Genomic DNA, 57671 nt, shown 5'->3' on the forward strand with positions numbered 1-57671 from the left:
ACACTATTGAGGACGCGGACCGCGAGATGATTTGGTCAGTTTTTGAAATGGGGCGAACCCTGGTACGCGAAGTTATGGTGCCGCGCGTAGACATGGTCACGATTGAGTCCGAAAAAACCCTGGACAAGGCGTTGACTTTATTCGTCCGTTCCAGCTATTCCCGGGTGCCGGTCATCGGCGAAGATGCCGACGATATCCGCGGAATCCTATACCTTAAAGATGTATTACGGCGCGTCAACTCCGATCCTGCCGCGCGCCAGATGACCGCGGAACAGGCCATGCGAGAAGCCAAGTTCATCCCGGAGATGAACCTGGTCGACGACACCTTGCGGGATATGCAACAGAACAGCTACCACATGGCGGTGCTGGTGGACGAGTATGGCCTCATCGCCGGGCTGGTTACCCTGGAGGACCTGGTCGAGGAGGTTATCGGGGAAGTCTCGGATGAACACGACCACGCCGAGAAAGAGCCTGAGCTGCAGCCCGATGGCAGTTGGATCGTTCCGGCGCGGTTTCCTCTGGTCGACCTCAACGATTTGCTGGACACCGAGATTGACGATGAGGACGTGGATACCGTGGGTGGCCTGTTGACGAAAGCGGTCGGGGTGGTGCCGCTGGTGGGGGCTTTTGCATCGGTGGACGGACTGGAACTGCGAGCGGTAGAGGCAGAAGGGCGGCGCCGCCAGGTTTCGGCCATCTCGGTCCGGGTTGTCCCGCCGGTGTTGGATGAGGATTAGCGGTCACGGACAGAACATTCGAAACACAGTAGGATTTACACAATGGAGAGCGTGAATTTTCCGGATATGGATGCGTTGGATGCTGCGGGCGACGAGGGGTCGCCAGACTTGGCGGCGGGGTCGGCGGGGCTGTTCACCCGTGATTGGCCCGAGGACTTTCGTGCCGGGTTCGCCGCCGTCATTGGGCGGCCCAACGTGGGTAAGTCCACTTTGATAAATGCGATGGTGGGGCGCAAGATAGCCATTACTTCGGCTCGGCCCGAGACGACGCGCCGGGTGGTGCGCGGAATCGTGCATCGCCCTGATTTTCAGCTCATCTTGGTGGACACTCCCGGCATTCACCGGCCACGCACCCTGCTGGGGCAGCGGCTGAACGACATGGTGGAGGACGCGTTTTCCGAAGTCGACGCAGCAGTCTTTTGCGTTCCCGCCGACCAGCCCATCGGCCCAGGCGATCGGCGCATTGTGGACACCCAACTGAAAACCGCGCACTTCCCAGCTATTGCGGTCGTCACCAAAACTGACGTGGCCTCGCGCAAACAGGTCGCCGAGCAGCTTATGGCCGTTTCGCAACTCTATGACTTTGCGGAAATTGTGCCGATTTCAGCCCGGCAGGGCACGCAGGTGCAAACGCTGATTGACCTGCTGGGACAACGCCTGCCACTGTCGCCGCCGCTGTACCCGCGCGACCAGGTCACCGATGAGGACGACACCGCCATGATCTCCGAGCTGATTCGGGAAGCTGCCCTGGAGAGCCTCAGCCAGGAATTGCCGCACTCCCTCGCGGTCCAGGTCGAAGAGATTATCAAGCAACCGGGGCGTTCCGGCAACGGGGAAATCTGGAAGATTCACGTCAACCTGTTTGTGGAACGCGATAGCCAAAAAGCTATCATCATCGGGCGCAAAGGCTCTCGGCTCAAAGAAATCGGCACTCAGGCCCGCCCGGAGATTGAAGCCCTGGTGGGGCACCACGTGTACTTGGACCTGCACGTGCGCACTGCCAAAGAATGGCAGCGCAATCCAAAAATGCTGAACCGCCTGGGCTTCTGAGCGTAGCACCGCTCGCGCGAGGCCACGTTATTGCAACGTAGTAGCCAAGACTACAATCGTTACAAAAAAGATATACAAAATCACGGTATATTTATTATTCTCGCGCAACGCCGACCCGGCGAACCGGCCTGACGCCTTTTTCGTCGAACCAGTAGCGGATTATTACAATAACTTGTGAGTATTAAAAAAACTCTTTGAGGAGACAACCATGACACGCAAACTCAATAGCGCAACGTCCACTACCGGGCGGAATATGGCGGGCGCCCGTTCCTTGTGGCGCGCCACCGGCATGAAAGATGACGATTTTGGCAAGCCGATTGTTGCCATTGCGAACTCCTTTACTGAGTTTGTGCCCGGTCACATTCACTTGCGGGAGGTCGCGAAAGTCGTGGCCGAAGCGGTACGTGAAGCCGGGGGAGTCCCGCGCGAGTTCAACACGATTGCCATCGATGACGGGATTGCGATGGGTCACGGCGGCATGCTCTATTCCCTGCCCAGTCGCGAAATCATTACTGATTCGGTGGAATACATGGTGCGCGCCCATACCGCTGATGCCCTGGTGTGCATCTCTAACTGCGATAAAATCACTCCTGGAATGCTTAACGCTGCGTTGAAACTTAACATTCCCACCGTGTTTGTCTCGGGCGGTCCGATGGAAGCCGGCAAAGGCATTCCGGCCGCAGACATTGTCGGGCCGTCAACAGGGGGGCGGGGCAACCTCATCACGGTTATGAACGCGACCGCCAATGACGACATTGACGACGCGGAACTGCAGCGAGTCGAGGAGCTTTCCTGTCCGACCTGCGGATCTTGTTCGGGAATGTTCACGGCTAACTCGATGAACTGCCTGACCGAAGCGCTGGGCTTGGCGTTGCCGGGCAACGGCTCCACCCTGGCGACCCACGTGGCGCGGCGCGACCTCTTTGCGCGAGCTGGCCAGCTGGTGGTGGCTCTGGCAAAGCGTTACTACGATGACGAGGACGATTCCGTGCTGCCGCGCGCTATTGCGACCCGGGAGGCTTTCGCCAACGCGATGAGCCTGGATATGGCGATGGGTGGTTCCTCGAACACGGTGCTGCACCTGCTGGCTGCCGCCCAAGCTGCCGAACTCGACTTTACGTTGGCCGACATCGCCCAGATTGGACGCACCGTGCCGACCTTGGCAAAAGTCGCCCCTAACCACAACGACTACCACATGGAGGACGTCCACCGGGCCGGGGGAGTACCGGCGCTACTGGGCGAACTCGACCGCGCCGGACTGCTGAACCGAAACGTGCACTCCGTGTGCTACCCCGACCTGGCCACCTGGCTGGCAGACTGGGACGTGCGTGGGGGCACACCCAGTGCGGAAGCCCTCGAACTGTTCCACGCCGCGCCCGGCAACCAGCGCACCATCCACGCCTTTTCCGCCACCGCGCGCTTTGACACGCTGGACACGGACGCGGCGGCGGGCTGTATCCGTGACGTGGCCCACGCCTACGTGGCGAAAGGCGGGCTGACCGTGCTGCGCGGAAACCTGGCTCCTGACGGCGCCATCGTGAAAGCGGCGGGCATCGACCCCGAACTGTTCCACTTTGAAGGCCGCGCCATCGTGATGGAATCTCAGGAAGAAGCGGTGGAAAAAATCCTCGACAAGACCGTGCAGGCCGGGGACGTGGTCGTGATTCGCTACGAAGGTCCCGCGGGCGGACCGGGGATGCAAGAGATGCTCTATCCCACGTCTTTCCTGAAAGGCCGGGGCTTGGGCAAAACCTGCGCGCTCATTACTGATGGACGATTTTCTGGCGGCACCTCCGGGATTTCTATCGGTCACATTTCCCCCGAGGCGGCCGCGGGCGGGCTGATTGGCCTGATTGAGGACGGGGACAAAATCATCATCGATGTAAACCGCGAGGAAATCACCCTGGATGTGCCGGATGATGAAATCGCGCGGCGCCGCGCGGCGATGGAAGCGAGCCCGCACCCCTGGCAGCCGCACCGCAACCGCGAAGTCTCCGATGCCCTGAAACTCTACGGCGCCACCGCCCTGTCAGCCGACAAAGGGGCAGCTCGTGACGTGAAAGGCCTCTTGGTGAAACTCGGGCTTTGACACAGGTCTCGAAACCGAAAATCTAGCCGATAGTGGCGATGAGCTTGTTCAGCACACCGATACCGCCGTCAAAAGAGCCGGCTTGGGCGGCTATTGCTAGAGGCACCCGTTTGCCTTCACTGTTTTGATACCAGCCCATTTGACGTACCAGGTAGCCTCCGCTCACGCCCGGCCCCCAACCGCCCTTGAACGTGGCGCCGGGCAGACTGCCCATTCCCCAGCGTTGGCCGCCGCTGACTTGTCCCATATTGGACACCACCGGACCTGAACCCGCTAAACAGGGCAGTTTCATCATGAACCCCACTTGGGACGCGGTGGTCCAAGGAGTTTGCCCGAAAACTGTGAATCCGGAACGCAACCGCACAGACGGGACTGTCGTCGAGTTGTCCCCAGACTGACGTAAAACTTGGGTGACGGCCTGAGCCCGAGCGGCATCACTTGCGCCCAAGGACTGCCACAGCGCTTCGGCGGCACCGTTATCTGACTGACGCAAAGCCGCCGACATGGAGCCAGCCATAGCCCCCGCCTTCCCAGCCTGGGAAACCGCCACAGAAACCGGAACTTTTGAGGTCGACCACGCCACCCAGGCTTGTCCAGACCCGGCGGTTTCAATCTTGGAGCTGACCGGATCAAACCAAGCCACGGAAATAGTGGCCCCCGTGTCTCGGCCGACTTTTTCAAATGTCGCGCGTAATTCCTGGCTGCTGAGACGTCCGGCGGCGGGAGAGGTCAGCGTCGTACCGTCACAACCCTGCATTTGGGCAGCCGCAGGAGCCTGGGGGGTGGGAGAATCGCTCGGGTTCGTAGCCTGAGCGGAAGGTGAAACGGAACTGTCGGGAGAAGCCGTCGGAGACTTCGCGTTTGTACCGGCAGAATCCCCCGGCCGTTGCGAGGTGAGGGAAGGGCTGGGTGAGGCGCTCACCTGAGGCTGACGAGCCAGCTGGGTAACTCCCACGACTACCGCCCCCGTTACCAGGCCTCCCGCCAGCAGGGTTACCCCTAGAGCCACCAAGCCGCGCCGCACCCGGCGGCGCTTCTCGCCGGCGGCATCATAATAGGGATTGTTATGTCTCGGGGTGTAGGACATTCGGCTGGCAAACTCTCAAATCTTTGGAATGGTCAGATGAACACCGTCAAAGTCCGAGGAAGCCGAGGTCACCGGGACTTCACGTCCGTCCGGAAGGCATACGAATACCTGATCGTCGGCACCTAGCGGCCGTGACGTAGCTACTGTCACCAGGTATCCCGTGGTAATCGACTTGCGATGCTGCTGAGCTTCGAGCTTCGCAATCGAAGCCGGTTTCACCCGCGAACCACTCTCATCGAGAGCCCCGTACACGGAAGTGAAAGTATCCAAATTCGAGCGGTATCCAGCCAAGAAATGCGGGATGAAACGCCCGTCCGGATCGACCTCAGCTAAAGGCTCCTCGCCCTGCAGCATGGGCCGCGGGTTGGAATCCTCCGGGAAAATCGGAGCCGGCTGGCCCTTCGCAGCTTCACCGTCTGCGGACTGGGTATCAACCATCGGGGTGTCTGGCGTGGTATCGGGAACGGACGCGGTATTCTGAGCCGCCAGTTCCTCCAGCCGTGTCGCCGAGAGATGCTCCGAAGCAGTGTCTGGCTGGGCCGGCTCGCTCGGTGTGTCCGGGGTGGGAGTCTCGGGGGGCGGGAAATCCGCGTTACTACGGGTCGGAGTCATCAGCACACTGGGCAAATCGGCCAGCGTTGGCTCGGGTTCTGCCGGGGAGACTGCCTGTTCGTGTTCGAGTTTTTCGCGAATTTGGCCCAAATCCATCCCCACTCCGGGAGTCGGCAACGGGGGAGCCACAACGTCAGTCAGCGGAGCTTTTTGGGATTCATCACCAGGGATGCCGTAAACAGTTGTGGCACCGCCCAAATCGTTGACTTCTGCGGGGGTCGGCTCGGTCTGACCCAGTTCCACCGTCTCCAGCTTCGGCATCTGGAAAGTCGACAGGCTAGGCTCGGCAGATTCCGCCGGGGTAGCGGAAGCCTCGCTCATCGGCTGAGGCTGTTCCGTTGCGGGTTCTATCGGGGTTTCAGGGCTAGGAGCCGAAAAATCCGGTACCGGTTCGTACGCTGAAAAGTCCGGGGTGACGGGCTGATTTGGTGGCTGGACTGCCGGCGGTTCGGCAGGCAGCGATGCCGGTGTGCCGCCCCAATCGTTTGGTGCCAAGCCCTCTGGCTGGTAGGGGTTTGGTGTCTGCCAGGAGTCGGCTGCGGGTTGCTCTGGCATTCCATAAGTTAGCAGGGCGGCCGCGGGTGATTCCGGGAACGCATAAGGGGGTTGCGGGAAGTCCGCGTAGGGCTGAGGCATCGATTCGGGAACAGATTCCGGGGAATAGTATCCGGCAGGTTCTGCCAAATCGGGGGAGGCCGGTGCTTCTTCCGGGGCAACAGGAGCATAAAAATCCTCCTGCAAGGCCACGGAATCAGCCTGGGCATCGGTCGTCTCAACCGGTAGCTCAGGGGCGTCGTCCAGGTTAATTTCGTCTGGATAATCATCACCCAGAGAATCTTCCAGTTCATAGGACTTTTCCAGGTCAGCGTCAAAGGTCGAGTCATAATCCGGAGCTGCCTCAGCTGGAGAATCCTCGTAACCTTGCGGGTACCCTGCCTGTTCATAGCCCTGAACGTACTCGGAGGGGGTTTCGTCGGGACTCTGGGCGTCCATCGGTGCCGCATGGGTGACCGGCATGACCATCGTGGTGTCTTCGGGAATGAACGACTGGTTTTCGCCCTCAGCCTGAGGTGCATAGCCGTAGCCCTCCGGCGTCTCCATGCCGTAGGGCGGGGCGTATCCGGCCTCGGCGGGATAACCCGGATATTGCTCAGCATTTCCTTGAGTATCCGCCGGGTTTACGGTCATCGGCTGGCTGTAAGCGTCATAACCATAGGGCTGGTAAGCATCATATCCGGCCTCAGCATAGGGCTGAGCGGCGGTCGAATCCGTATCTTCCGGTAGCTGTGCGTCTACAGGATATTGCGGAACTTCGCCCCATTCATCGCTCAGTCCCACAGTAGCGTCGGCCGCGGCAGCTTCGATACCAGGCTCGGCGACCGGCTCTGCCGGAGTCTCAACCCCCGGTAACGCCTCGCTGGCATAGGTCTGATCAGTACCGCCCTCGACCGGGGACGAATCCGTCTCCGGAGTCTGGGACACGGGGGACACCGGAGAGTTGAGCGGAGGAAAACTGGGAGAAACGGGAGAACCATCCCCGCCAAAATCACCATTATGAGGCGAACTATCCTCATAATCGGTGAACACCGCTTGTTCAAAGGAAACGGGTTGAACAGCGGGAATCGACCCGGTGGGAGTGCCTAAAACGGAAGAGCGCACCTCAGATTCAGTGGCGGGTTCGGGCTCGCCAGCGGAAGGAACGGACGGCACGGAATCAGCGGTTTCCGGCGCGTTTTCCACAGCGGGAGCCTCAAACTGAGCCTCTGACGAAAGGTCAATCGGGGTTACGGTTTCCTCGCCAGCGGGCTCGGGATTGCTGGGCAGCTCGCCGGAGGCAGCGGCTTGTTCGGCGGCCTCGGCTTCCAGCGCTGCCCCGTCCACCTGTAACACCTGGTAGCGCTGGTCGGAAGGGGGGATGCCGTACAGCTTTTCGTAAGCCTCCAAAGTGGCGGCGACCTGGTCCAAGTAGTCGTCCACGGCGTCTTGGTCGTAGCCCACCCGCATTCGGGTGTAATCGAAGTCGACCTCGCGCACGTCCCGGCCGCGGACCGTAATATATGCCAAATCCACCTCGGCCTCGGGCGAAGCATTCAACGCTTCGTAATATGAGAGGACGCGAACCACTTCATCAAGGTAGTCGTCTATCTGATTCTGGTCGTACCCATCGCGGAACTTTGTCGCAGGGAACTGAGCCGAAAAGATGTCTTCACTGGTCAGCAATTGCGGGGCGTCCTCGCTCATGTGCCGGTCCTTTCCATTCTTCATCTTCAGCAGCGCGGCCGGCTACTTTTCAAGCAGAGTCGGGTTTTGCGCATATACACTTCAACAGACAATTTTACCTGTAGTTGTGGGAAAACATTGTCGATTAGGGGGTTTGGGGACGAATTGGACCTTTTTATGCCGCCCCCAGAGAATCTCGCTAGGATATAAATGTTCTTGGCTGTGCCCGGGCGGGCCAGATTCGACACGAAAGGAAGATTATGCGCGTTCACATCGGTACAGACCATGCCGGCTTCGAATTGAAACAGCACTTGGTGACCTGGTTGCGGGATCGCGGCTATGAAGTCGTTGACCACGGACCTGCCGCCTATGACCCAAATGACGACTACCCGGGCTTTTGCATTGCCTGCGCTGAGGGCGTGATGGCAGATTCGGGCTCTTTGGGTATCGTGCTGGGCGGCTCGGGCAACGGTGAGCAAATCGCCGCCAACAAGGTACGCGGAATTCGTGCGGCACTGGTGTGGAACGAAGAAATCGCGAGCCTTGCCCGTCTGCACAACAATGCCAACGTGATTTCCCTAGGCGCTCGCCAGCACTCCGTTGAGGAATGCGAACGTTTCGTGGAAGTGTTCCTGACCACGGACTTTTCCGGCGACGAACGCCATCAGCGCCGCATCGGCCAGCTCAGCGATTACGACAACCAGCGGTAGTTCGCGGCGTTAGTTCCGCGCTTTCCCCCGAGTCTGGCACTTCTTTAGGGCAGGTTTGGCGCTTACGGCGCTATCAACCGTTCAGAGCCGTTCCCACAGACCCAGCGGCGCCCAGATTGGGTGAAACGCCTCGTTGGAGGCCTCGGGGTCCAACAGCGCATAAAAACCAAAGTCCAGGTCGCCATCTCCGTCAACGATGGTCAGCTCTGCCAGCCACAAATTTTCCAGGATAGCCTCAGGCGAGATGCCGATACTAGCCGGCAGGTCGGCCTCGGTGGGCTGCGTGATAACGCGGAAATTGCGCCGGTGGCGGGCCTCTCCTACCGTTTCCATGAAGTCGTGGGCGTCCCAGTAGGCGCCGAGTTGTTTGTCCCAGCCGGATTCCGTGATCGGGGGGATTTCCGCCAGAGGCCGGGACACTCCGCCCTGGTCAGAGCGCAGTTTTGTTTCCATTGCACTGAGCCGCTCGAACTCGTCCCCGCCCAGCATATCGAGCCAGCTAAACAGCTCCCGGTGCAGTTCGGTGCCGAGTTTGGCAGGGTTGAGGCGGTAGTCAAAAGTTCCGTCCGGGCGCTCGCCGAAAGCCAGCTCCGTTTCGTCCGGCCCGCCAGCTGAGGTGGTGCCGTCCAGGTTCGCCGTTTTGCGCAGTTCCGGATTTTCCAGGAACTTCCATTCATCCAACAGGGACGAGTCGACCCGGTCAATGGTGTCGTTGAGCCAATCCAGCACCTCGATAAACCGTTCGGTTTTCAACGGTTCGGGCACAATCTGGGTCAGTGCGCGCCACGCATCGGACAGGTAGCGCAGCAAAACTCCCTCGGAAAACTCGATTTTCAGGCTGGCTTCGAAAGCCTGGAACGTCTGGCCGGTTTCCACCATCTCGCGGATGATGGATTTCGGGGAAATGAAGTATCCGCGCGCCCACGGGTTCGCTTTGACGTAGGTGTCAAAAGCGACCTCCAGCTCCAGGCTCAAGGGTTTGGGGTAAGTCGTCCGTTCCAAGGCGGTTTGCCGTTCGTCATAGTCCGCCCCGCTCGCTTTCAGTTCCGCAAAGACCCGGTCTTTCGCAGCGCGTTCCTGGGCGCGCAAGATAGCGTTGGGGTCGTCTAAAACGGACTCCACCACGGAAATCACATCGAGAGTATCCCCGAACGCACCCCCGGCTGCGGGCGCCTCCGCGCTGGCGGCGTCCGCGTGGTCCGTAAAGGCCTGCAAATAATCCAGGGCAAATGGCGCCAAGTCTTGATTTAGGGCGAAAGTCTCGGGCAGGTCCGCCGTCAAAGTCCAGTGCCCGCCCTGCGGACGACCCTTATCGCAAGCGGAGCCGGAACTGGATTCGCCGCTGTCGCCATGAGCGAGCTGCCCTCCGGAAATGACCCCGGAATCCTCGAGGGATTCCAAGATGTGCTGCAGGGTATCGGCAAAGGGATTGCGGTCCTTTGCCGGCCCGGTGGCACGTAGCACGTTGTGGTTGCGGTACACCAAAGTGTTGAGGTTTTCGGCCTGGTCGCCGGGCTTTTGCAAGGTGTTTAGCACCATCGCGTGCGTAATCTTCCACCGCGGCACCATCGCTTCGGGAGCGCTTTGCGCCAGACGGTTGAACGTCCCTTCTGTCCAGGACGTGCGGCCTTCGGGGGCTTTCTTTTTTTTGATTTTCTCAAGCTGTTTCGCATTCCCGTCCGCTCGGGCGATGGCGATAGCGTTGTCGATTTCCCACTCCGGGGCTTGGGCCACCACGTATCCCACGGTGTCAAACCCGGCACGGCCCGCCCGTCCGGCAACCTGGTGGAACTCACGAGAATTCAGGTGACGTTCCTTGTTCCCATCAAACTTCACCAGGGAGGTCATGACGACGGTGCGGATGGGGACGTTAATGCCGACCCCGAGGGTGTCGGTCCCGGAAATGACCCGGAGCAGGCCCGCTTGAGCGAGTTTTTCGACGAGCCTGCGATAGCGGGGCAGCATTCCCGCGTGGTGGATTCCGATGCCCTTCAGCAGCAGCGGCTTCAGGGTTTTCCCAAAAGAGGAATGAAACTGCACGGTGTTTACCTGGTCTTTTAGCCGGGCGGCAGTGTCGGGGTCCAGACCCAGACGCAAATCCAGGCTGGCGATTCGCTCGGCTTCTTCCACCGCGGCGCGTTGACTGGGATGCACCACGTAGGCCGGCAGTCGGTCCTGATTGGCCAGTCCCTGCAGGATTTTTTCCAGCGGTTCGGCCGCGTAGGACATCTCCAGCGGCACGGGACGTTTCGCGGAATCGAGGACCGCGACTTCACGCCCGGTGACTTCCCACAGATTCTTTGCAAACCACGAAGTATCCCCTAAAGTGGCGCTCATCAGCACAAACCTGGTTTTCGTCAGAGTCAGCAGGGGAGCCTGCCACGCCCAGCCGCGCTCCGGGTCAGCATAGTAGTGAAACTCGTCCATCACCACGGTATCGACGTTGAGGTCATCTCCCCAGCGCAGCGCCTGATTCGCGAGGATTTCCGCCGTGGCGCAGATAATCGGCGCATCGGCGTTGACCGAACCGTCGCCAGTGACCATACCCACGTTGGCGGCACCAAACAGGTCCACCAGGTCAAAAAACTTCTCGCTGACCAGCGCCTTCAACGGGGCGGTGTAATAGGAAACGCCGCCCCGGGCTAGTGACCACAAAATCGCGGCCACCCCAATCAGGGACTTGCCCGAACCTGTGGGGGTGGGAGCGATGAGATGTTTATCCTCCAGAATCAGGCGCTCGGCGGCCTCTTGCTGGTGCGGATAAAGCGGGCGGCCGGTAGATTCGGCCCATTCCTGAAACGCCAGCAGAACCTCGACAGGGTCTGTGAGTGCGCCACGATCTTCCAGGTCGTCCAGCAGTTGATTGAGAGCCTCCATCAGCGGCGCACCGGGTTGCTCAGTTGTCCCAAGCCCTCGATTTCACAGGTCACAGTGCATCCTGCGGTGAGTGGGCCAACACCGGCGGGGGTGCCGGTGAGGATGACGTCGCCGGGTAGCAGGGTCATGGCTTGGGAAATGTAGGTCACCAGTTCGCCCACCGGGTGCATCATATTGGCGGTCGTGTCGTCTTGGCGGGATTCGCCGTCCACTTCGCTGCGGATGCGCAGGTTTTGCACATCGAGGTCAGGGTTCACAGTAATCCAGGGCCCGAGCGGGCAAGCAGTGTCGAAGCCCTTCGCGCGCGTCCACTGTTTATCGACTTTCTGAGCGTCGCGAGCAGAGACATCATTGCCGATGGTGTAGCCGAACACGTAGTCTTTCCAGTTTTCGGGGTTAATATCCTTCGCGACATGCTTGATGACCACGCCGAGTTCGACTTCATGATCGACATGGTTGGACCACTTCGGCAGGACGATAGGCGCGCCAGGGCCAATGACCGAGGTGTTGGGTTTGATGAACAGAATCGGGGCATCAGGCACGGCCGAGCCGAATTCGCGGATATGTTCCAGGTAGTTTTTCCCCACGCACACGACTTTCGAGGCGGGAATCACCGGGGCGACCAGGCGCACGTCTTCCAACTGCAGAATCTGGCCGGTCGGAGTGATTTTGTCAGGGCTGTACAGGGGGTTTTCCGCCAAGACCGTAATCCGGTCCGTGTCGTCCTCCATCACGCCAAAACCGTAGGTATCGTCGCCTTTATCAAAACGTATAACTCGCATGGGGTCAGTTTATCAACCGCCGAACTGCGCGTCCCATCCGGTGAGCGCGCGAGTGCTGGTGGGGTTCGGGCTGGGTGTGATGCTATTTGGTGATTAAATCGGGGTTGCTGGTCTATATGGTCACGTACCCCTGTTTAATCACCGATTTCAATCAAAAACCGCTGGAGTCGCGAGGTCTGGCGGGTTTCGGGGGGATGCCTCTCAGTCGCAGAAATACTTGGAAAGCTGCGCTTTCCGTACCGCTTCCTGGACTTTGGCAATGCAAGCGAGCTTGCGCTGCCAAAGTCTGCGTCGCGGTGGAGGAGCGGATTCGGTCGGGGCGCTTCGTCGCGGGGGCGCTCGCGAGAGGCGGAAGGGGGAGGGCCCCCTCGCGTTTTGCGCGACTATTGTCGCAAAACGCTCACCCCCCAGCCTCTCGCTGAGTCGCCCCCCTGCTCCGGTCGCGCCGGATATTCCGAAACTCGGTAACAAACAGCCTCAAAATTCCCCTGCAGCCTGTCTTGCACGAATGACCGATTTCACTGTGCTCAGAGCCAATCGGCAAGAACTAGAATCTTGCTGAACTGCAGTTTTAGAGAATCGGAGTCGATGATAGCCTGAATTCAGGCTCAAAATCGGTCATTCGTGCAACTATTCCGGAAACCACAGGAAGTTTCACACCTGAATAGCGCTGAAATTCAGGTTATATACGCCGGTATTCGGCTCGGAACTGCGGCACGGGCGCAGTGCTGAAAAAAGCATTGAGGCGAGGATATATGATTGACTCCGTGATACATACCGAATTGCCTGAAGTCTCTGCAATCCCCGTGCCGCCTGCGGACGGTCCGAAAACCCGTGTGCGGTTCTGTCCTTCCCCGACCGGTACTCCCCATGTCGGCATGGTTCGCACCTGCCTGTTCAACTGGGCTTATGCACGTTCCCAGGGGGGAACTTTCGTGTTCCGCATTGAGGACACCGACTCGGCGCGCGACTCCGAAGAATCGTTTAACCAGATTCTGGAATCGCTGGACTGGCTGGGCTTGGATTGGGACGAAGGAATCAACGTGGGCGGCCCGCACGGCCCCTATCGCCAATCAGAGCGTATGGATATCTATCGCGAAGTGGCTGGTCAGCTCCTGGAAGCCGGCTATGCTTACGAATCTTTCTCAACTCCCGAGGAAGTTGAGGCGCGTCACCGGGAACGCGGCGAGGACCCGAAGCTGGGCTACGACGGCTTTGACCGTGACCTCACTGCCGCTCAGCGCGAGACCTATATTAAGGAAGGTCGTAAACCTGTGCTGCGTCTGCGAATGCCGGACGAGGACATCACTTTTACCGACCTGGTACGCGGCGACATTACTTTTAAGGCCGGCTCAGTACCCGACTACGTCATCGTACGTGCCAACGGCGAGCCGCTTTATACCCTGGTGAATCCGGTGGACGATGCGTTGATGGAGATTACTCACGTCCTGCGCGGCGAGGACCTGCTGTCCTCCACCCCGCGCCAAATCGTGCTCTACCGGGCGCTTTACGCTCTGGGGGTGGCGAAGTTCATGCCCTATTTCGGGCATCTGCCTTACGTGATGGGCGAGGGGAACAAGAAGCTCTCGAAGCGTGATCCGGAATCGAACCTGCTGCTGCATAAACAGCACGGCATTATTCCCGAAGGCTTGGTCAACTACCTGGCGCTGCTGGGTTGGGCCTACGCCGCAGATAACGATATTTTCAGCCGCGAACAAATGGCTCAGGCTTTCGACATTCGCGCGGTAAACCCGAATCCGGCTCGGTTTGACCTTAAGAAATGCAACGCAATCAATGCGGAGCATATCCGTCTGCTGGATGCGTCCGATTTTACCCGTCGGACGGTGCCTTTCCTAGCGGCAGCCGGTTTGGTCGAGGCGAAGGAATATGATTCCCTGAGTCCCACGCAACGCGCCGTACTGGATCAGGCGGCACCGTTGGCGCAAACCCGCGTCCAGCAACTGGATCAGCTCCCGGGACTCATTGGGTTCCTGTTCCGTGATGACGTGGAATATGACGAAAAGGCCGTCTCGAAGCTGAAAGGTGAGCCCCCCGCGATTCTTGAGGTGGCCGCCAAGGCGCTGGAAACCGCTGGTGAACAGGCATTTGCCGACACGGAGGCGATTCACGAGGTCTTGAATGCGGCACTTATTGACGGTTTGGGAGTCAAGCCGCGCGTAGCTTTTGCGCCGCTGTTCGTGGCCGTCACCGGGACAAACGTATCCATCCCGGTTTTCGATTCCATGCGTATCCTAGGGAAGGAAGAAACCCTGCGGAGAATCAAAAAACTTACCGAATTTTTAGGTTAACTTTCCCCGTAGAGGGAGTTTTTCTTGATAATTCTCCAAAAAGACCTAATTTTCCTTGATATTTTAATATAATTAACTCCGATAGTCCGACACTATCCGATTGACACAGATGTGAATAATCAGGAGTTACAAGTGAAAACGAAGAAGCTTTCTGTCGCTATGAAGACCCACCTCATAGCGCTGCTCGCGGCAGTACTGTTGGGTCTGATGCTAATCTACATGATCATATCACTGCAGGCGTACCGAGGGATATTCCAAAAAGAGGTTGCCAGTTTCGATGAAGTAGAAATCGTGGAAGATGCCAGGATTGACTGGTCTAACCTCCGTTCCCAGGACATTATGCTGCTCACCCAGCTGCAATCTGGAAAGATTGGAAACCTGAACAGCTCGGGCGATGCAGTCAACGAGGTTAATGAGCTGCTGGGGAAAGTTAGTGATGGTCTCAGTAACTTGGAAAAAGCCCCTCTGAGCAGTGAACAAAAAGCCTTGGTTGCGGATATGCGCGCCGCTTATGACAGCTATTCCGCCGCTTGGGGTGAGTTCACCCAGAACGCAGCGGGGAACAACGCCCGGGCTTTGGAGGCTTCAAACGTCTTTGGCCAGTTCGAGGAAGAAAACGGTTTCGTTTTTGCGGACAAGTCCCGCGCCCTGCTGGACACTTACGAAGTTGAACGCGAAGCTGCCGCACATGCCCGTGCGACAACCGAAGGCACGACCATCATTATTTCAATCGTTATTCTCGTTATCGGGGCAGTGTTGGTTTTCCTGATTGTTCGTCTGTTGGTAGCGCCCATGATCAAGTCGGTCCGCGCCCTTTCCGCAGGGATGGACAAACTCACGGAAGGCGACTTTACCGCTGAGGTGCAGCGTCACAGCAGAGATGAGGTCGGCGATATGGGCGACCACTTCAACGATGCTATGGGTGGCTTACGTCAAAGCATCGCCGTAACCATCGGCGCGGCAGAGAACGTCGGCAAGATTACCGCAGGAATTGGGGAAGGCTCTCGCGAAGCAGTAGGCGCCACCCAGAAAGCTACCGACTACATCAATAGCGGAGCGGCGGCAGCAGAGCAAGTTTCTCGCTCTATTCAAACCGTCGCTGCTGGTGCGGAGGAAATGAGCGTCTCGATTAAAGAGATTTCTTCCAACGCTAACGCGGCCGCTGGAGTGGCCAAGGAAGCCTCGGAAGTCGCCCAGCAAACGAACGAAACCGTGGCTAAACTTGGTGAGTCTTCCCGCGAGGTCGGTGAAGTCATTGAGACGATTACGGCGGTAGCGGAACAGACGAACCTACTGGCCCTGAACGCGACTATTGAAGCCGCACGAGCGGGAGATGCCGGACGAGGCTTTGCCGTGGTTGCTAGCGAGGTCAAGGACTTGGCGGCGGAGACGGGACGCGCTACTGAGGAAGTCGCCGTCAAGGTCGAACAGATCCAGACCGATACGGAGGCCGCAGTTGCTGCCATCGAAGAAATATCCAACATCATCGCCTCCATCAACGATTACCAGACCACTATTGCGGCCGCGGTTGAGGAACAGACCGCCACGACCAACGAAATGAGCCGGTCGGTTTCGGAGGCTGCTGATGGTTCTACCACCATCGCGGAAAATGTGGCTGATATTGCTCGTAACACCACAAACTTGGCTGAGAGATTTGCTGATGTGGATCAAAAGATGGGCGTACTGGCTACAGAGTCGAACGACCTGGTTACCCGCCTCAATGAGTTCAAGTACTAGGGAGGACGATTGTGACTACGGATTTACAAAGTACAGTGAGCGCGAATACTGGAGAAAAGACAATGAGTGATGCGGCGGCGAAGAATGCTGGTAAAGCGCGGGTTAACGCCAAAGGCAAGAAGATGCGGCGGCTGCCCCTGGTCGTTCAGATAGGCGCCATCGGGGCTGCCGGTATTGTCGGTCTGCTGGTGATGCTGCTGCTGTTCGTGGTGGGTGTACGCATCTATGGCAACTCCACGGAGAGCTATGTAGCTGAACAGAGTCAGGTCGAGGCGGCTCAGGCCATGCACTATGACATGACGCGTTTGATTGCCTCGGAACGCGAGCTCAAACGGATTGGCACGTCCCAGACCATCAGTTCTGAAGCTCGTGATGCCTCGATGAAGGTGGCCACCGAGAACGTTAAGCACTTCATGGAGCTGACGGATCAGCGCTTGGAAGAAATGTCAAAGATTGACGATCAGACCATCGCGCCACTGGTGGCTCAGGCTACAGAAGTGATGAAGAAGTTTGAAGCTGAAGTCAACCAGATTACCGAACTGGTCAACCAGGGCAAGGGTGAAGAAGCCGCGGCTATTGATGTGCTGGACTTGGCTAATCAGCTCAGCGACCTGGTCCCGCAGATTGTCAACGCGTTGGAATCCAAGATGGACGCGGCAACCGAGCAGTCTGAATCGGTGTCAACGATTGTCCTGATTGTCATGTGCGTCGTTTACCTGGTGGTGCTGATTCTTGCGCTGCTCATTGGTTTCTTTGTGCGTCGCGTGCTGCGCAAGACCGTGGCGAACACAGGGGATTCCATCGAGTCGCTGTCTAAGGGCGACATGACAGATGAAGCCGAGATGCTAATGAACGATGAACTGGGTGACGTGGCGATGAAACTCAACGAGAGTTTGGCAACCCTGCGTCAAGTTGTTGGTTCGGCTGCCACAACGGCTCAAAAGGTCAATTCTGTGGCGAAGGCGGTCGGGGACGGCATCGATGAGGGCTACAAGGAGACCGAGGAAGTCATTGCTCAAACGCAGGTCGTGGCTGGCGCGGCCGGCGATGTGACGCAGTCGATTCAGACCGTGGCTGCTGGTGCGGAAGAAATGGGCGCCTCGATTCGCGAGATTTCTTCCAACGCTAACGAAGCTGCCAGGGTGGCTGGGGAGGCTACCGAAGTGGCGCAGCGAACCAGTGAAACTGTTTCTAAGCTGGGGGTTTCCTCGCGCGAAATTGGTGATGTGGTCAACACCATCACCGCTATTGCCGAGCAAACCAACCTGCTGGCCCTGAACGCCACCATTGAGGCGGCTCGTGCCGGGGATGCCGGTAAAGGCTTCGCGGTGGTGGCTGGTGAGGTCAAGGACCTAGCCCAGGAAACCGGAAAAGCAACCGATGACATCACTGCCAAGATTACGGCTATCCAAGCTGATACGGATGGCGCGGTGGCAGCAATCGAAAAGATTTCTGACATCATCAACCAGATCAACAACTACCAGACCACTATTGCGGCGGCCGTGGAGGAACAGACCGCTACGACCAACGAGATGAGCCGTTCTGTGGCTGAAGCGGCGACCGGTTCGGCTTCGATTGCGGAAACCATTTCTCAATATCAAGAGATTGCCCAGGAAGCCGGCAAGGGTGTGGAAACCCTCCAGCATGCCTCGGACGAATTGGTCGAGGCCTCGAAAGAGATGTTTGACAATATCTCGATGCTGGTTTACGAAAAGAAAGGCGACTCTGAGAACTTGCCAAATGCCTAGTTATTAGGGTAACCTTGACACTCGGTGCGATAATCTCGTCAGGGATTTTTTCGCCGAGTGTCATGGGGTATGGTGTAACGGCAGCACTAGTGATTCTGGTTCACTCAGTCTAGGTTCGAATCCTGGTACCCCAGCGCCCCTATCGTCTAGCGGCCTAGGACATCGCCCTCTCACGGCGGTAACACCGGTTCAAATCCGGTTGGGGGTACCACCTCTTGAAAGAGGTTTTCAAACTGCATGTATGTTTGCCAAGCTGCGCGGGAATCGCGCAGCTTTTTGGTTACATCCCTCCGGTTGCCTTCGGAGTTGCCAGTTCGGGAAAGAAACGTTCCACGATGCCGTCTAGGCACGCTCGGATTTCGGCAAAGTCTTGATTCAGATCCAAAGTGGCGACGCTAATGGTGTTACCGCTCATGTTCCAGGTACTTTCTGCAGGAACTTGCTCGTCAGTCTTGGCGTACAGCAGCATTCCCGAAACCACAGATTCGGACGTCATCGTAGACGCCGTGGCCGTGTAGTTCTTAACGTAAGTGAAAATCTGGTATAAATTCGCGGAGCGGAAGTTATTTTTGTTGTAATACTTGGTTAAAATCCGGCTGTAATATTTGGCATCAATAATCAGGGTGTGTCCGTGAGCGTCCGTCAAGGTGACATCCGAGCGCATCTGGGGCAGTAATGTGTCGTCTGCGCCTGGCTCGAGCGCCCAAGGGACTTGGCTGGCGTTTACCTGTAGGGACGGGTGTTCGCGTCGGAAGTATTCCAACAGGAATTTTTCGTATAGACGGCTCATTTCCTGGTCATCAAGGAACTTTGCGAGCCGGTATTCGCCGTGCTGTTCACGCGGCAGCATACCTTCCACAACGAGCTGGCAGATAGACAGAAGCAGCCGGTAGGACCGGTTGCGGGAGGTCAGAATGAGGGTATTCCACCGTATAGTGCGTAAATCTACGGGAGTGACGTTTGAGAAAAACAGCAGGGCGCGTTTCAGTTCCTGGCGATGTTTTTTCTTCACATCTGCATGTCTCAACAGCAGTCGGGCCGTAGCAGCCAAGACTTGATTGGCGAGGTTATCCGTGGACAGCTTGGCGAAACTGCACGAGATTCGTTGTTTCTGATTCAAGCGGTTGCGAAGTGTGGCAGGGATGTCAACGCGACCGCGGACGGTGATGAGATTACCGTGGGTTTCCAGATATTCCCGCGGCAATCCCTGCTTGATTTGCCGTCCGATTCCCGCAGACAAAATAGCGGCAAACAAGGAATGAATGTTGTCGAACGCTTCTCTGTCAAGGTGGGCGTACTCTCCACGGTTCAGCTCACGATACGCGTAGGACAGCATGTAAAAAATATTTTTTACCAGGATGGGTTCCTTGGCGCTCATGGGATGAGACCTTCCAAGCGGAATTTCCATGATTCCAACTTTTCCGGCTCATCAAACCAGTACTCCTCGAGTAGGGGGATGATGTCATACCTTAATACAGCGCGCAGCCATTCGTCTTTTATCTTGTCTTTGCTGGTGCCACACAGGTAGCTGTGACCGATACAGAATCCTTTGCCCAAGGCCGGGTCGTCGGCAATGTCGTGGTTCAGTTCAGCAATGGTTCTGACCACAGTATTGAAGTTCTCGTTCTCTAAGGAGCTTTGATACTGCTGGAAGCCCTCTGAAGCGAAAGCGGGCTTCATCTCAAAGAAACTGAAGCGTCGCCGCAGCGCATAGTCAATCAGAGCGAGACTGCGGTCCGCGGTGTTCATCATCCCGATAACGTAAAGATTCCCCGGTACGCTAAATGGTTTGTCTGTGTAGGCCAAGGTCGCCGGCTTTCCCCGCTTGTCAGCCTCAAGCAACACCAACAGTTCACCGAATATCTGAGAGAGATTGCCGCGGTTAATTTCATCAATGATGAAGTAATACTCATTGTCGCTATCGAGCCGAGCTAGGTCGCAAAAACGCTTGAAAACCCCGTCTTTCAAGGCGAAACCAGAGCCATCAGGCTTGTATCCCATCACGAAGTCCTCATAGGAATAGCTTTGGTGGAACTGTACCAGCTCAACGCGGCTCGAGTCTCGGGTTCCCATCATCGAATAAGCCAGTCTCCTGGCGGCGTATGTTTTGCCCACTCCGGGAGGCCCTTGCAGAATGATGTTCTTTTTCCAGCCGAGAATGCCACGCAAGTCTTCGTACTCCTGAGTATCGAGGTAGACCTCCGCGAGGAAGTCATCGGTGGAATACGGTTGAAAATCGTTGGGGGTATCATCTGAGTCATCATCCCGCGTGACCACTGCCGTTTGAATCGGGGTTTCGTTGGCTTTTTCCTTATTTTGTTGCTTCGCAGCTTCAAAACTTAAATAAGCTGCGTACGAAAGTTCGTAGAACGTGCGCTGCCGGGATGAGCCGGTTTTCAAGGAATCTGCAATACTGTCGCATATTTCCAGGTATTGGCTGCCTGTAGGCAGGGCGCTACGCAGTTCCTTTATCCTTGCTCCAAGAGCACTCTCAAATGTGGATTGCTTAGTGAGATACCAACGATTTCTCGATTCTAAACTCATGTAGTCATGCGGGCGTATCCAGTACAGGGCCATTGTCAGATTCCACTTTACGGCGAACTGTTTGCGAACCCGGTCAAAATTTTCAATGAAAGAATCGCGATTCGGGACAGATTTATCCCTGGCATAGTCCAGGGCGGCACGGTACATGAGCCAGAGGTTATCGATGTCCGAGGGCTGGCGTCGCGAATCATTTTTAAATCCATAGTAGGTGGCCATCTGCGGCATTAAAACGGGAATTCCGTCGAAGTCCTCTACCGGCTGGGCGGATACAGAAAATTCCTGCGCGAGAGACGTGATGATGGCTTTTCGTTTCGAGTCGAGCATCCCCTTGTTGAACAACCCAAATACGGTAAACGGATCTATGTCCGAGGGAACTGGAACCGAGTCCAAGGTAGGTAGGTCCATCCCCAGATTGGCGAACACGGCCTGTAATTTACGGATTAGTGACCCTCTGTCGTCGCGGTAGGTCAGCAGCTGATCCGCGAACTTAGTGTAAAAGTCATTCCATGTGAAATGCTTGTCTCCCATTTTTCATCCTCTCGGTGGAACACTATCTAAAACATAGTTTAGAGATGACCCTGGAGGTGAAAATTTCAGAGTTATTTACGGACCCGAGACCGGCCGGGTTATTCCTCGTCGCGGCGCAGGAATTCGCTCAAGCGGTTGGCGGCGGCGACGACGGCGGTGCCGTGGGCGCGGCCGGGCTGGCGTCCCAAGCGTTCGATGGGTCCCGATACAGACACAGCAGCGACCACGCGGCCGGTCGCGCCGCGGACCGGGGCGGACACGGAGGCGACGCCGGGTTCGCGTTCCCCAACTGATTGTGCCCAACCGCGCCGACGCACTTCTGAAAGCATAGTGGCGTTGAAGGCCGCCCCACGCAGCCCCCGGTGCAGGCGTTCGGGTTCCTCCCACGCGAGCAGGATCTGGGCGGCGGATCCGGCTTGCATAGTTAGGGTCGCTCCCACCGGAATTGAGTCGCGCAAACCGATGGGTCGTTCGGCGGCTGCCACACAAATCCGCTGGTCGCCTTGACGGCGATACAGTTGGCAAGACTCGTGAGTATGGTCGCGCAGGGCAGTCAGCACCGGCGCGGCGACACTCAAAAGTCTGTCGTCCCCGGCTGCTCCGGCCAGTTCCGCTAGGCGGGGCCCCAACGTGAAGCGACCTTGGGAGTCCCGGGTCAGGAAACGATGATGTTCCAAAGCCACCGCTAGGCGGTAAATGGTGGGCCGGGCCAAATGCGTGGTGTCCACCAGTTGAGCCAGGGTCGCGGGACCGGCCTCCAAGGTCGAGAGAATCAGTACAGCTTTGTCGAGTACCCCTACACCGGAATTTGCGCTAGACTTGTCCATACCTTGATATTGCCATCTCACAATGTGAAATGCAAGTTGGCTGGTAATACCGGGTAAACATTGATAACAACAGGAAAACCCGCAGAACTCCGCACCGTCCCCAACGGGCGAACGTTCCGGAATGCGCAACGAAAAGAGGCAAAAATGGGTGAGACGCTTGCACAAAAAGTATGGCGCGACCACGTGGTGAAAAAAGGGGAAAACGGAGCGCCGGATTTGCTCTATATCGACCTGCAGCTATGCCACGAAGTGACCAGTCCACAAGCCTTTGACGGGCTGCGTCAAGCCGGGCGAAAGGTGCGCCGCCCCGAACTGACGCTGGCTACCGAGGACCACAACACCCCGACACAAGACATTGACCGTCCCATTACCGACCCGACCTCTGCGCTACAGATTGAAACTCTGCGAAAAAATGCCGCGGACTTCGGGCTCCGCCTCCACTCCCTGGGCGACGCCGACCAGGGTATTGTCCACGTGGTCGGGCCGCAGCTGGGGTTGACCCAACCGGGCATGACCGTCGTCTGCGGCGACTCGCACACGTCTACCCACGGGGCTTTTGGAGCGCTGGCCTTCGGAATTGGCACTTCGGAAGTCGAACACGTGTTGGCGACCCAAACCCTGCCGTTGGCTCCTTTCAAGACGATGGCGATCAATGTTTCCGGGCATTTGAAACCGGGTGTGACCTCGAAAGACCTGATTTTGGCAATTATCGCGAAAATCGGCACCAATGGCGGCCAGGGCTACGTCCTAGAATACCGCGGCTCCGCGATTGAGGGCTTGTCGATGGAAGCGCGGATGACGATTTGCAATATGTCCATCGAGGCCGGGGCGCGTGCCGGCATGATTGCCCCGGACGACACGACTTTTGCGTACTTACAAGGCCGTCCGCACGCCCCTGAGGGAGCGGATTGGGACGCTGCCGTAGCGTACTGGCGAACCCTGCCAACCGACGCGGACGCTGTCTACGATGCTGAGGTTGATATTGATGCCGACGCCCTCGAACCATTCGTGACCTGGGGCACCAACCCGGGCATGGGGGTGGCGTTGAGCGGGGAAGTGCCCAATCCCGCTGCGCTTAGTGATGAAACCGCGCGCCTGACTGCGCAGAAAGCCCTGGCGTACATGGATTTGCAGCCGGGCACAAAAATGCGCGACATCAAAGTGGACACGGTGTTTATCGGCTCGTGCACAAACGGTCGTCTGGAGGACTTACGTGCCGCCGCCAAGGTCGTGAAGGGCCGTCACAAGAGTCCGGACGTGCGAGTTCTGGTGGTGCCGGGGTCCGCGCGGGTGCGTTTGGCAGCGGAACGGGAAGGCCTCGATCAGATTTTCCGCGATTTCGGTGCCGAGTGGCGCAACGCCGGGTGTTCCATGTGCCTGGCGATGAACCCGGACAAACTCGCGCCCGGCGAGCGTTCCGCCTCGACGTCCAACCGCAACTTTGAGGGCCGCCAGGGCAAGGGCGGGCGTACCCACCTGGTCAGTCCGCTGGTCGCCGCCGCCACCGCGATTCGCGGCACTCTCAGCAGTCCCAATGACCTATAGACTCAGCTTGGAGAAAAGGAAAACAAATGGAAAAGTTTACAAAACACACCGGCGTGGGAGTTCCGCTGCAGGTCACGAACGTGGATACCGACCAGATTATCCCCGCGGTTTATTTGAAACGCGTGACAAAGACCGGGTTCGATGACGCGCTGTTTGCCGCCTGGCGCACGGACCCGAAGTTTGTGCTGAATCAGGAGGCTTACCGGTCGGGTACCGTCCTCGTGGCGGGCAAAGACTTTGGCACCGGATCGAGTCGTGAACACGCGGTGTGGGCGCTGCGCGACTACGGTTTCAAAGTCATTCTCTCGCCGAAATTCGCTGATATTTTCCGGGGTAATGCCGGGAAACAGGGCTTGGTGACGGGGGTCATCAGCCAGGCTGACTGCGACCGGCTCTGGGAGATTCTACAAGCTCACCCGGGGGCGGAAGTTTGCGTGGATTTGGAGGCGCGTACCGCCACTGTTGGGGATTCCACCTGCAGTTTTGCTATCGATGATTACACGCGCTGGCGTTTGATGGAAGGGTTGGACGATATTTCGTTGACCCTGCGCGACGAGGCGGCCATCGCTGCTTACGAAGCGCGGCGTCCGTCATTTAAACCCAAGACGCTGCCGGCCAAACACCTGCCGTCCGAGCCGGTTATTCCCGCACGTCCCGTGAACTAGAGCCGGGAGTGGCGACCCTACGCGGTGTGTGAGCGCCGCGGGGTAAAATGGGAGGAACCTATTGAGTTGACGGAAGGAAGCCGATGTCGGTTTTGCAGGTGAACGGCGGGCGACCGCTGCAAGGCGAGATAACCGTGCGGGGAGCCAAGAACCTGGTCCCCAAGGCCATGGTGGCGTCGTTGCTTTCCCCGGAACAGTCGCAGCTGGCGTCCGTGCCGGACATCCGCGACGTCGAAGTGGTCACGAAACTGTTGAACCTGCACGGGGTCGAGGTAGATTTCGACAAAACCGAGGGTGTGCTGACGATGAACCCCGTCAAGGTTGCGGCGGCTTCGGTGCAAGACGTCGACCGACACGCCGGCTCGTCGCGTATCCCCATCCTGCTGTGCGGGCCGCTGCTACACCGCCTGGGAGAGGCGATTATTCCGAATCTGGGCGGCTGCAATATCGGCGGCCGGCCCATCGATTTTCACCTCAATACTTTGCGGGCTTTCGGCGCGGAAGTCGACAAACTACCCAATGGCATCCATATTTCCGCACCAAATGGCCTGGAGGGTACGAAAGTTGAGCTGCCTTATCCCAGCGTGGGAGCTACGGAACAAACCCTGCTGACCGCGGTGCGGGCGCGGGGCATCACCGAGCTGCGCGGGGCGGCAGTCGAACCCGAAATCATGGATTTGGTTGCTATCCTGCAAAAGATGGGCGCGATTATCTCCGTGGACACCGACCGGGTCATCCGCATTGAAGGTGTCGATGAACTGCACGGATTTACCCATACCGCCCTGCCAGATCGGATTGAGGCGGCGTCGTGGGCTTCCGCGGCGTTGGTGACCGGTGGGGATATCACGGTCAAGGGCGCTCGTCAGGCTGACATGATGACGTTCCTCAACACGTTCCGCAAGGTCGGCGGGGATTTTGACATCACCGAAGACTCGATTCGTTTCCGGCGCGGCACTCAGGGCGATTTGAAATCAATCGTGCTGGAAACCAATGTTCACCCCGGTTTCATGACCGACTGGCAGCAGCCCCTGGTGGTGGCGTTGACGCAGGCTCAAGGTTTGTCGATTGTGCACGAGACCGTGTACGAAAATCGTTTCGGTTTCACTGAGGCGCTGCGTCGGATGGGGGCACATATTCAGGTCTATCGCGAGTGCCTGGGCGGACTGCGGTGTCGTTTCGGGGCGCGGAACTTTTATCATTCCGCAGTCATTTCCGGGCCGACCCCGCTGCACGGCACGGATATTGAGGTTCCGGATTTGCGCGGCGGTTTTTCGCACCTCATCGCCGCTTTGGCGGCACAGGGCGTATCGAATGTTTCCGGAGTGGACATCATCAACCGCGGCTATGAAAACTTTATGAACAAGCTAACGGCTTTGGACGCACAGGTGGAGCTGCACTCATGACGAAAACTTCCGGTTCTGACCGCACCAGGCTGGTCGCGCAGTTTTCCCGTCCCTTCCGGCTGAACCGGGCGGGTCGTCCCGCGATGGGATGGGTGTACTTTTGGGCTTCGCTGCCCGTGCGCGCGGTGCTGATAGCGCTGATGAAGCGGCACTATGCTGGGGTGGAAAACTTGCCTGGAAGCGGCGGATTTATCGCCGTGTCCAATCACGTCACGGAAATCGACTCGGTCACGTTTGCGCAGTTCCTGGTAGCTAACCACTATTCCCCGCGAATGCTGATGAAAGAAGAAATGATGCATTGGCCGGTGGTGGGTTTTTGCGCTCGACACTCGCGGATGATTCCGGTGTTTCGGGAAACCTCCCATGCGGCCGATTCCCTGATTGCCGCCAAAGCCGCCCTGAGAGTTGGGGAGTGCGTGGGAATGTTTCCGGAAGGCACCCTCACTCGTGACCCCGACCTGTGGCCGATGAAAGCCCACACCGGCGCAGCGCGATTGGCGTTGGAAACCCAGGTGCAGGTGGTGCCCGTCGCCCAGTGGGGGGCGCACAAGACCTTGGCACCCTACGGAAAACTGCACTGGCCGCCCCGCGGTCGGGTGGCGCTGGTGGCGGGCGCACCCGTCGACTTGAGCGACCTCTATGGGAAACAGGACAATCACGAGGCCGTGACGGAGGCGACCCGGCGGATTATGGCTGACTTGACCGAACTTTTGCGGGGTCTGAGACCCGGTGAAGAACCCCCCGCGAAAGTGTGGGACATGAAAGTCGACGGCGACCGCTATGGACGTAAGAAAAACCGTCCCAAAGGCGGGAAAAAGTCGCGTTAGACCTGTTGGAATACCTGGAACAGAAAGGGGGCGAGCGTTGCGAGACTTCGACGATGATGCCGAAGACACCGGTATCTGGGACAAGAGAACCAAAAAAACCGTGATTGGCGCTTTCATTTTCTTTGCCGCCGGATTGTTCCTGGCGTGGGAATTTGGCAATATCAACGGCAATAATCCAGAGCAGCGTCCCGCCGACGCGGCCGCTCGTGAGGAAACCTATTGGAAACAGATTACTTTCCTGAACCCCGGTTTCCCTGCTGAACTGCGCAAAGAAGTCACCAAAATGGGATGGCGGGCGTGCGGAAAGCTGGAATCTGGCTGGGACCCCACTCGGGTGCTGGCATTCATTGCCGAAAGTGAGAATGGCTCCGAGTCGGATAAGCTGCCGATGCCGGCCACCCAGGTGCAATTCTGGATTGGGGTGGAGCAATCTGCAGCGATGTCCCTGTGTCCCGAACAGGAATCGAAACTGGATGGTTGGCTGGAAAACTTTGCCCCCAAACCGGCTCCTACGCCTACGGTAACCGAGCCAGCCTAAAGGAATTCTAGAAAAACCCCCGAAAGGACTAAAGTTTTACCCATGAGTGAAGGCGAACAAAAGACCCGGGTAGCGGTTATTTTCGGCGGGCGCAGCGGGGAACACTCGATTTCTTGCGCCACGGCAGCGGGTGTGCTCGACCATATCGACCGCACGCGTTTCGAACCGATACCAATCGGAATTACCAAGGCCGGAGCGTGGGTGTTGATGCCTGACGAGTCCGATTCGCTGCGTCTCCAGGACGGCCAGGGGGCCGAGATTGAGGACAACGGGACATTTGTAGCGTTGGTGCCGCAAAACCAGCATTTATTCTTTTGGGATTCCCGCACGCCCAGCGCTCCTATCAAGGACCTGGGCCGTGTGGATGTGGTGATGCCACTGCTGCACGGACCTTACGGAGAGGACGGGACGATACAGGGTCTGTGTGAGATGGTTGGCGTGCCCTATACCGGTTGCGGGGTGGGCGCTTCCTCGAACGGTATGGACAAGGGGTGTGCGAAAGTTCTGTTGGAACATGGGGGGATTCCCGTGGGACGCTACCACGTCATCACCGACTTCGATTGGCGCCACCGTGCGGACGAAGTCCCGGCTCCGATTCTGGCGTGGGGTTTGCCGGTCTTCGTGAAGCCGGCGCGTGCCGGGTCATCCCTCGGGGTCACCAGGGTGGACTCGTGGCAGGACTTTGAGGCTGCGGTCGTCGCCGCTCGCCGCCACGACCCGAAAGTTATCGTGGAGGCCGCGGTGCAGGGCGCTCGTGAAATTGAGTGTGCTGTTTTGGAGGGGCGTGCCGGGGGAGCCCCCCGCACCACCCCGCCGGGGGAAGTCGTGATGGTTTCCACTCCTGGAATGTACGATTTCCAGTCCAAGTATTTTGCTAACGAGGCGGTGCAACTCCAGATTCCCGCCCAGATTCCCGCCGGTGTCGCGACGCAGATTCAGAGCTACGCCCGCCAGGCTTTCCAGCTGTTGGGCGGGGAGGGCCTGAGCCGGGTGGACTTTTTCTATGTGCCCGATACCGGGGAAATTATCCTCAACGAGGTCAACACCATGCCCGGAATGACGCCCTACTCCCTGTATCCGGGAATGTGGGAAAACGTGGGGCTGTCCTACACCGACCTGGTCACTGAGCTGATTGAGCTGGCTTTGGCTCACCCGCAGGGGTTGCGGTGAGGCGGACGCAGCTATCGTCACGCCCGGAGCGGCCCCGTTAGCCGAAACTACAGATAGAATGAATATGAATCGAAAGGACGACGATGTCAGATAATAAAGTCATTTTGGTGATGAGCTCCGAAACTCCGCAAGGATTGGCAGGTGACCAGGACTTATGTGATGCTTTGCGCGACCACGGAATCGAACCGGTCATGCGCAGCTGGGACGACCCTAGCGTGGATTGGTCGGAGGGCCGTTTTGCGGTGCTGCGTTCGACTCCGAACTATGCGCATCGCCGCGAGGAGTTCCTCAAGTGGGCGCGTTCCGTACCAAAGTTGCTGAACACCCCGGAAATCTTGGAATGGAACACGGATAAGCACTACCTGCGCGAGCTACAAAAGTTGGGGATGCCCATCATTCCGACGACTTGGCTGGAACCCGAACGGAACCTCACTAAACATCAGGTTCACTCCCGTTTCCCCGCCTTTGGCGACTTCGTGGTGAAGCCGACCATCTCCAGCGGGGGGCGCGGCGTGGGGCGTTACACTTCGACTTCTGCCAATTCGCGGCGCGAAGCTATCGAACACGCGATGGACCTGCTGTCTGCCGGTTCAGGCGTGATGATTCAGCGCTACCTAGAGGAAGTTGAGACACAAGGCGAAGTCTCGATTGTGTACTACAACGGGGTCATTTCCCATACGGTGCAAAAGGGTGCTATGTTGCACGCCGCCTGCGAGGGGCCGGAGCCGGAACAAATCGTCACCGCCCGTTATTCCAGCCAGGAAGAATGGGGCTGGGGCGAGCAGGTTCGACGCTACATTCACGACTACATTAAGTTAACCTCGGAACACGATACCCAGGTACTTTACGACCGGATTGACATGGTGGCTGACGGCAAAGGCTCGTACTACGTCATGGAAATATCATTGGTAGAAGGCAACCTGTACCTGGATTCCGCCCGGGAGGCGGTGGAGCACTTCGCGGACGCCATTATCCAGCGCTATTACTGGTAAGCCGGCTTTTCGTCAGCGGTTGAGGTTTACCGGACGTCGTCGTCTACCCAGTCAAAAGTCCGGGTCACGGCTTTCTTCCACAAGCGCAGGGTGCGGTCCCGTTCACCAGGTTCCATGGTGGGGTTCCACCGGTGGTTTTCCTGCCAATTGTTGGTGACGTCCGCGGTGCCGCTCCAAAAACCGACGGCGATGCCGGCGGCGTAGGCGGCGCCCAGAGCGGTCGTTTCGGCCACCATCGGCAGCACGACCGGTACACCCAAAATATCGGACTGGAACTGCATCAGCAGGTTATTTGCTGTCATGCCGCCGTCAACGCGCAACTCGCCGAGCTTCACGTGAGAATCGGACTCCATCGCGTCCAAGACTTCTCGGGTCTGGAAAGCGGTTGCTTCCAGGGCGGCGCGCGCCAAGTGTCCTTTTGTGTTGTAGCGGGTCATGCCGACAATTGTTCCCCGCGCGTCCCCCTTCCAGTAGGGCGCGAACAGCCCGGAAAACGCCGGCACGAAATAGACCCCGCCGTTGTCTTTCACCGAGGAAGCCAAGTCCTCCACGTCCTCGGAAGCCTCGATGACGTTCAGGTTGTCCCGCAGCCATTGGATTAGCGAGCCGGTTACCGCGATGGATCCCTCCAACGCATAAACGGTAGGCTCGTTGCCAATCTTGTAACATACCGTGGTAATCATGCCGTTTTCCGAAGGCATCGGGGTGGTGCCGGTATTCATCAGCATGAAACATCCCGTGCCGTAAGTGTTCTTTGCCATGCCTGGCTCAAAACAGGCCTGGCCAAAGGTCGCGGCCTGCTGGTCACCCAAATCCCCAGACAGCGGCACCCCAGCCAGCAAACCGTCTTGGCGGCACTGACCGTAAACTTCTGACGAGGAACGAATCTCGGGCAACATATTGAGGGGAATCCCCGCCTCCTGACAGATGTCCTCGCGCCACTGCAAAGTGTGAATATCCATCAGCATGGTGCGCGATGCATTCGTCACGTCAGTGACATGCAGACCGCCGTTGATGCCTCCGGTCATGTTCCAGATGACCCAAGTGTCCGGGTTACCGAACAGCAACTCGCCCCGTTCGGCACGTTCGCGCGCTCCGGGCACGTTTTCCAAAATCCACATAATCTTGGTGATGGAGGCATAGGTGGACAGGGTTTCGCCCACTATCGGACGCCACCGGTCCGGCCCGCCGTTTGCCGCCAACCGGTCCACCAGGTCTTGGGAACGAGTATCCTGCCACACGATTGCGTTATAGATGGGCTGACCAGTGGTTTTGTCCCACACGATGGTGGTTTCGCGCTGGTTGGTGATGCCCAGGGCGGCGATGTCGTGGTGGTTGAGCTCCATCCCGGTCTGTTTCGTTGCGTTCCCCAAGGCGCGGCCCACGACTTCCCGCACGTTGAACCAGATTTCGGTCGCATCATGTTCGACCCATCCGGGAGAAGGAAAAATCTGTTCATGCTCTATCTGACCGACCGAAACTATGCGCCCGTAGTGGTCAAAAATAATGGCCCGAGATGAAGTCGTGCCCTGGTCAATCGCCATCACATATTTTTTCTGAGACATCGTTGTCTGTCCTTTCGTATCGTTTTTCCTCAGGCTTCACAAGGCCGGTGGCCAGATTTTGGGGAGCCGCTCGCACCCTGTCCTGGCAGTCCCAGCGCGCGAGCGAGAATCTCGATGGGGTGAACGACTTCGGCGCCGGTTCCTTTCCGAATCTGCCAGCGACACGTTTCGGTGTCGCAGGCCGCCAAGTGGGGGTTCACGGATTTAATTTTTGCAAACAGCGGTTTACCGATGGCTTGCGCCACGGCGAATTTTTCTTTCTTTAGTCCGTAGGTTCCGGCGATACCGCAGCAGGGCTGACCCGATTCCACTACGTGCACGCCGGGGATAGTTTCCAGCATCCGAATCGCCGGCTTGCCGATACCCTGGGATTTCACCTGGCAGGGCTGGTGATAGGTCAGGGTCAAGTTCAGTGGGTGCAAGTCGCTTTCCGGGAATTCGCCCTCGTCCATCAGATGTGCGATGAATTCGGAAGTCTCGAACAGGCGTGCGCCCACATCTCGCAGAACAGCATCTTCCAACCCCATGATTTCGCGGGCTTCATGGCGCAGCATTCCCGCGCAAGACCCCGAAGAGGAAACGATTGGCAGGTTCTCCCCGGCGCGCTGCAGTTGGTGTGCCAGCTGCAAGACGTGGCGCGAAGCGTCGTTGAACAGCCCGTTTGATTGTGACGCCAGCCCGCAGCAGCCCTGTTTCGGGACGATGACGCGATACCCCAGATGCTCCAGCACTTCGACCGTCGCGATGGACGTGGATACCTCAAAGTACGCCCCCGCACAGCCGTGGAAGAACACAATCGGGCCGCGGTGCCACTTCATTTCAGAAGGCAGGTACATGGTCGACTGGGGACGGCGCGGGACGTAGGGGCCGCCATAGACCTCCTTTTCGTGCCTCTTCCACCAGGTCAAGAAGCTGGTGGATTGAGCCACAGGGGTGGGGGCGTCGGCGTGGACCCCGATAACGGCCTGCACAAGTTTGCGAATCGGCCGGTTCCGTATCGCCGCGTTTGCGATGGGGGCTAGCGGGGTCAGCAGTTTACCTTCCAGCTCAGTTTGGGTAATCAGGCGGTCGCGCAAGGGCATGTTGTCGGCCTTCATGACGGCCCGAGCTTGGGCGTTCAGTTCGGCAATCTTTACTCCGTGGGGGCATACGGTAGTACAGATGGAGCAGCCCGAACAGTAGTCTAGGGACTTATCGACTGACTGACCTTTGCGGAAACGCTCCGCTTGGGGACCTACGAATTTGGGCCCGGAAAAGTTTGGGGTGACCCGCATGACCGGGCATTGGGTCTCGCAGATGGTGCATTTCAGGCACTGATCCAGGGAAGTGCGCGCCAGGTTTGCTTTGGCGTAATCTAGCGCGGTGATTTCCGTCATGACCGGCTCCTCTCAAGAGACGCCAATGATTGCACGGCCGCCCAGGCGCTACCTAAGGCGAGGCCTTCACCGGAAAGCTCGCGCCATGGCGCGCAGGCTCCCAGCATTTCGCCCAAGCAAAACACATTGTCGTAAAGCCGGTGTCCGGACGCGTCAACGGGACGCATCGTGTTATCGACCGCCACTCCTGACATCAGCACGCGTTCGAGTTCCTGACGATTTTCTCGGTCAACCTGATGAATTGAATTGAGGTAGCCGGTGGCGTTGGGTGCGGGAGTGAACACGGGAAGATTAAAGACCTTTTCTTGGATATTTAAGTGTGAGTCGCGCTCGAAGTTGCCCGAGGTCATTCCGCCGGCTGCGTCTAAAACTGCGTCAACTTTCACTTCGTCCACCCCCCCGGCCCGCGCGACCCGCAGCGCGGTCACGGTGCCGTCCAGGCTGTAGGCGGACAAAACCGCGCAGTTGGTGTGGATGTCTACGCGGGCTTCGCGGCAGCTGTTAACTAATATGTCGTAGGCGCGTCGCCCCAAGATAGAAGGGGGAACAGTGGGAACTTCGGCAACTGGCGCGTGAACCAGGGATTGAAATTCACTAAAAGTTCGCGGGCTCAATCCCAGCAGCGCTGGAATGAGGATGGTTTCCCCGGTTTGCACGGTGTCGTTCAGTAGAGTGGCGAATTTTTGGCGCAGTTTAGCGGCTCGCTGCGGATCCAGGTCAGCGACGTCAAAGTTCCTGGCGTAGTCCGTGGCGGTGACGTCGGCTTCGTTTCCGCGTCCGCTCAAATCCAGGGTCACTGCCCGCGCCGAAAGCGAGAACCGCTCAGAGCGATTGAGGTTGTCGGCGATGAGGGTCGCGGGAAAATCTTTAAATTGTTTGAGGCCCACTACCAGCAATTTCATCTGGTCACGCAGGGCTCCCGCGGCACAGGTTTGGGGCACCAGATGGGTGGGGCGAACGGATCCCAAGGCGGAAGCCAGGAATGTGTTCGTGTTCGTGGCATTGGGTACCCAAAAATCGGGCAAGGCGCGCCGATACCATTCCATTCCGGCGCGTAAGCGTTCGGTCCCAATGAGGCGGTACGGGTGGTTATCTGGCAGGTCGTCGACAGCTTGGTAAGGGTCGCCAACTACCGGGTCAGGACGGTTGGGGAGGTAGCCCAACAAATCGCCGGTGCCGGCGGAAAGTACCAGGCCGCCGAGGCCTTTGGTGTATACCGTAACTTGGTATCCTTTTTTGTGAGCCATGAGGGCAGCGCTTAAACCGGCTAATCCCGCACCGATTACGGCGATTTTCATCGGGCGCCTCCTGCTGGTTCGGCATGACCTGTGCCATGATTTAAAGCCAGGTCGCCAGTAGCGCGACTAGAAACCGGGCTGGGGCCGGGCAGATGTTCCAAGTCTAAGGTTCCCATAATCCACCTCTGCAGAGCCATTTCGCGCGCCAATGCTCCGTAGAGAATCGGAGTGATTCCTCCTAGGCGATTGGACAGGAACAGGTTCAGCATGGTGGTGCTGACGTCAGCACGCAGTGCCGCGGGGCAGTCGGTGGCGGTAGGAGTAACGGTATTGGAAGTGGGGGAATCTGGGGGAGCTACCACCGCAGAAGCGGGCGGCGTCGGAAGATTTTTCAAGCGAAAATCGTGGATAATGCCCGCGGTGCGTGCCCCGCAAAAACTGCCCTGGCAAGGTCCCATGCCAATGCGCAGCTGGCGGCGCAAATCGTCGATATTAGCCAAAGGATTTTCAGCCAGAGTCTTCAAAATCATCCGCTGGTTGACCAGTTCACACTCGCAGATGATGGGGTCGTCGTGGCGGTCTGTTTCGCGGGCCTGCAACCGGTCGGACAAATGGCTGAAGCGGCGGGCGCGGGCAGAGGGAACCGGCTCTTGTGCGGTGGTGCAAACCCGATTGTCGCCCAGCTGGTGACACATAATGTTCACGACCTTTTCCGCCATCAGACGATAAGTCGTGAGTTTGCCGCCCACAATGGTCAGGAAACCGCGAATGTCGTCGCGTTCCAGGTGGTCGAGAATGGCCATGCCACGAGTCATGTGTCGAGTGTCAGTGACGCTGACGCGCACATCTCGCAACAGCGGGCGAGCTCCAGCCCAGACGTGCAAGGGGCGGGCTTGGCGCAAACCGGGAACCAGCTGTTCGCCCTTGTCGAGCATTTGTTGGACTTCTTCCGGCTTGATGGCCAGGAAATCCGGTTTGACGGCGGGTTGGTCGGTGGTGCCGATGATGCAGATGGGATGGGCTGGCACCAGGATGTCGCCGTCGCCGGAGAGGGCACAGCGGTTGATGACGTGGTGAACCAGACGTTGATTAAAACCAATCATAATACCACGACCGGGTATAATTTCGATATCGCTGGCACCTGCCATTTCAGCAATCTGACCCGCCCACGGTCCGGCCGCGTTGATAACAAAGCGACAATCAACGTGAACGTCTGTGCCGGTCTTTTCATCCCGAGCTGACACCGCGCGGATTGCACCGTCCTTGACGATAATCGATTCGACCCGGTGGTAGGGCAGGATTGTCGCGCCGTATTCCTGGGCGGATTCTAGGGCTCCCCAGATGAGTTTCCACCCGTCCACCGCGCCATCGTTGACCTGGAAAGCGCGTTTGATCTGTGGATTCAGCCGTGGTTCGGTCTTGAAAGCTGTGCCGAGGGGAATTTCTTCGCAGGTCACGCCGGCTTTGAGGGCAGCTGGGAGGAAACGGTCCGCATACTCCTCGGGGTCGCTGGGGGTCAACACAAACAGGCCACCCACGTCCTCCAGTGCGTCGGCGTTGATACGGCGCAAAATAGCGTTTTCATCGGCGCACTGAGTGGCTGATTCGGGGTCAGATATAACGTAGCGCCCGCCCGAGTGCAGTAGTCCGTGGTAGCGAGCGGAAGTCCCTTGCCCGATATCGGCGCGTTCCAACAGAATGACATCGTAGCCGCGCATTGCCGCATCGCGAGCCACCCCGGCACCGGTAGCTCCGCCTCCGATAACGACGAGGTCAGCGTGCAGGCGGGTGAGAGAACTCATATTAAAAGCCTATCTGATGTCCGGTGAGATGGGGGCATTTCGCGCTGGCGGCAGCTGGGCGGGGGGCATTTGGTGGAGTCGGTTGCACGACTTACCGTTTTTAGAAGGTGCAGGCGGGATTGTTCCTGATTGCAAACTGTGTCTGTGCAGATAGGGACATTTTGCTGGTGGTAATTAGTGAAGTCTGGGAAGTGAAATCGGTCGTTCGTGCATTTGCTCAGATTCTTCCCGGCTAATATGCGCCGGGTGCGCCGAGCGATGGACAGAATTCTGGGCTGAGGTTACAATGGAATACTTGCCATTGGCAGGGATAACTGAATAGCGGGGGTGATCGGTTTCGACGGTCGGTAGTGTCTTGAGAGAAGCGGGTCGAGGAGGTGTCCTCATCTCGTAAACGATGGATACGAAACAATAAGTGCTGAACGTAACAGTACTGAATCCTTCACCTTGGCTGCTTAACCCAAGGGAACTGATTCCGTCAGCCCGCAGTTGCTCTAGCTGCGGATCCTGGCGTCGTTTTTAGAGCCACTGGAATCGCCTGGGTTACTTAGGTTGATTCGAGATTTTAGGTAACTTTAGCCCGACGTGGCCCGGTCTGTGGGCAGCGTGGGGCCGAGAATCTAATACAGACTGCACCCGGAGAAGAAGCAAGTATTCCCGATCGGACGGGGGTTCAATTCCCCCCACCTCCACAACGTTCAAAACCTCAGCATTTGCTGAGGTTTTGAACGTTTTAGTATGGGGAATTGAACCCCCGTAGCGCGATGGCAGCGGCGGTAAGCCGCGTGAGCCATCGCGCAACAGTGCGGAGGCGATTAAGCGAAGGCAATGATTTGCCTTCGCCGCCGAAGCACCTCTAAGCGCGCTTGCGCGCTAAAAACAGCTAAATGTAAGAGTGAGGAAATTGAACCCCCCGTCGTTGACGCTTGGCGGAAGCGGCGGTAAGCCGCGTGTGCCGCCAAGTGGCAGCGTGGAGGCGTAAAAACGGCACTGGTGTGCCGTTTTAGCCGGAACTTGTGGCACGGTCTGGACACTCTGATGCAGGAGCGGTCATGTTTACCAGCACGCCTTACTGGAAAAAGACCGCGCCCTGAGGGTCAAACTTGGGGTATAATGCCAACCTCGATATTTGCTTAGTTTTTCAGGTGAGCGTCATTCGTGGTGTTGTTTTATCCAAAAAGGTCAGCGTGAGAACCGGTGCGGGTCAGGAACAGAATGAGACGATTTCCATCTATTCGATAGATCAGGAGCCAATCGAGCCTGATGTGACATTCTCTGAAACCGGCGTAGTTACCGTCGAGATTGTGATCCCGGTACTTTGCGTCAAGCGTATTTCTGCTCGCAAGCTGCGTAACGACTGAGTTGAGAAGTTCCAAATCCAGGCCGCGCCTTTTTGCCAGCTTCAAATCTTTTTTGAAGCGGTTGGACAGGACAACTCGTAGGCTCATGCGAGAACGTCCTCCATGGCTTCCTGGAAGTTTGCGTAGCTCGGGTATTGTTCCGGGTGTGCTTTCATTGCCTCATATTCCTGTAAAGCGGCCAAAGTTTCCGCATTGGGAATATCTCTCGTGATTCTAAAAGGTATCCCCTGGTCACGCACGGTTTGACGAAGGAAAATTGTCACGGCAGTGGTGAGATCCATACCCAAATCTTTCAGCAACTCTTGCGCTGACCGTTTGAGATCTGCATCCAAATTTATGTTCGTACTAACTTTGGTCATGATTAGCCCTCCTCCAGTACAATCGTAGAACTTACGGGTTAAAAGTCTATAGTTATGTGCGTAACGTGTGCCTAATACGCACTCTTTATGTCTAAATCTGCTAACTCGAACTGACAATGGAGCTAGCCAGGACTTTGTTCTCTGGGGCTGTTCAGGACTGCAGCCGTCTCCCGAGGAATTAGAAAAAACCGCTACTAACCTGAGGGATGTCCGGAGCTAAAGAAACATTGCCATGTTGAATCGCTGGTGGTCGTGGTCAACACATCGGCGGGCCTGCGGCATTTCCGCGCCGTGCTGCCCGAAATAACCCGTAGTGAACACGAAATGACACTTAGAGTCAGCGCAGATTTGCACGAAATGACACTTAGCGCCTGAGGTTAACAGTTTCAGTAATCCAGTTTGTTTAGGATTCTTGGTTCTGTGGGGTGATGGACCCACGGAGCGGATTTTACGTCCTTAGCATAAGGCGGTTTTTAGGTGTTCTGTGCGGCTTCCGCTTCAGCGGGTGAAGAGTGTAGCGATGCCGGACAGGACAGCCGCCAAGAACGCTACCCCTACCGTGCTGAGTAGCCACTTTTTGCACTTGTCGCGGGCTCTGATGTAGGGCTTCAAATCCTCCGTACCGGGGATGACCCACGCATCGGTGCGCCCCACCCAGTACTCATCGATAAAGAAACGGTCGATGAGGCTCATGATGAACAGGATCGCCGCTATCTGCCAGAATCCCGCCAGGAACCCTCTGGCGCCGTTGATTGCATAAACGCAGACCAGCACGTAAATGATGTAGCCGGGAACACAGATTGCTTTGAAAATCACGCGGCCTCGCTTGATTCTCTCGGGTGTGGTCAGACCCAACTTCACGCACCGTTCCTGCACTTCGGGAGGGTAAAGATACACCATATCCACCGGGCTTTTGCGGATGCCGACGACGCAGACCAAAACCAGCAGCGCGCCCAAAACGAGCCCTTCCAAGACGATTCGTAAGACCATCGTTACACCTCCTGGTGCGCTAGCCGATTTGTATATTGTGCCTCATCGCGCCCGTCCTCGCTGTGGTTGAAGCGCCTTCCACCGCAAAGTCCCGGTAGAAGATAATCTTCATGAGAGGTTGTCCAGGAATTGCGCCGCCTGGTGGGCATCGTTAAAGACTGCCCCGGTTTCGGGTTTCTCGCCGTCAATCACCTTCTGGGCATCGTCGATGGCACGAGCGGTTTGCGCATTGGGAACGTAGGCGAGGGCGGGGCGGATGGGAAGTGCCTGTTCACGCACCGCTTGCTTTAAGAACATATTGAGCGCCGTGGACATATCAAGTCCCAGGGCGTCAAAGAGTTTCTCGGCAGATTGCTTGGTCTGTGCATCGGTGCGGAAGTTAATCCGGGCTGCAGCGGAAGATGCCATACCCATCACCCCTTGTCCTTAAGTGGTACATTGTATATCCATTGTACGCCTGTTTGGTATATCGGTAAATAAGTAATGCACAAGGGCGGGGGTTGGGGCGAGTGTTCAACTTGCGTTGTCGGTAGCTACCGTCCGGGGTAAGGGGGTCTCTTTTTGCGTGCGGGGTCTATCCGGGAAGTAGTTAGGGCATAGTTCCATGAACAGCAATACTAGGAAGTTGAGACAACTGTAGGACTCAGAGACGGGAAATTCTAAATCCGTAGGGACTAACCGACTCGAAAGCTACGAGTCAATAACTTCCTTTGTTACAGCAATACGGTGGTCAGAATATTCCACTACGTCTCTAATGATTAATTTTTTCAGCGCAGATATAAATACCGAAATGAATTCGTAGTCAATCTCTCCATATGAAGAATTGGGTAGACATACCAGATCATTTTCAACCTTTCCAGCCCACGTCGCTAGGTAGTCTCGCGAGTATTTTGGATATAAAACCTTTTCAAGTGCAGCAGAAAAGAAGAGATTTAAGTTATGATCTCGCCTTTTATCTAGAGGGGCGATAAAGTAGCTTTCAGCTAGGATGCCAGTCGGTTCTTTCTGGGCATAGACCTTACCTGCTGCAATCGCACCGTTATATATAACTGATATGGCGTTTTCATGAGTCGTAAAATCGTTACTGCGTCCCCAATACATGATGCCATTGTCTCCAAACTTACAGTAGACAACCGGCACGGAAAATTCACAATCTCGGTACTTGCGGACATTCTTCTTATCGGCTTTCTTTCCATCAAGTTTTTCAAAGAGATTGCCAATCCGATACTGGTGCCAGTCCAGAGAATCAAATCTTGCCAAGGCTTCGATTTCGGGGGGGGTCAGGGTGTAATCACGCAGGCCGGTGGCCTCTAGGTACGCTTCTAGCTCCGCTAGACGCGTATCTTCTAGCTCCGCTACGAACTCTTCAATGAAATCAAAATCAATCTCGCCGTTTTTTGTAGGGAGCTTAATATTGAGTGCGTCGGCATCTTTTGCGTAAAAATTTCTTGAGTAGTCGAACTGACCGTTATGAGATGATTTTTCAATTGCTGCAGCTATGTACATAGCGCTTCGCTTGGATAGATTCTCCGTATGCACAACTGCCACATGGTCATCTGCTCCATAGCTGTAGCCGCGATATTTGGATGAGCCAAACATATCAATGGTAACCGTATTGGCTTTAAAAACTTGGACATCATTCCCTATATATGCTGAGATACCTGTTTCTGCTTCACCTGCTGTAACGAATGGGAGTTCGCCCGGGATTCTGTCGTCACTTTTTAAGCGTTTGCCTCTAGTAGATTTACCGAAAAGTACCTCTAGGTTGTATTCGCCCCACTCAACTTTGGCTAGCTTTGCGTTGAGTGAGGCATTTATTTTCCCAGGCGTTCGTCCTCGTGCTCTCCGCGTTTAAGTATGTTGGAAACCTCCCAAGCCAGATAATCGCTCACGGTTTTCTTAAAATCTTCAAGCGTTGGGGTGATGTCTATGGGTGCACTCTGGTTCCAATCGTCGCCGGCTTTCGGGTCAATGGTTCCTTCGTAGAAATCGCTTTCATCCAGGTAGTTCAGCTTCTTTACTCCGTAACGCACCAAATCAGCGACTTCTTGGTAACGCTCAAGGGCGTGATCAACGTTGCGCAGGTTCACTCCACTTTTAGCTTTTTTGCGGTTGGCTCGTTTGTAGCCATCCTGCGAAAAATCAATGAACCTGACGACGTCGTCTGCTTTGTGTGCTTCCCCTACGCGAAACACGTAAATTTGGGTTTGCACACTAGATTTGCCTATAAACAAGTCTATCGGCATCTTGATACTAGCCAACAGTGTGGAGTGCTTTAGGATGCGCTGATTGTATTCGACTGCTTTCCCTGTACCTGCCGAATTTTGAATAATGACGGCAGCGTAGCCACTGTTCATCATAGCGAGGGCGGTCTCGACAAACACCATGCCATTACCGGGTGCTGAATATGGCGGGTTCAACACAAAAGCAGTTGCCGGGAATTTAGTACCTTTGTCGCCGTACTCGTAATTGCCTGAAAAGTTGTTGAGCGAGTCGTCGTTGATGATGTTGGATGAGCCGTCACCCATCAAAATCATGTTGAGCACAGCTAACATATATACGTTAGGGAGGATTTCAAGACCGAGGAGCTGCTCAGCCTTGATTTTCGCGTACTTGATTTGTAGCTCATCGGGTGAGGTTGTTGTTTCTTTCGCGTCATTCATCATTTCGTTCATCGCGGCCACGAGGAGACCTGCAGAGCCGGTAGCAAAATCCCACACGTAGGAGTCTTTATTCACTCTGGCTAGTTTCACCAAAAGTTTCGCTACGTAGGAGGGCGTTAGTACCACGTCGTTGAGCTTGTCTTGAGTGAAACCCAACCAGCTATACATTTCGTTAAACAGCTTGCCGGTGAAATCAGTGGTAAGCCCGATCTTGTAATAGATACCCAAATCGTCAACGATCTTAGAAAACACTCGCTTGAGCTGAGTTTCCCCACCTTCTACCTTGTTCAAGTGCTCGGCTGTAAGCGTGTTTTGCAGTGTTCTAACGATTAGATTACGTTTTTGCTCTGGAAGCTGTTTTTCGCTCAAGAAACTGTCTACCTTACGCAAAACTACTTCGCCGTCTGTATAGCCAGGCTCGGAAGATGACTTTAGATCCGTTTTTTCCAAGGGTTTGACTTTTCCGGGAACGCCAAGCGTAGCCATGATTGTGGCGGCAACTAGATAGACGCGATCATTTTCTCCTAATCCTTTCTCGGATTGGTAGATATCATTATTAAGCTTAACCAGGCTAGCGTCGATTTCACTTTCGCGTTTGGCTTTAATCCGGTCAAGTTCCTCTTGACTCAGTTTGAGCTGACGGATTTGATTGACAAACGCATCAAAATTTTCGGCACGCAAGAATGAGAGATCGCTGAATTCTCCGACTTTTTGACCGACACCAAGATTGCTCTTGGAAACGTAATAAACACCAATCTGCAGGTGAAGCCCGGATTCGTCCTTGTGCCCGGTCACACCGATTGCGACGATGTCGGTGTAGCTAGTGTAGTGCAATAGTGCGTTCGCGTAATGTACAGCACCGTTGACTGCATAACTATTAATATTAGCAAAATTTGGTTCGTTGTTTGCTTTTCGATTATCCACATTACCCTGCGCATCAAGCTTTTCTAGCTTGTCCTTGTAGCCCTTATATTCGATAAGTACGGGCCAGAAATCACCGTGTGAATCTTTAAGCAGAGCTTTCGCGTCGGGACGGTTACCGCCAAATCCACCGTTTTTTGAATAATACTCGCTCAGTGCTGCGTCGATTTCAGTGTTTAGTGATTCTTGCTCAGGCTTGTAGTCCAAATCGTATGAGCGAAGCCAAAAATTCACCTCATCAGCTACGTTAGGTTCAACAGACTGCACTGCTTGTTTTGCCATATTCCGCGTCACTCCTGCAAGACATCCAATTTTGCGGGGTTCTAATCCCTACTGTTTTACTGAGATTGTACTCTCTGGTATATGTTTCTCCGTGATAGACGCTCCTGCAGGAGCACAAAGATATGGCCTGTCACCAGCTACAACCAAGAGACTGGGGGTGGCGAAAATGGAAGAGGCGTGCGAGGGCATCGAAGTGCGTTACCAAGACGGCACGATTTGGCTGACGCAAAGACTGATGGCACAGCTGTTTGATGTGGATGTGAGGACTATCAATGAGCATTTGGGGAACACTTTTTTGTTTCCGGGGAATTGCAGAAAAATGCAGTTCTCCGGAAATTCCGGACAACTGCCAGTGATGGCAAAACTTACGTGACGAAGCATTACAACACTGTCTGAAGAAGCAACTATTGGAATTTTTCCAATAGTTCGCCAAGAAGGCTCTCGTCAGGTCGCGCGACAAAATTGGCGGTGCGACCGGACATGATTGTATCGGTCGGCTACCGCGTGAACTCCATTCGCGCCACCCAGTTCCGCCAGTGGGCGACCTGGTTTACCCAAAACGCTAGATATCAGTCAGATTTCGACAAGTTCGCGGCCAAAGCCCCGAAGGCCAGCAGCCGTCGCGCAGATGCGAAATAAAACCCCGTAGAAGCCGCGGCCTACCGGATCTGTTTAATCCCTTTGGTCTCGCCCCAGGCTTTGTCCGCGGTCAGCACAGTGGCGCCCAAGCGTTTGCCGAGGGCGAGGCAGAGGCGGTCGCCCAGGGAGAGGCTCGTGCCGGGCTGCCACAACTGTGCCGCTGTGACCGCGTCGGATTCGCTGACTTCGCGCACTTTCAGTCCGTATGAGAACAGCAAGTTCGTGGCAAGGGAAACGTCCGCCCCGCGGGAAATGAGCTTTTGGATGACCTCCGACCAGTTCGCGGCACCCACCACACCCTGGCCCAGTGCCTGCTCTACGCGCTGCCAACCGGGTTCCTCCTGCAAAAACGCCAGCAGAGCCGAAGCGTCTAAGACAAACATTACGACGATTCTTTCTGAGCCGCGCTGCGCCGTTCCGCGATGAGTTCCTCGACCAGGCTGCTCGCCCCGATTTGCTTCTTTACCAGCTGTTTGGCCTGCTCGCGGGTCATGGCGATGACTCCGTGCGGGGTTTCGAGCATCAGCAGTTGGGTGCCTTGCTCCCACTTTTGATTGTGGCGCAGCGCCGAGGGAATAACCAGGCGCCCCCTGTCTCCCACAACGGTCGCATAGGTGGTACTCATACTATGAGTGTACCACACAAGGAATCCGCGTGTACTCCAATGCGGACGTATAAACGGTCACGCAATGCTGAAAACAGAAAGAAAACGACACCTACACACCACTCAGATGTACTGACCGTCCCACTTGGCTTGTGCGACACCACTGCCCGCCGCGCGGCCTTTTGCCCGTTACGCGCCACCGGGCCTAACGTCCCCACCCGGCCGCGCGACCGACCTTGTGACCCCGCGCGACCGACCTTGTGAACCCGCGCGAACGCCCTTGTGAACCCGCGAATGAACTCAGTTCGCAACCCGATGGTGCGCGGGATAGCTGCCGGGAGCGAGCGGCAGGAAAGTGTAGCCGTTTTGCTTGCCCCAGTCGATGACCTGGGGCATCGCGTCGACGGTGGTGGGGTGGATGTCGTGGCAAAGGACTACTGACACCGTTTTCCCCTGCACTCCGGCGGTAATCTTTTGAAAGACCGAAGCGCTGTTGGTGTGCCCCGAAGCGTCCCCGCTATCTACGTTCCAGTCAAAATAGGTGTAGCCTTTCACGGCCATGAGCTTGGTCAGCCGGCTCATGATTCCGGGCGAGTAGCTGCGGCTCACGGTGTTGGAGCTGCCTCCGGGGAACCGCATCAGCTTGGTGTCCTGACCGGTCTGCGACCGGATAACCTGCGCCATGCGGTCGAAGTCCGCCCAGTAGGCGTCGTCGCTGGCGTAAATCTGGGAATACTTGTGGGTATAGGTGTGAATCCCGATTGAGTGCCCTTCTCGGTAGGCGCGCCCAATCATGTCTGTATGCCCCATCGTGTTGGTCACAAAGAACGTCGCTTTCACCCCTTTGTCGGCCAAAATATCGAGCAAGTGCGCCGTCGCCGGTCCGGGCCCATCGTCAAAGGTCAGATAGATAACTTTGTCCAAGCCTGCCGCCGGGTCAGCGTTGGGAGCAACGGGCTGCATGACGGTGACCTGGCGGGTCGCTGTGCCCTGGTTTCCGCTGGAGTCCGAGACTTGGTAGCGCAACGTGTATGACCCCGCCGCATTCACGTTGACCTGGCCGTCGACTTGGACTTTTGCGGTTAAATCGCCGTCCGCATTATCTGTAGCGGAATAGGAGTCCTGCCAGGGCAGGCCGTAGGGGAGGGTAATCTGTTCCCCGCCGTCGACCGTGATGGCGGGCGGCTGAGAATCCCGTACCGTCACTTTGCGGGTCTTTTTTCCCTCGACTCCGCGGTATTTCGCCGCATAAGTGATTTCATAAGTGCCGACTTTGGAAGTATCGACTTTTCCGGTGGTGTGCAGCTTGAGGTCGTCGTGAGTAAAGGTGAACAGGGTACTGGTTCCATAAGCGGTGGCGCCGGGGTCTTTCCATTGTTCACCGTATTCAACAGTACTGGTGGAGTCGCCTTTCACAGTGATGACGACTTCCCACTTGTTGACCAGGTACATGGTGATTGCGCCGATTGCGGCGGCAACGAAAATCACAGCCAGGATACTGGCAATCCAAATCTTTGATTTCTTACTCACTAAAGCACCTCCCAACAGCAAAACTTTACCAAAGAACAATGCTCGGATAAACCCTTAATTCGGCTAAATCCTTGGTAAATTCGGCACCTGAGCAGCCGTCACAGCCCTGACTTTATTTTCGCCAAAGACCGCGAAACCATCCTCGTGAACGGCATTATTATGGGCTTATGAGTGAATCTAAAAGGCTGGACGCATGGGAGCGCTTGACGGATTGGCCGCTATTGATTTTGGCGGTCCTATTTTTGGGGGCCTATGCCTGGGAAGTCATCGGTGATCTACAAGGCCGGGCGGCCAATGTTACTGAGTTAATTATGAATGTGGTGTGGGCTGCCTTTGCCATTGATTACGTGGTGCGGCTTTCCTTGGCAAAGCCGCGTTTCAAGTGGTTCATCACGCACCTTTTCGATCTGCTCATCGTGGCGCTGCCAATCTTGCGGCCGCTACGATTGCTCCGGCTCGTGACGTTCGTGAAAGTGCTCGGTCGCAAGGCCGGTTCGACCTTCCGCGGCAAGATAGCTCTGTACTCGATAGCAAGCACGGCGCTGCTGATTTTCGTGTCGGCGCTGGCTGTGCTGGATGCGGAGCGCAGTGTTTCGGATGCGCTGATTACGTCTTTTCCGCAGGCGATTTGGTGGGCTTTCGAGACGATTACCACAGTGGGCTATGGAGATCTATATCCGATTTCTGTAACCGGCCGCGCAGTCGCGTTATGCCTGATGACGTGTGGGGTAGCGCTGATTGGTGTCGTAACAGCTACCATGGCTTCGTGGGTTGTCGACATGGTGAATGAAAAAAATGAGCAGGAGCGGGCGGCCACTAGCGCTGAGATTACCGAACTGAAACAACAGATTAGTGAACTCACGCTGCTGGTGGAGTCAAAACGGTGACGATTCGCCTAGGCTCAGAAGGCTGGTTGAAACCAATTTCGTGGGTGATCAGCCGCGCAGGGTGGAACTGTTGAGAGAGATTTCTCACGCCGATTGGTACTTTTTTCGAGGCGTGAATCCTAGAATTCGTTTTATGTTTAAGAAAACTCTCGCCGGCGTTGCTGCCGCTGTTCTCGCTCTAACCCTGCAAATTCCCGCCTCAGCCGCGGGTACTCGTATTGCTGGCCCGGACCGTTACGCGACGTCCCTGGCTATTGCGCAGACGTACTTCCCCACCGCGAAAAACGTGTTTGTCGCTACGGGAACGAATTTTCCTGACGCTTTGGCTGCCGGGCCGTGGGCCGCCGCGCAGCAGGCACCCATATTGTTGGTTGGCTCACAAATTACTTCCGAGCAGCAGGCTTACCTGCAGCAACTCGGTTCGCCCAGCATCACGATTCTGGGCGGTGCCGGGGCGGTCTCGGAGCAAGTTGAGGCTCAGCTGACACAGTTCGGTGCGGTGCAACGAATTTCCGGAGCCAACCGTTACGAGACTGCCGCAAAAATTGCTCTGCAGTTCGGAAAAGCCGGGAAGTTGTATCTAGCGACTGGCACCGGTTTTGCGGATGCGCTGGCTGGGGGCGCGTTGGCCGCACAAGAGGGGGTGCCGATTATGCTTACCGGTCCGGGTGCGCAACAGTATGCGGTTTCGGTGGCTCAGCAGCTGGGCGCTACAGACACTATGGTGCTGGGCGGTCCGGGTGCCCTTCCCGATGAATTCTTGGCGGGAATGCCAAATCCGAATCGGATTTACGGAGCTAACCGGTTTGAAACCGCGTCCCAGATTTTTGCCGCGAAGCCCACCGCCAATGCCTTCCTGGCATCGGGAGTGAATTTCCCGGATGCTCTCTCGATTGTGCCCGCCGCCGGTCTGCAAAAGATGCCCTTGCTGTTAGCGCAGCAGAATTGTTCACCTGTTCAACCTGCAGTGCCGGTTACTTTCGTGGGAGGACCCGGTGCGTTGAGTGATAACTCCAATTTGCAATGTCAGGTTGCCCCGCAGCCCCAGCCTGAGCCTCAACCCCAGCCCCAACCCCAGCCGCAGCCGCAGCCGCAGCCTTCTGACAATGGTGGCTTACAACCAATCGGTAAGGACTGCCCGGCAAACGCCCCAATCAAGGGGAACGCAAATTCCATGATTTACCACATGCCCGGTCAGAGGTTCTACAATCGCACCACCCCGGAGGCTTGCTTCGCTTCTCAAGCTGAGGCGAGAGCCGCGGGCTACCGTAAAGCAAAAGTTTGACACTTGATCGCGCCCGGCGGTGCACCCGCTCAGCTGTGATCGAATGCCGCGCCTAAAATGAAACCCCCGGTTACTACGATAAGCAATACATAAATCCCTATCACTATCAGCGCCCACAGCAGGGTGGCTTTGGCCCAGTTGGACTTGGCGGGCGAGGTTCCCGACCCGAAAGACCAGATGAGCAGCATGACTACGCCCACAATCGGCAGGGAAGCGAGGAAAATCGTCAGCATCCAAGCCCCCAGGCTGGTGTCATCATTCGATTGCACCAGGGGTTGCGAAGCGAAATTGTTCGGCGCGCCCGCGAACTGCTGAGGGGCGAGTCCGGGGGTCTGGTTTGAGAATTGGTTTGGATTCTGTGGGGGTTGCTGGGGCGGCGGGAACTGGGCGGGATTGTAAGGGTTAGACATGGCTTCTCCTGTAATATTCATAGCGAATTCGTGAAATGGATTCACTTCGCGGCATCATTTTACATGGCAGAAAAGCCCTGTGACAAGGTTTTTCACCGCGCTTGCCCCGGTGTGCGTGGGGTCTTTCGCGGAGTCCCCGGTTTCTCCAAGCTGAGATTCGCCCGGTCTAATATTGGGAAACTATTGAAATGCCTGAACGATGAAAACCAATTTAAACTTTTCACTAATGAGGGTTTTCTCAGGGCCGATTGGTCGAGTGTCCAGGCGTCGCCGTCAGGAAAACCAACAATCGACGCCTTCCTTTAGCTTGGTGCCAAAGCGCCGGGTGACTGTCCACAAGGCCAGACTCACCCGGGCTTTGGCGCCAGCCTTTTTAAAATGAACACCGAAAAGCAAACCCTGTGACTTAGGCTAGACTAAGCAAGGGCGTAGCCGTAGCTCACGCAGAAAACACAGGAAGGAAGCTTATGCAGCATCATCAGGAAGGTCAGGAGTCCAGCGACCCCCACGAGCCGCACGGTTCGGGCGGCCATTCGCACACTCATACTCACTCTCACAAGGCCGGTCGTGGGCAGCTCCGGGCAGCGCTTGCGGTGACCTTCACGGTGTTGCTGGCAGAGGTCGTGGGGGCGGCTCTGACCGGTAGCTTGACCCTGCTGGTGGACTTGGGGCATATGCTCACCGATTGCGCGGGTCTGACTTTTGCGCTGGTGGCAGCCAGCTTGCAGCAGCGTCCGGCGACGGATCGGCTCACGTGGGGGTGGCGGCGTGCCGAGGTCATCTCGGCAGCTTTGCAGTCCCTGCTGCTGATTTGCATCGGTGTGTTTGCGTCCATCGAAGCCATCAAACGCCTGATAAATCCCGAAAATATTGAGGACCAAGCGCTGCTGGTGGTGGGCATTATCGGCTTGGTCGGCAACCTCATTAGCCTGACCATCCTGTTGAGTTCCCGGCAGAACAACCTGAACCTGCGCGCCGCGTTTCTGGAGGTTCTGAACGATTCCCTTGGTTCCGTAGCGGTTATCATTAGCGCGGTGGTGATGCTCCTGACCGGGTGGACCCAGATTGATTCCGTGGCGGCGCTGGTCATCGCCGCGCTCATCGTGCCTCGGGCCATCATGATTTTGCGCCCGGCGGGGGCAATTTTGCTGGAATCGACCCCTCGGGATTTGGAGTTGGACCAGGTTCGGGCGCACCTGTTGGAGCTGCCTCATGTTTTAGCCGTGCATGACCTGCATGCCTCCGCGGTTTCCTCGGATTTGCCGGTGCTGAGCGCCCACGTGGTGTTGGCTGACGAATGCTTCCATGACGGGCACAGTCTCGAGATCTTGAGCGAAATTGAGAACTGCCTGCAGAATCATCACGGCATCTCGATTTTTCACACCACAGTCCAGTTGGAACCGGCCTCACGCGCCCAGCTGCACCGCGAAACCTGGCACTAAATCCTGCCCCACCAGGCTTAATAGGGAAATTGTGAACGCTATAGTACCAAATTCGTGGCGGCTTTAATCCTAAATTTGTGGCATCTATAATCAGTAAACTGTGGCGCTGGGAGCAGTGACGGGATGCCCGTTGCGTTCACCATGAACGGAGATATTCCGGAGCTAAAATCCCTAGAATGCGACCTTGCCGATGAGAGCGATGGCGCACAAAATGATGGCCAGCGGCACATAGACGAAACGTCCCACCGATAGCCAGAAAGTCCCGCGAGGCCGCGCGGCTCCCCGATTAATCGCCGCTAACAATTCGTCCTTCTTCATGACCCAGAACCAGGTGATAGCGCCCAAGCTCGCCCCGAGCGGAATGATGTAGATGGAAACCAAATCCATCCACGGGCCCCAGGAGCTAATCGCTTCCATGCCCAAGCCCGCTCCGAGCGCCAGTACGCACAAGCCGACCAACACGACTGTGCGGTTTAGGCGCGGGAACCGGTGCAGCAGCGATTCGCCCACGGCTTCAAACATATTTTGCAGTGAACTGACCCCGGCGAAAATCATGGCGACATACAGAATCACCGCGAACAGCTGACCCAGTGGAATATCTTGCATGATGGCGGGCAGGGTCACAAACAGCAGGCCTGGCCCGGCTCCGACGTCAGTGTTATAAGCGAAACACGCGGGAATAATGACCAGAGCTGCCACCACTGCCGCGAGAGTGTCAAAGAAACCGGTGCGCTGCGAAACTTTCACCACGTCCTCGTCATCGGGCAGGTAAGCGCCGTAGACAATCATGCCACTGCCGGTAATCGAGAGGGAAAAGAACGCTTGACCCATTGCCCACACCCAGACAATAGGGTTGATGAGGGCCTCCCAACGCGGGGTCAACATAAACACATAGCCCTCGATAACGCCCGGCATCAGAGCCACGCGAATTGCCAAAATCACAAAGATGATAAAGAAAACCGGCATCATGATGCGGTTAGTTTTTTCGATACTTTTCGCCCCGAGGAACAGGGTAATCAACGTCCCCACTACGACGATGATGTGGAACGGCACGACCGAGAAACCGGTTCCAGAAAAAGAATCAAACCATTTTTCGGTATCAGTTTTCATCAGTGTCCCGGTCAGGGAATCGAACAGCGCTTTGCAAACGTAGGCCACAATGACGGCGTATCCAATCGCGATACACAGCGAGCCTGCCAAGGGCAACCAGCCCAATGCACTTCCGACCTTGGCTGCCCGGTTCCCACGGGTGGCCCAGGCGGACCGGTAAGTTCCCAAGGTACCGGTGCGGGCACGCCTGCCGTTGGCGAACTCGGCGGGCAGGCCCACGTAGGTGAACAGTACGACAAAGAAAATATAGATGAGCAGGAAAGCGCCCCCGCCATTATTCCCGAGCTTATAGGGGAAGCCCCACACATTAGCCATGCCCACGGCGGAACCTACGGAGGCCAGCACGAAACCCCAGTGGGTAGCGAAACGGTGCGCGGTCTGTGCTCCGTGGTGGCTGGGCCCAGTAGCGGTGTTGTCTGTCACTACGGGCGGTTCGGAGGGGGAGGAAGGGGTCGTCACAAGGTTTCCTTAATCTAGCTCAGAATCCGGTGAGGCGGGTTCATGCCACAGTTTTCCCTTATCGTAGTCGAAAGGGTGGCGAAACTGAGAATTCTCTAGCTTATGGGAAAGGCTGGGGACGAGCGGAGGCGCTATAAAAGCCGCCGCAGTCGCACGCGAACAAACTCCCTGTTCAGCGCCTCACGGGAGGTTTTGATAGCCTGAAAAGGCCGATTCCGAATCTGGAACGGCCATAAAGAAAGGATAAATTTATGGGACAGCTCATTGGAATTATTGTGACCGGCGCGGTGATTGGCGCTTTGGCGAGACTATTTAAACGCGGTGAGCAGCCTATCGGCATCCTGTGGACCATCATCCTCGGGGCGCTCGGCGCCGGTATCGGCGGCTGGCTGGTTAAGTTGTTCGGCTACACCAATGCCAACGGCGGCGTGCAGTGGATTCAGTGGATTGTGTCGATTATCGTCGCCATGATCCTCATCGGTATCTATATGGGTGCTACCGGGAAAAAGAAATAACACCACCCCGTGCTGCCTAAAGGCCGGCAAAAGTCGCGGCGGGGAAAAGCTAGGATAGATTCATGAGCGATTTCCCACTGACTTTTCCGGTAAAAATCTTGCTGCTCGGCGCGGGCGAGCTGGGCAAAGAACTGACGATTTCCCTGCAGCGACTGGGCTGCCAGGTCGTCGCTTGCGATTCATACGCGGGGGCGCCCGCCATGCAGGTCGCCACCGAATATCGCTTGTTGGACATGACTGATGCCGAGGCCCTCGAGGCCGTGATTGCGGCTGTGCGTCCTGACCTCATTGTTCCTGAAGTCGAGAAACTCGCCTCCACTGCGTTGGTTGCGGCCGCGGGGGAGGGGACGCGAGTCGTACCTTCCTCACGAGTGGTGGAACTGACTTTTGACCGCCAAGGCATCCGCACCCTGGCCGCCACGACAGCAAACGTTTTGACCTCGCCTTTTGCTTTCGCCGACTCGTTGGCGGCACTGCAGGAGGGAGCCGCAAAGGTCGGGTTTCCCTGTTTCGTGAAGCCCACCATGTCCTCATCGGGGCATGGCCAGTCTCGCGTGGAGCGTGCCGAGGACCTGCCCGCCGCCTGGGAGGAGGCCTGCTCCGGGGCGCGTGCCGATACCGGGCGGGTCATCGTGGAGGGCGAAATCGCTTTTGACTACGAAATCACCCTGTTGAGCATGCGCCACCTGGATCCTGACAATCCGACTCAGGTTCGCACCAGCTTTTGCGCGCCAATCGGACACCGACAGTCCTCCGGGGATTATGTGGAATCCTGGCAACCCCAAGCGATGAAACCTGAAATCCTTAAGAAAGCCCAGGTCACTGCCCAGAAAGTTCTCGATGCGCTGGCAGCCGACACCGCGCGGGCGGCCGCGGCGAGCGGTGAGTCCGCAAATGCGGACGCCGACAATCCGATGCTGGGCATTTTTGGGGTCGAGATGTTCGTCAAAGGTGAGGACGTGTACTTCTCGGAACTCTCCCCACGCCCCCACGACACCGGCATGGTCACCATGATTACCCAGCCGCAAAACGAGTTTGACCTGCACGCGAGGGCAATTTTGGGGCTGCCTGTGGACACGGCCATGTTCCCCGATGTCAGGGCCGGAGCTTCGGTTCCCCTGAAGTCTCCCGTCGAGTCCGACCAGCCGCGCTACACAGGTGTGGACGCGGCCCTGCAGGTCAGTCCGGACGCGCAGCTGAGAATCTTTGGCAAGCCGGTGGCTCACGTGGGCAGACGCATGGCCGTGGCCCTAGCGACCGGGGTCGACACCGACCAGGCGCGCGCGAAAGCCCACGAGGTCATCGGCAAGGTCACCATTCACTAGGGGTGAGCGCGGCTTTTCCTCTGGGCTTCGCAGGAGCGCTAGCGCGTTTCGGGGTCCGTGGTCAGATGCCTCGCGTGCTTTCTCTCGCTCTTAATCACCGCCTTGAGCTTCTGCGTGAATCCTTGAGATGACGCGACTTTCGGGTAGCTAAGCTGTGAATTGCAGGGCCGTTAGGCCGTGAATTGTGGGGGCATGATGGAGGTGTGTTGGTCAGAGTCACGGTTTCCATGACGCCTGGGCAGCTGAGTTGACCGGTCAATACAAATTTTATTTCGTGCGCGGAAATAAACCCGCGCGGCGTCACAATTTGTTGAAAACCTGCGGAAATCAGTTTCTAAAGGAATGCACCGGGGCGGGAATCCGCCCGCCGCGAGCCGCGAAATCGGCGGAGGAAAATTGGGAAACTTCCATCACCGGCGCCCACCCCAGCAGGCCTCCAAAGTTGGCGCTGTCCCCCACGCCCTTGCCTGGAACCGGTATGACCCGTACCGCGGTAGTCTTGCCCGAAGCGGTGCCTATAGCGGCCTCATCAGCGATTAAACCGGTAATCGTAGCGGGGCTGGTGTCGCCGGGAATCGCAATCATGTCCAGGCCCACCGAACAAATCGCGGTCATGGCTTCGAGTTTTGCCATCGTGATGGAACCGTGCTGCACGCCGTGAATCATATTGATGTCCTCCGAAACGGGGATGAAAGATCCCGACAAGCCGCCCACCATCGAGCACGCCATCAGTCCGCCCTTTTTCACCGCGTCATTGAGCAAAAACAGTGCGGCGGTAGTGCCCGGCGCGCCGACTGCGCAGACGCCCATTTCTTCCAGAATCGCCGCCACGGAATCGCCGACTTCCGCCGTAGGAGCCAGCGACAAATCCACGATTCCAAAAGGTACGGACAGGCGTTGCGCCACGGTCTGCCCCACCAGCTGGCCCATTCGGGTTATCTTAAATGCCGATTTTTTGATGGCTTCGGCGCATTCCTCAAAAGGGCGCCCCCGCACCGTCTGCAAGGCGCGCTGCACCACTCCTGGCCCAGAAATCCCTACTGAAATGACCGTATCGGGCTGGCTGACCCCGTGAAAGGCCCCAGCCATGAACGGATTGTCGCCCACCGCATTGGCGAACACGACCAGCTTTGCCGCCCCAATCCCGTCAGCCGCGGCGGTCGCTTGTGCCGTATCCACGACCACCTGGCCCATGCGCCGCGCCGCCGACATATTGATACCCGTGCGGGTAGAACCGATATTGACCGACGAACACACGATATCCGTGCTGGCCAGAGCCTCGGGAATGGAATCAATCAACGCCAGGTCGCTGTGTGTGGCCCCCGCCTCGACCAACGCGGAATATCCGCCGACGAAGTCGACCCCGACGGCTTTGCCGGCACGATCCAACGCTTGGGCGAAGGGCAGCGGGTTCGAAGTACGGCAAGCGGCCGCCACCAGGGAAATCGGCGTGACCGAAATCCGCTTGTTGATAATCGGCACCCCGAACTCCCGCGACACCTCGCCGGCGGTCGCCACCAGGTGCGAGGCGGCCTTGACGATGCGATCCTCGATACGGGCGCAGGCGCGTTGCACGTCAGAATCGGCACAATCCAGCAGCGACAGCCCCATTGTGACGGTGCGCACGTCCAGTTTGTCCTCGGAAATCATCTGGATGGTTTCCATGATTTGTCGCTCGGTGTCTAAGCTCATTGTCTTGCTCCAATAGGGGATTCAGAAGGGTTCCCGGTCATCTTCCGGGGCGGATACGGGGTTCGTGGTGGGGTCTCACGGCTGATTAGAGGGTGTGCATAACGTTGAAAATAGCTTCAGATTGCACCCGGATTTCCAGGTTCTGGGATTGTTCCACCTCAGTCATGGCTTCCTGCAAGTTCGTCAGGGAGGTGGGGGCGTCGTCCAGCTCCAGCTGCATAATCATCGTGAAGTACGAACCCATCAGAGTCTGGGAAACGTTGGTAATATTGGCGTTCTGGGCGGCGCAGGCATTTGCTACCGCCGCAATAATCCCGGTGTGGTCGATTCCGGTTACAGTCATGATTGCTTTCATGGCTCAATTATGCCCTCCCCGTGCCGCTCAGTTCGGTAAAAGTAGGCGGAGACGGTGGTGTTGTGCCGGATTCTCGCGAAATGCATTGCGGGTTTTAGGTCAGGTGCAGAGTCTGTTCAACTGGTGCATAGTGTTGCATGACGGCTTGACGGTATGCATGAACGTCACCGTTGATGGCGGCATTGAGCATAGCCCGGTGAGATGTCGCGGTGGTGATGAGGCTTTCCTTAGAAGGAGTACCTAATTGGGGAAGTGAGGTAACATTGACTTTCCAAAATGACCCTACTAGCTGGCGCATCACCTCATTGTCGAGCAGCGCTAAGATTCCGTCGTGAAATGCGTAATCTTCATCTGAAAACAGTTTGCCTTCCTTGGCTCGCCGCTCCATCAATTCCACCAGAGTTTCCAGACCCGGTTGAGGGATGCCTTTGAGAGTGTCACAAACCTTTTGAGCCATGCCTAAATCAAGGTAACGGCGAACCTTCACGATTTCACGCAATCCTCCCAGGTTATTTCGACTCATCATAACGGTGCGGAATGCCAAGGTTTCCACCAGCGGCGACATGGACAGCGAACCGACGAAAGCGCCGATTCCACGGCGAACTTCCACAATTTGTAATGCTTCTAAACGTCGTAAAGCTTCTCTGACCGAGGAGCGCGAGACGTTGAGGATTGTGCATAAATCAGATTCGGAGGGCAGGCAATCCCCGGGTGAGAGATTGTTTTGGGTGATGTAGTTCTTAATTTTTTCTGAGCTGTCCTCAACGGCAGTGCTTCGATTATTTCGGAGCTTCTTTGCTGGCGAACCTGATTGCGAAAGCATGATGGAACTATAGCAGGTTATCAGACAAGCTATGGGGTGTATTGCCGAACTCCACTATTTAGGTAATTGTGAGCGACTGGTCCGGGGTGAAAAAACGTTGTGATTTCAATAGAATTCAGTGAATTTTCAGAAATTAATTCAAAATGCTTGTCAGACAAGTTGTATCCTGTTACTCTTGTAGGTAATCCAGTTCGTAAGGATTAACTACTACTCAATGAGGAGAGCAACGAAAATGACATCCCCTTTTAAGAAACGTCATCTGTCTGGCCTGGCGGCAATTACAGCTGCTTGTGCCCTGACTCTGAGCGCTTGTGGCGGAGGCGATGCGCCGAAGGACAACGCTGGAGACAAACCGGGAGCCGGCCCCACCGGCACCCTCAACGTGTTCGCGGCCTATGACACGACTAACTGGCACCCTCTAAATACCTCCTCAGCTTTGGCTGTCGGGGCGAACCTACAGGTAGTAGAGGGTCTTTACGAGTTTGATTACTCTGATTTCACAGCTCATAAGGCTTTGGCAAAAGATGACGAACCGACCAAGATTGACGATACGACCTACGAGGTCGCGCTGCGTGACGGAGCCAAGTTCAGTGATGGAACTCCCGTGACCTCTGAGGATGTCGTAACTTCCTACAAGCGCATCGTGGACGGCGAAAAAGACTCTAGTGGAACCGATGTGACCAGCCCATATGCGGCCTTCATCACTTTCATTGATTCTATCGAAGCCAAAGATGACACCACGGTGACGATTAAGCTCAATCAGCCGATGGAATTCCTCAAGACTCGTTTAGCTGACATCAAAGTCGTTCCCAAGGACTCCACCTTTGATGACATGACTTCCAAACCGATTGGTTCGGGTCCCTACAAGTACGATTCCATTACTGATACCACGGTGGACATGTCGGTCAACGAAAACTACAACGGGCCGAACCCGGCCACAGTGGAAAAGATTCACTACGACTGCAACCGTGACTCTAATGCTCGACAAACCGCGGCTTTGGACGGCACCACGGATGTCGTCGAAGCCGTTGATCCCTCTGGCATTTCCGATTTGGAAGCCGCTGGATGGAAGGTCGAAGGTGCGACCGGCTACGGTATCGGCATGATTGTGTTCAACACCACAAAGGCACCGTTCAACTCCAACAAGACTCGTCAGGGCGTGCTGACCGCTATCGACAAGAAGACCCTGATTGATACCGCTTTGGTCGGCGCCGGTACGGAACCGGATTCTTTCTTGCCGGAATACAACCCGATGCACAAGAAAGCCGCAACGCAGTTTACTTTCGACGCGGACAAAGCCAAGTCCCTGCTTAAGGAAGGCGGCGCGGAAGGCGCGACTGTCAACGTGCTGACCACCACCGATACCTGGATTGCCGCTATGGGCCCCCAGATTAAACAGAACCTGGAGGCAGTGGGCTTGAAGGTACACCTCGACAGCAAGGCTTCCGGCGACGTGTGGAATAACAACGTCGCTCAGGGAGACTTTGACATTGTTATCGCTCCTGGCGATGCCTCCGTTTTCGGTGCCGACCCCGGCATTCTGACTGCGGGATGGTTCTACAGCCCCTTGTGGATGGACGAACGTTTCCGCTTGAGTGAGTCCGACCCGGCTGCCGCTAAGGCCCTGGTTGACGCGATGGATGCTGCCGGTAAAGCCACTGGCGATGATGCCAAGACCGAGTGGGGCAAGGTGCAGGACGCCATCGCTGAACAGGCGGCAATGTACCCGCTGGTGTTCCACACTCTGTACACCGGTTACAAGGAGGACAAGGTCAGTAACCTGACCCCCATTGGGGTAACTGGCCTGCAGCTTATCGGCGTAACGGTTAAGTAACCCGCGCCGCACCAGAGTTTGTCGGGAGGGATGCTTTCCCTCTCGCGGGGACGCCCTCCCGACAAACCTGTGCCACTCATCTTTTGTTATGGGACAGACCGCATGGCGAGGCGCTTGGTCCACCCAGAAAAAACCTTTCCGATAACTCCTAAAAGGAGTGAAAACTTGTGAATAACCTGCTTCGACTCATCGGGCGGCGATTGATTGCCTTGCCAATTATGGCAATTGGGGTCACGCTGCTTGTATTCTTCCTGATGGAGCTGTCGCCTCTGGATCCTGCTTGGATGGCTTTGGGTGACAACGCTTCAGACCCCGGCCAAGTAAAGGCTTTCAATGTTTCCCACGGATACGTCATCGACGACGGAAGCCCTACTGGCAAACCTATTCCCGTGCTGGTGCGCTACTTTAACTACCTGGTCGCTCTGTGTCACGGTGACTTCGGTATTTATGGCGTAGGCACGTCCCACCAAGTCACGGACCTGATTGCCCCGGCGTTGCCGGTGACTTTGCAGCTGACTTTCCTGGGTCTGTTTATCGCGGTACTGATTTCTTTCCCGCTGGGCGTTTTTGCTGCTATCTATCGTGATCGTTGGCCTGACCAGGTCATTCGCGTTTTGTCGGTTATCTTTATCGGCACCCCTAGCTTCTGGCTGGCGACCATGCTGGTGTTGTGGATTCTCGGTTCTTTCAAGGGGATTCTGCCAGTTTCTGGGCCGGTCCCGGGGTTCTTTGATGACTTTGGCGGGTGGCTGACCCGTATGTTACCCCCTGCAATAGCGCTGGCCACCCCCGTCATCGGTCAGATGACCAGGGTGGTGCGGACCTCGGTGGTCGAGGAACTCGATCGTGACTATGTGCGTACCGCGCTCGGCGCCGGAATCCCAAAGCCTATCGTTATCGGGCGTAACGTTTTGCGTAACGCTTTGATTACCCCGGTGACGGTCTTGGGTTTGCGGGTCGGCTATCTAATGGGTGGCGCGGTCGTTATCGAAATCATCTTTAACATGAGGGGCATGGGGCGCGTCCTCGTGGACGGCATCACCAAGAGTGAGGTTTCCATAGTCCAGGCCGCAGCCCTGGTGGTAGCTTTGGCGTTCATTGTGGTCAACATCATCGTGGACATGCTCTACCTGTTGATTAACCCCCGGATTAGGTCGGTGTAGTGCTATGACGAGTCAAACAAAGAAACTTGTTACCGCGGTTGAAT

At 56.7% G+C, this 57671-nt stretch carries 49 protein-coding genes, 2 tRNA genes and 1 other RNA gene (2 of these 52 cut by a window edge); 27 read left to right on the top strand and 25 right to left on the bottom strand.

Translation table 11 applies throughout. The features are described from left to right. The 3 genes from Q0V70_RS08525 to ilvD all read left to right on the top strand — a co-directional run. Positions 1 to 737, top strand: the 3' portion of a protein-coding gene (locus tag Q0V70_RS08525; RefSeq protein WP_297590738.1) for a hemolysin family protein. Its footprint begins 544 nt before the window's first position; only the last 737 of its 1281 coding nucleotides appear in the window; the start codon falls outside the window, past its left edge; the stop codon is at positions 735 to 737. A gap of 42 nt (positions 738 to 779) precedes the next feature. Continuing rightward, a complete protein-coding gene (gene era, locus Q0V70_RS08530) occupies positions 780 to 1787 on the top strand; it encodes a GTPase Era (protein ID WP_297590740.1) in 1008 nt (335 codons plus the stop codon). 208 nt (positions 1788 to 1995) lie between these two features. Further along, positions 1996 to 3876 carry a dihydroxy-acid dehydratase gene (gene ilvD, locus Q0V70_RS08535; protein WP_297590743.1) on the top strand — a complete coding sequence of 627 codons (1881 nt, stop codon included), beginning with the start codon at positions 1996 to 1998 and terminating at the stop codon, positions 3874 to 3876. 22 nt (positions 3877 to 3898) lie between these two features. Here the strand turns inward: ilvD and Q0V70_RS08540 are convergent, their stop codons facing one another. Both Q0V70_RS08540 and Q0V70_RS08545 read right to left on the bottom strand, forming a co-directional pair. Continuing rightward, positions 3899 to 4963, bottom strand: a complete 1065-nt coding sequence (locus tag Q0V70_RS08540; RefSeq protein ID WP_297590746.1) for a hypothetical protein — start codon at positions 4961 to 4963, stop codon at positions 3899 to 3901. Positions 4964 to 4978: 15 nt separating this feature from the next. After that, the gene (locus tag Q0V70_RS08545; protein WP_297590749.1) at positions 4979 to 7816 is read right to left on the bottom strand and encodes a DivIVA domain-containing protein; all 2838 of its coding nucleotides are present in this window, start codon (positions 7814 to 7816) and stop codon (positions 4979 to 4981) included. 239 nt (positions 7817 to 8055) lie between these two features. Between Q0V70_RS08545 and Q0V70_RS08550 the strand changes: the two genes are divergently transcribed. Beyond that, the gene (locus Q0V70_RS08550) at positions 8056 to 8505 is read left to right on the top strand and encodes a ribose-5-phosphate isomerase (protein ID WP_297590752.1); all 450 of its coding nucleotides are present in this window, start codon (positions 8056 to 8058) and stop codon (positions 8503 to 8505) included. 81 nt (positions 8506 to 8586) lie between these two features. Here the strand turns inward: Q0V70_RS08550 and Q0V70_RS08555 are convergent, their stop codons facing one another. Continuing rightward, entirely contained in the window at positions 8587 to 11382 is a 2796-nt protein-coding gene (locus Q0V70_RS08555) for an RNA helicase (protein ID WP_297590755.1), read from the bottom strand. Continuing rightward, entirely contained in the window at positions 11382 to 12164 is a 783-nt protein-coding gene (locus Q0V70_RS08560) for a fumarylacetoacetate hydrolase family protein (RefSeq protein WP_297590758.1), read from the bottom strand. Before Q0V70_RS08560 ends, Q0V70_RS08555 begins: the two co-directional genes overlap by 1 nt. A 755-nt stretch (positions 12165 to 12919) precedes the next feature. Here Q0V70_RS08560 and gltX point away from each other — a divergent pair. The 5 genes from gltX (at position 12920) to Q0V70_RS08585 (ending at position 18169) form a co-directional block, all read left to right on the top strand. Then, positions 12920 to 14473 carry a glutamate--tRNA ligase gene (gene gltX / locus Q0V70_RS08565; RefSeq protein ID WP_297590760.1) on the top strand — a complete coding sequence of 518 codons (1554 nt, stop codon included), beginning with the start codon at positions 12920 to 12922 and terminating at the stop codon, positions 14471 to 14473. 111 nt (positions 14474 to 14584) lie between these two features. Next, a complete protein-coding gene (locus Q0V70_RS08570; RefSeq protein WP_366126938.1) occupies positions 14585 to 16210 on the top strand; it encodes a methyl-accepting chemotaxis protein in 1626 nt (541 codons plus the stop codon). Positions 16211 to 16272: 62 nt separating this feature from the next. Further along, positions 16273 to 17958 (top strand): methyl-accepting chemotaxis protein, encoded by a 1686-nt coding sequence (locus tag Q0V70_RS08575; RefSeq protein WP_297590766.1) that lies wholly within the window; start codon positions 16273 to 16275, stop codon positions 17956 to 17958. A gap of 63 nt (positions 17959 to 18021) precedes the next feature. Further along, positions 18022 to 18092 (top strand) — tRNA-Gln (locus Q0V70_RS08580). A gap of 1 nt (position 18093) precedes the next feature. Next, positions 18094 to 18169: transfer RNA gene (locus Q0V70_RS08585), tRNA-Glu, on the top strand. 69 nt (positions 18170 to 18238) lie between these two features. On the opposite strand, the gene mcrC is transcribed toward Q0V70_RS08585, so the two are convergent. The 3 genes from mcrC to Q0V70_RS08600 form a co-directional block, all read right to left on the bottom strand. After that, a complete protein-coding gene (gene mcrC / locus Q0V70_RS08590) occupies positions 18239 to 19336 on the bottom strand; it encodes a 5-methylcytosine-specific restriction endonuclease system specificity protein McrC (RefSeq protein WP_297590770.1) in 1098 nt (365 codons plus the stop codon). Then, a complete protein-coding gene (locus Q0V70_RS08595) occupies positions 19333 to 21030 on the bottom strand; it encodes an AAA family ATPase (protein WP_297590773.1) in 1698 nt (565 codons plus the stop codon). Before Q0V70_RS08595 ends, mcrC begins: the two co-directional genes overlap by 4 nt. 98 nt (positions 21031 to 21128) lie before the next feature. After that, a complete protein-coding gene (locus Q0V70_RS08600) occupies positions 21129 to 21857 on the bottom strand; it encodes an IclR family transcriptional regulator (protein ID WP_297590777.1) in 729 nt (242 codons plus the stop codon). A 144-nt stretch (positions 21858 to 22001) separates the two neighbouring features. Between Q0V70_RS08600 and leuC the strand changes: the two genes are divergently transcribed. The 7 genes from leuC (at position 22002) to Q0V70_RS08635 (ending at position 28997) form a co-directional block, all read left to right on the top strand. Continuing rightward, positions 22002 to 23402 carry a 3-isopropylmalate dehydratase large subunit gene (gene leuC / locus Q0V70_RS08605; protein ID WP_297590781.1) on the top strand — a complete coding sequence of 467 codons (1401 nt, stop codon included), beginning with the start codon at positions 22002 to 22004 and terminating at the stop codon, positions 23400 to 23402. Positions 23403 to 23428: 26 nt separating this feature from the next. Beyond that, entirely contained in the window at positions 23429 to 24067 is a 639-nt protein-coding gene (gene leuD, locus Q0V70_RS08610; protein ID WP_297590783.1) for a 3-isopropylmalate dehydratase small subunit, read from the top strand. Positions 24068 to 24150: 83 nt separating this feature from the next. After that, entirely contained in the window at positions 24151 to 25470 is a 1320-nt protein-coding gene (gene murA, locus Q0V70_RS08615) for a UDP-N-acetylglucosamine 1-carboxyvinyltransferase (RefSeq protein WP_297590786.1), read from the top strand. Then, positions 25467 to 26297, top strand: coding sequence for a 1-acyl-sn-glycerol-3-phosphate acyltransferase (locus Q0V70_RS08620; protein ID WP_297590787.1), 831 nt, complete (start codon positions 25467 to 25469; stop codon positions 26295 to 26297). The genes murA and Q0V70_RS08620 overlap by 4 nt, the downstream gene beginning before the upstream one ends. 37 nt (positions 26298 to 26334) lie before the next feature. Beyond that, on the top strand, positions 26335 to 26835 hold the full coding sequence (locus Q0V70_RS08625) for a DUF732 domain-containing protein (protein ID WP_297590790.1): 501 nt from the start codon (positions 26335 to 26337) through the stop codon (positions 26833 to 26835). Positions 26836 to 26877: 42 nt separating this feature from the next. Then, positions 26878 to 28005, top strand: a complete 1128-nt coding sequence (locus Q0V70_RS08630) for a D-alanine--D-alanine ligase family protein (protein ID WP_297590792.1) — start codon at positions 26878 to 26880, stop codon at positions 28003 to 28005. Positions 28006 to 28088: 83 nt separating this feature from the next. Beyond that, entirely contained in the window at positions 28089 to 28997 is a 909-nt protein-coding gene (locus tag Q0V70_RS08635) for a RimK family alpha-L-glutamate ligase (protein ID WP_295028452.1), read from the top strand. A gap of 26 nt (positions 28998 to 29023) precedes the next feature. Here the strand turns inward: Q0V70_RS08635 and glpK are convergent, their stop codons facing one another. The 4 genes from glpK to glpA are packed head-to-tail and all read right to left on the bottom strand — an operon-like array spanning position 29024 to position 34978. After that, positions 29024 to 30562, bottom strand: coding sequence for a glycerol kinase GlpK (glpK, locus tag Q0V70_RS08640; protein WP_297590795.1), 1539 nt, complete (start codon positions 30560 to 30562; stop codon positions 29024 to 29026). 29 nt (positions 30563 to 30591) lie between these two features. Beyond that, the gene (locus Q0V70_RS08645) at positions 30592 to 31938 is read right to left on the bottom strand and encodes an anaerobic glycerol-3-phosphate dehydrogenase subunit C (RefSeq protein WP_297590798.1); all 1347 of its coding nucleotides are present in this window, start codon (positions 31936 to 31938) and stop codon (positions 30592 to 30594) included. Continuing rightward, on the bottom strand, positions 31935 to 33236 hold the full coding sequence (gene glpB, locus Q0V70_RS08650) for a glycerol-3-phosphate dehydrogenase subunit GlpB (RefSeq protein ID WP_297590801.1): 1302 nt from the start codon (positions 33234 to 33236) through the stop codon (positions 31935 to 31937). Before glpB ends, Q0V70_RS08645 begins: the two co-directional genes overlap by 4 nt. Then, positions 33233 to 34978 carry an anaerobic glycerol-3-phosphate dehydrogenase subunit GlpA gene (glpA, locus tag Q0V70_RS08655; protein ID WP_297590804.1) on the bottom strand — a complete coding sequence of 582 codons (1746 nt, stop codon included), beginning with the start codon at positions 34976 to 34978 and terminating at the stop codon, positions 33233 to 33235. Before glpA ends, glpB begins: the two co-directional genes overlap by 4 nt. 323 nt (positions 34979 to 35301) lie before the next feature. On the opposite strand from glpA, the gene ssrA reads away from it, so the two are divergent. Further along, positions 35302 to 35673, top strand: a transfer-messenger RNA (tmRNA) gene (ssrA, locus tag Q0V70_RS08660). A gap of 474 nt (positions 35674 to 36147) precedes the next feature. On the opposite strand, the gene Q0V70_RS08665 is transcribed toward ssrA, so the two are convergent. From Q0V70_RS08665 to Q0V70_RS08690, 6 genes are all read right to left on the bottom strand, one after another. Then, positions 36148 to 36426: a type II toxin-antitoxin system YafQ family toxin gene (locus Q0V70_RS08665; RefSeq protein ID WP_296181647.1), complete on the bottom strand. Its 279-nt coding sequence runs from the start codon at positions 36424 to 36426 to the stop codon at positions 36148 to 36150. After that, the gene (locus tag Q0V70_RS08670; protein ID WP_296181648.1) at positions 36423 to 36698 is read right to left on the bottom strand and encodes a type II toxin-antitoxin system RelB/DinJ family antitoxin; all 276 of its coding nucleotides are present in this window, start codon (positions 36696 to 36698) and stop codon (positions 36423 to 36425) included. The genes Q0V70_RS08665 and Q0V70_RS08670 overlap by 4 nt, the downstream gene beginning before the upstream one ends. A 498-nt stretch (positions 36699 to 37196) precedes the next feature. Then, positions 37197 to 37688: a hypothetical protein gene (locus tag Q0V70_RS08675; protein ID WP_297590807.1), complete on the bottom strand. Its 492-nt coding sequence runs from the start codon at positions 37686 to 37688 to the stop codon at positions 37197 to 37199. A gap of 108 nt (positions 37689 to 37796) precedes the next feature. After that, on the bottom strand, positions 37797 to 38096 hold the full coding sequence (locus tag Q0V70_RS08680) for a type II toxin-antitoxin system RelB/DinJ family antitoxin (RefSeq protein WP_297590809.1): 300 nt from the start codon (positions 38094 to 38096) through the stop codon (positions 37797 to 37799). 282 nt (positions 38097 to 38378) lie between these two features. Further along, positions 38379 to 39506 (bottom strand): restriction endonuclease subunit S, encoded by a 1128-nt coding sequence (locus Q0V70_RS08685; RefSeq protein WP_297590919.1) that lies wholly within the window; start codon positions 39504 to 39506, stop codon positions 38379 to 38381. Then, positions 39503 to 41554 (bottom strand): class I SAM-dependent DNA methyltransferase, encoded by a 2052-nt coding sequence (locus Q0V70_RS08690; protein WP_297590811.1) that lies wholly within the window; start codon positions 41552 to 41554, stop codon positions 39503 to 39505. The genes Q0V70_RS08685 and Q0V70_RS08690 overlap by 4 nt, the downstream gene beginning before the upstream one ends. Positions 41555 to 41711: 157 nt before the next feature. Between Q0V70_RS08690 and Q0V70_RS08695 the strand changes: the two genes are divergently transcribed. After that, positions 41712 to 41927, top strand: a complete 216-nt coding sequence (locus Q0V70_RS08695) for a hypothetical protein (protein ID WP_297590814.1) — start codon at positions 41712 to 41714, stop codon at positions 41925 to 41927. 107 nt (positions 41928 to 42034) lie between these two features. Next, a complete protein-coding gene (gene rhuM / locus Q0V70_RS08700; protein WP_297590817.1) occupies positions 42035 to 42193 on the top strand; it encodes a RhuM family protein in 159 nt (52 codons plus the stop codon). Positions 42194 to 42213: 20 nt separating this feature from the next. Here rhuM and Q0V70_RS08705 read toward each other — a convergent pair whose 3' ends face one another. The 3 genes from Q0V70_RS08705 to Q0V70_RS08715 all read right to left on the bottom strand — a co-directional run bounded on the left by Q0V70_RS08705 (position 42214) and on the right by Q0V70_RS08715 (position 44327). Next, positions 42214 to 42576, bottom strand: coding sequence for a type II toxin-antitoxin system VapC family toxin (locus Q0V70_RS08705; protein WP_297590820.1), 363 nt, complete (start codon positions 42574 to 42576; stop codon positions 42214 to 42216). Then, complete coding sequence (locus Q0V70_RS08710) at positions 42576 to 42818, bottom strand: AbrB/MazE/SpoVT family DNA-binding domain-containing protein (protein WP_297590822.1); 243 nt, start codon at positions 42816 to 42818, stop codon at positions 42576 to 42578. The genes Q0V70_RS08705 and Q0V70_RS08710 overlap by 1 nt, the downstream gene beginning before the upstream one ends. 279 nt (positions 42819 to 43097) lie before the next feature. Further along, positions 43098 to 44327, bottom strand: a complete 1230-nt coding sequence (locus tag Q0V70_RS08715) for a polysaccharide deacetylase family protein (protein ID WP_297590824.1) — start codon at positions 44325 to 44327, stop codon at positions 43098 to 43100. A gap of 167 nt (positions 44328 to 44494) precedes the next feature. On the opposite strand from Q0V70_RS08715, the gene Q0V70_RS08720 reads away from it, so the two are divergent. Next, a complete protein-coding gene (locus Q0V70_RS08720; protein ID WP_295028478.1) occupies positions 44495 to 45214 on the top strand; it encodes a potassium channel family protein in 720 nt (239 codons plus the stop codon). A 133-nt stretch (positions 45215 to 45347) separates the two neighbouring features. Then, on the top strand, positions 45348 to 46499 hold the full coding sequence (locus tag Q0V70_RS08725) for a cell wall-binding repeat-containing protein (RefSeq protein ID WP_297590826.1): 1152 nt from the start codon (positions 45348 to 45350) through the stop codon (positions 46497 to 46499). A 29-nt stretch (positions 46500 to 46528) separates the two neighbouring features. Here the strand turns inward: Q0V70_RS08725 and Q0V70_RS08730 are convergent, their stop codons facing one another. Next, positions 46529 to 46909, bottom strand: coding sequence for a hypothetical protein (locus Q0V70_RS08730; protein ID WP_295028734.1), 381 nt, complete (start codon positions 46907 to 46909; stop codon positions 46529 to 46531). A 467-nt stretch (positions 46910 to 47376) separates the two neighbouring features. On the opposite strand from Q0V70_RS08730, the gene Q0V70_RS08735 reads away from it, so the two are divergent. Continuing rightward, the gene (locus tag Q0V70_RS08735; RefSeq protein WP_297590829.1) at positions 47377 to 48351 is read left to right on the top strand and encodes a cation diffusion facilitator family transporter; all 975 of its coding nucleotides are present in this window, start codon (positions 47377 to 47379) and stop codon (positions 48349 to 48351) included. Between the two features lie 171 nt (positions 48352 to 48522). Here Q0V70_RS08735 and Q0V70_RS08740 read toward each other — a convergent pair whose 3' ends face one another. Beyond that, positions 48523 to 49884, bottom strand: coding sequence for a sodium-dependent transporter (locus Q0V70_RS08740; RefSeq protein ID WP_366126964.1), 1362 nt, complete (start codon positions 49882 to 49884; stop codon positions 48523 to 48525). A gap of 287 nt (positions 49885 to 50171) precedes the next feature. On the opposite strand from Q0V70_RS08740, the gene Q0V70_RS08745 reads away from it, so the two are divergent. Next, complete coding sequence (locus Q0V70_RS08745) at positions 50172 to 50435, top strand: GlsB/YeaQ/YmgE family stress response membrane protein (protein ID WP_297590833.1); 264 nt, start codon at positions 50172 to 50174, stop codon at positions 50433 to 50435. 62 nt (positions 50436 to 50497) lie between these two features. Further along, positions 50498 to 51760, top strand: coding sequence for a formate-dependent phosphoribosylglycinamide formyltransferase (gene purT / locus Q0V70_RS08750; RefSeq protein WP_297590836.1), 1263 nt, complete (start codon positions 50498 to 50500; stop codon positions 51758 to 51760). A gap of 327 nt (positions 51761 to 52087) precedes the next feature. Here purT and Q0V70_RS08755 read toward each other — a convergent pair whose 3' ends face one another. From Q0V70_RS08755 to Q0V70_RS08765, 3 genes are all read right to left on the bottom strand, one after another. Continuing rightward, complete coding sequence (locus Q0V70_RS08755) at positions 52088 to 53452, bottom strand: PFL family protein (protein ID WP_297590838.1); 1365 nt, start codon at positions 53450 to 53452, stop codon at positions 52088 to 52090. An 85-nt stretch (positions 53453 to 53537) separates the two neighbouring features. Continuing rightward, entirely contained in the window at positions 53538 to 53807 is a 270-nt protein-coding gene (locus Q0V70_RS08760) for an ACT domain-containing protein (protein ID WP_297590840.1), read from the bottom strand. Between the two features lie 94 nt (positions 53808 to 53901). Then, positions 53902 to 54630: a FadR/GntR family transcriptional regulator gene (locus Q0V70_RS08765; RefSeq protein WP_297590843.1), complete on the bottom strand. Its 729-nt coding sequence runs from the start codon at positions 54628 to 54630 to the stop codon at positions 53902 to 53904. Between the two features lie 232 nt (positions 54631 to 54862). Between Q0V70_RS08765 and Q0V70_RS08770 the strand changes: the two genes are divergently transcribed. The 3 genes from Q0V70_RS08770 to Q0V70_RS08780 all read left to right on the top strand — a co-directional run. Continuing rightward, entirely contained in the window at positions 54863 to 56464 is a 1602-nt protein-coding gene (locus Q0V70_RS08770; protein ID WP_297590846.1) for an ABC transporter substrate-binding protein, read from the top strand. Between the two features lie 167 nt (positions 56465 to 56631). Further along, the gene (locus Q0V70_RS08775) at positions 56632 to 57627 is read left to right on the top strand and encodes an ABC transporter permease (protein ID WP_297590848.1); all 996 of its coding nucleotides are present in this window, start codon (positions 56632 to 56634) and stop codon (positions 57625 to 57627) included. Positions 57628 to 57631: 4 nt separating this feature from the next. Then, positions 57632 to 57671: the beginning of a dipeptide/oligopeptide/nickel ABC transporter permease/ATP-binding protein gene (locus Q0V70_RS08780; protein WP_297590850.1), read on the top strand. 2057 nt of this gene lie beyond the right edge of the window; 40 of the gene's 2097 nt are visible here — the first part of the coding sequence; its start codon is at positions 57632 to 57634; its stop codon lies beyond the right edge, outside the window.

Source organism: uncultured Mobiluncus sp., from assembly GCF_947087965.1.
Lineage (GTDB): Bacteria > Actinomycetota > Actinomycetes > Actinomycetales > Actinomycetaceae > Mobiluncus.

Excerpts from the sequence above, each read along its gene's own strand:
- leuC (WP_297590781.1), top strand. The coding sequence starts at position 22,002 with ATGGGTGAGACGCTTGCACAAAAAGTATGGCGCGACCACGTGGTGAAA.
- murA (WP_297590786.1), top strand. The coding sequence starts at position 24,151 with ATGTCGGTTTTGCAGGTGAACGGCGGGCGACCGCTGCAAGGCGAGATA.
- Q0V70_RS08635 (WP_295028452.1), top strand. The coding sequence starts at position 28,089 with ATGTCAGATAATAAAGTCATTTTGGTGATGAGCTCCGAAACTCCGCAA.
- Q0V70_RS08755 (WP_297590838.1), bottom strand. The coding sequence starts at position 53,452 with ATGAGCTTAGACACCGAGCGACAAATCATGGAAACCATCCAGATGATT.
- purT (WP_297590836.1), top strand. The coding sequence starts at position 50,498 with ATGAGCGATTTCCCACTGACTTTTCCGGTAAAAATCTTGCTGCTCGGC.
- Q0V70_RS08730 (WP_295028734.1), bottom strand. The coding sequence starts at position 46,909 with ATGTCTAACCCTTACAATCCCGCCCAGTTCCCGCCGCCCCAGCAACCC.
- era (WP_297590740.1), top strand. The coding sequence starts at position 780 with ATGGAGAGCGTGAATTTTCCGGATATGGATGCGTTGGATGCTGCGGGC.
- Q0V70_RS08555 (WP_297590755.1), bottom strand. The coding sequence starts at position 11,382 with ATGGAGGCTCTCAATCAACTGCTGGACGACCTGGAAGATCGTGGCGCA.
- glpB (WP_297590801.1), bottom strand. The coding sequence starts at position 33,236 with ATGAAAATCGCCGTAATCGGTGCGGGATTAGCCGGTTTAAGCGCTGCC.
- Q0V70_RS08575 (WP_297590766.1), top strand. The coding sequence starts at position 16,273 with ATGAGTGATGCGGCGGCGAAGAATGCTGGTAAAGCGCGGGTTAACGCC.
- Q0V70_RS08675 (WP_297590807.1), bottom strand. The coding sequence starts at position 37,688 with ATGGTCTTACGAATCGTCTTGGAAGGGCTCGTTTTGGGCGCGCTGCTG.
- Q0V70_RS08620 (WP_297590787.1), top strand. The coding sequence starts at position 25,467 with ATGACGAAAACTTCCGGTTCTGACCGCACCAGGCTGGTCGCGCAGTTT.
- Q0V70_RS08665 (WP_296181647.1), bottom strand. The coding sequence starts at position 36,426 with ATGAGCCTACGAGTTGTCCTGTCCAACCGCTTCAAAAAAGATTTGAAG.
- glpA (WP_297590804.1), bottom strand. The coding sequence starts at position 34,978 with ATGAGTTCTCTCACCCGCCTGCACGCTGACCTCGTCGTTATCGGAGGC.
- Q0V70_RS08550 (WP_297590752.1), top strand. The coding sequence starts at position 8,056 with ATGCGCGTTCACATCGGTACAGACCATGCCGGCTTCGAATTGAAACAG.
- Q0V70_RS08710 (WP_297590822.1), bottom strand. The coding sequence starts at position 42,818 with ATGAGTACCACCTATGCGACCGTTGTGGGAGACAGGGGGCGCCTGGTT.
- Q0V70_RS08725 (WP_297590826.1), top strand. The coding sequence starts at position 45,348 with ATGTTTAAGAAAACTCTCGCCGGCGTTGCTGCCGCTGTTCTCGCTCTA.
- Q0V70_RS08545 (WP_297590749.1), bottom strand. The coding sequence starts at position 7,816 with ATGAGCGAGGACGCCCCGCAATTGCTGACCAGTGAAGACATCTTTTCG.
- glpK (WP_297590795.1), bottom strand. The coding sequence starts at position 30,562 with ATGTCTCAGAAAAAATATGTGATGGCGATTGACCAGGGCACGACTTCA.
- Q0V70_RS08735 (WP_297590829.1), top strand. The coding sequence starts at position 47,377 with ATGCAGCATCATCAGGAAGGTCAGGAGTCCAGCGACCCCCACGAGCCG.
- Q0V70_RS08540 (WP_297590746.1), bottom strand. The coding sequence starts at position 4,963 with ATGTCCTACACCCCGAGACATAACAATCCCTATTATGATGCCGCCGGC.
- Q0V70_RS08595 (WP_297590773.1), bottom strand. The coding sequence starts at position 21,030 with ATGGGAGACAAGCATTTCACATGGAATGACTTTTACACTAAGTTCGCG.
- Q0V70_RS08765 (WP_297590843.1), bottom strand. The coding sequence starts at position 54,630 with ATGCTTTCGCAATCAGGTTCGCCAGCAAAGAAGCTCCGAAATAATCGA.
- rhuM (WP_297590817.1), top strand. The coding sequence starts at position 42,035 with ATGATTGTATCGGTCGGCTACCGCGTGAACTCCATTCGCGCCACCCAG.
- mcrC (WP_297590770.1), bottom strand. The coding sequence starts at position 19,336 with ATGAGCGCCAAGGAACCCATCCTGGTAAAAAATATTTTTTACATGCTG.
- Q0V70_RS08745 (WP_297590833.1), top strand. The coding sequence starts at position 50,172 with ATGGGACAGCTCATTGGAATTATTGTGACCGGCGCGGTGATTGGCGCT.
- Q0V70_RS08645 (WP_297590798.1), bottom strand. The coding sequence starts at position 31,938 with ATGACGGAAATCACCGCGCTAGATTACGCCAAAGCAAACCTGGCGCGC.
- Q0V70_RS08630 (WP_297590792.1), top strand. The coding sequence starts at position 26,878 with ATGAGTGAAGGCGAACAAAAGACCCGGGTAGCGGTTATTTTCGGCGGG.
- leuD (WP_297590783.1), top strand. The coding sequence starts at position 23,429 with ATGGAAAAGTTTACAAAACACACCGGCGTGGGAGTTCCGCTGCAGGTC.
- Q0V70_RS08720 (WP_295028478.1), top strand. The coding sequence starts at position 44,495 with ATGAGTGAATCTAAAAGGCTGGACGCATGGGAGCGCTTGACGGATTGG.
- Q0V70_RS08600 (WP_297590777.1), bottom strand. The coding sequence starts at position 21,857 with ATGGACAAGTCTAGCGCAAATTCCGGTGTAGGGGTACTCGACAAAGCT.
- ilvD (WP_297590743.1), top strand. The coding sequence starts at position 1,996 with ATGACACGCAAACTCAATAGCGCAACGTCCACTACCGGGCGGAATATG.
- gltX (WP_297590760.1), top strand. The coding sequence starts at position 12,920 with ATGATTGACTCCGTGATACATACCGAATTGCCTGAAGTCTCTGCAATC.
- Q0V70_RS08680 (WP_297590809.1), bottom strand. The coding sequence starts at position 38,096 with ATGGCATCTTCCGCTGCAGCCCGGATTAACTTCCGCACCGATGCACAG.
- Q0V70_RS08760 (WP_297590840.1), bottom strand. The coding sequence starts at position 53,807 with ATGAAAGCAATCATGACTGTAACCGGAATCGACCACACCGGGATTATT.
- Q0V70_RS08670 (WP_296181648.1), bottom strand. The coding sequence starts at position 36,698 with ATGACCAAAGTTAGTACGAACATAAATTTGGATGCAGATCTCAAACGG.
- Q0V70_RS08705 (WP_297590820.1), bottom strand. The coding sequence starts at position 42,576 with ATGTTTGTCTTAGACGCTTCGGCTCTGCTGGCGTTTTTGCAGGAGGAA.
- Q0V70_RS08770 (WP_297590846.1), top strand. The coding sequence starts at position 54,863 with ATGACATCCCCTTTTAAGAAACGTCATCTGTCTGGCCTGGCGGCAATT.
- Q0V70_RS08560 (WP_297590758.1), bottom strand. The coding sequence starts at position 12,164 with ATGCGAGTTATACGTTTTGATAAAGGCGACGATACCTACGGTTTTGGC.
- Q0V70_RS08690 (WP_297590811.1), bottom strand. The coding sequence starts at position 41,554 with ATGGCAAAACAAGCAGTGCAGTCTGTTGAACCTAACGTAGCTGATGAG.